This window comes from Acidovorax sp. (assembly GCF_021287135.1).
GTDB lineage: Bacteria > Pseudomonadota > Gammaproteobacteria > Burkholderiales > Burkholderiaceae_C > Acidovorax.
This window is the reverse complement of the sequence record NZ_JAJTBB010000053.1, coordinates 1-44,124: the sequence shown is the minus strand read 5'-3', so window position 1 is coordinate 44,124 and position 44,124 is coordinate 1. Positions and strand designations below refer to the sequence as shown.

The 44,124-nt window shown below is 67.7% G+C and carries 41 protein-coding genes and 2 tRNA genes; 26 read left to right on the top strand and 17 right to left on the bottom strand.

All coding sequences use genetic code 11. The annotated features are described in order from the left end of the window. Positions 1-706: type IIL restriction-modification enzyme MmeI (locus tag LWW96_RS13165; protein WP_366118057.1), on the bottom strand; the 706-nt coding region annotated here is incomplete at its 3' end. A gap of 160 nt (positions 707-866) precedes the next feature. Further along, on the bottom strand, positions 867-1,835 hold the full coding sequence (locus LWW96_RS13160) for a LysR substrate-binding domain-containing protein (RefSeq protein ID WP_291487683.1): 969 nt from the start codon (positions 1,833-1,835) through the stop codon (positions 867-869). Positions 1,836-1,929: 94 nt separating this feature from the next. On the opposite strand from LWW96_RS13160, the gene LWW96_RS13155 reads away from it, so the two are divergent. From LWW96_RS13155 to LWW96_RS13140, 4 genes are all read left to right on the top strand, one after another. Continuing rightward, a complete protein-coding gene (locus tag LWW96_RS13155) occupies positions 1,930-3,300 on the top strand; it encodes a D-serine ammonia-lyase (protein WP_291487681.1) in 1,371 nt (456 codons plus the stop codon). Between the two features lie 89 nt (positions 3,301-3,389). Next, complete coding sequence (locus LWW96_RS13150) at positions 3,390-4,373, top strand: tripartite tricarboxylate transporter substrate binding protein (protein ID WP_291487679.1); 984 nt, start codon at positions 3,390-3,392, stop codon at positions 4,371-4,373. Between the two features lie 31 nt (positions 4,374-4,404). Beyond that, on the top strand, positions 4,405-5,961 hold the full coding sequence (locus LWW96_RS13145) for an amidase family protein (RefSeq protein WP_291487677.1): 1,557 nt from the start codon (positions 4,405-4,407) through the stop codon (positions 5,959-5,961). 16 nt (positions 5,962-5,977) lie between these two features. Then, complete coding sequence (locus LWW96_RS13140; RefSeq protein WP_291487675.1) at positions 5,978-7,123, top strand: FAD-dependent oxidoreductase; 1,146 nt, start codon at positions 5,978-5,980, stop codon at positions 7,121-7,123. Between the two features lie 33 nt (positions 7,124-7,156). Here LWW96_RS13140 and LWW96_RS13135 read toward each other — a convergent pair whose 3' ends face one another. The 3 genes from LWW96_RS13135 to LWW96_RS13125 form a co-directional block, all read right to left on the bottom strand. Then, on the bottom strand, positions 7,157-7,375 hold the full coding sequence (locus LWW96_RS13135) for a YjfB family protein (protein WP_291487673.1): 219 nt from the start codon (positions 7,373-7,375) through the stop codon (positions 7,157-7,159). 106 nt (positions 7,376-7,481) lie between these two features. Continuing rightward, entirely contained in the window at positions 7,482-8,903 is a 1,422-nt protein-coding gene (locus LWW96_RS13130) for a dihydrolipoyl dehydrogenase (RefSeq protein ID WP_291487671.1), read from the bottom strand. A 201-nt stretch (positions 8,904-9,104) separates the two neighbouring features. After that, the gene (locus LWW96_RS13125) at positions 9,105-9,701 is read right to left on the bottom strand and encodes a YigZ family protein (protein WP_291487669.1); all 597 of its coding nucleotides are present in this window, start codon (positions 9,699-9,701) and stop codon (positions 9,105-9,107) included. A 199-nt stretch (positions 9,702-9,900) separates the two neighbouring features. Between LWW96_RS13125 and LWW96_RS13120 the strand changes: the two genes are divergently transcribed. Beyond that, complete coding sequence (locus LWW96_RS13120; protein ID WP_291487667.1) at positions 9,901-10,104, top strand: hypothetical protein; 204 nt, start codon at positions 9,901-9,903, stop codon at positions 10,102-10,104. 57 nt (positions 10,105-10,161) lie between these two features. Here LWW96_RS13120 and LWW96_RS13115 read toward each other — a convergent pair whose 3' ends face one another. Then, the gene (locus LWW96_RS13115) at positions 10,162-11,139 is read right to left on the bottom strand and encodes a bifunctional helix-turn-helix transcriptional regulator/GNAT family N-acetyltransferase (protein WP_291487665.1); all 978 of its coding nucleotides are present in this window, start codon (positions 11,137-11,139) and stop codon (positions 10,162-10,164) included. A 193-nt stretch (positions 11,140-11,332) separates the two neighbouring features. On the opposite strand from LWW96_RS13115, the gene LWW96_RS13110 reads away from it, so the two are divergent. After that, positions 11,333-13,810: a YgiQ family radical SAM protein gene (locus LWW96_RS13110; protein WP_291487663.1), complete on the top strand. Its 2,478-nt coding sequence runs from the start codon at positions 11,333-11,335 to the stop codon at positions 13,808-13,810. A gap of 72 nt (positions 13,811-13,882) precedes the next feature. Here the strand turns inward: LWW96_RS13110 and LWW96_RS13105 are convergent, their stop codons facing one another. The 3 genes from LWW96_RS13105 to LWW96_RS13095 all read right to left on the bottom strand — a co-directional run bounded on the left by LWW96_RS13105 (position 13,883) and on the right by LWW96_RS13095 (position 16,160). Beyond that, on the bottom strand, positions 13,883-14,383 hold the full coding sequence (locus LWW96_RS13105) for a hypothetical protein (RefSeq protein ID WP_291487661.1): 501 nt from the start codon (positions 14,381-14,383) through the stop codon (positions 13,883-13,885). Positions 14,384-14,549: 166 nt separating this feature from the next. After that, positions 14,550-15,254, bottom strand: coding sequence for a cold shock and DUF1294 domain-containing protein (locus LWW96_RS13100; RefSeq protein ID WP_291487659.1), 705 nt, complete (start codon positions 15,252-15,254; stop codon positions 14,550-14,552). A gap of 15 nt (positions 15,255-15,269) precedes the next feature. Beyond that, entirely contained in the window at positions 15,270-16,160 is an 891-nt protein-coding gene (locus LWW96_RS13095) for a CoA transferase (RefSeq protein ID WP_291487657.1), read from the bottom strand. A gap of 171 nt (positions 16,161-16,331) precedes the next feature. Here LWW96_RS13095 and ygiD point away from each other — a divergent pair, with 171 nt between their 5' ends. Continuing rightward, positions 16,332-17,195, top strand: coding sequence for a 4,5-DOPA dioxygenase extradiol (ygiD, locus tag LWW96_RS13090; protein ID WP_291487655.1), 864 nt, complete (start codon positions 16,332-16,334; stop codon positions 17,193-17,195). Positions 17,196-17,249: 54 nt separating this feature from the next. Here ygiD and LWW96_RS13085 read toward each other — a convergent pair whose 3' ends face one another. Together LWW96_RS13085 and LWW96_RS13080 are read right to left on the bottom strand one after the other, a co-directional pair. Continuing rightward, the gene (locus tag LWW96_RS13085; protein ID WP_291487654.1) at positions 17,250-17,801 is read right to left on the bottom strand and encodes a nucleotidyltransferase family protein; all 552 of its coding nucleotides are present in this window, start codon (positions 17,799-17,801) and stop codon (positions 17,250-17,252) included. Between the two features lie 37 nt (positions 17,802-17,838). Next, on the bottom strand, positions 17,839-19,047 hold the full coding sequence (locus tag LWW96_RS13080) for an amino acid aminotransferase (RefSeq protein ID WP_291487652.1): 1,209 nt from the start codon (positions 19,045-19,047) through the stop codon (positions 17,839-17,841). 105 nt (positions 19,048-19,152) lie between these two features. Here LWW96_RS13080 and uvrB point away from each other — a divergent pair, with 105 nt between their 5' ends. The 16 genes from uvrB to LWW96_RS13000 all read left to right on the top strand — a co-directional run bounded on the left by uvrB (position 19,153) and on the right by LWW96_RS13000 (position 31,846). Next, positions 19,153-21,243 carry an excinuclease ABC subunit UvrB gene (uvrB, locus tag LWW96_RS13075; RefSeq protein WP_291487650.1) on the top strand — a complete coding sequence of 697 codons (2,091 nt, stop codon included), beginning with the start codon at positions 19,153-19,155 and terminating at the stop codon, positions 21,241-21,243. Between the two features lie 263 nt (positions 21,244-21,506). Next, on the top strand, positions 21,507-22,043 hold the full coding sequence (iscR, locus tag LWW96_RS13070) for a Fe-S cluster assembly transcriptional regulator IscR (RefSeq protein ID WP_291487648.1): 537 nt from the start codon (positions 21,507-21,509) through the stop codon (positions 22,041-22,043). 113 nt (positions 22,044-22,156) lie between these two features. Beyond that, complete coding sequence (locus LWW96_RS13065; protein ID WP_291487646.1) at positions 22,157-23,377, top strand: IscS subfamily cysteine desulfurase; 1,221 nt, start codon at positions 22,157-22,159, stop codon at positions 23,375-23,377. Between the two features lie 50 nt (positions 23,378-23,427). Then, entirely contained in the window at positions 23,428-23,823 is a 396-nt protein-coding gene (gene iscU / locus LWW96_RS13060; protein ID WP_291487644.1) for a Fe-S cluster assembly scaffold IscU, read from the top strand. Positions 23,824-23,838: 15 nt separating this feature from the next. After that, on the top strand, positions 23,839-24,162 hold the full coding sequence (gene iscA, locus LWW96_RS13055) for an iron-sulfur cluster assembly protein IscA (RefSeq protein ID WP_291487642.1): 324 nt from the start codon (positions 23,839-23,841) through the stop codon (positions 24,160-24,162). 120 nt (positions 24,163-24,282) lie between these two features. Then, a complete protein-coding gene (hscB, locus tag LWW96_RS13050) occupies positions 24,283-24,801 on the top strand; it encodes a Fe-S protein assembly co-chaperone HscB (RefSeq protein ID WP_291487640.1) in 519 nt (172 codons plus the stop codon). Positions 24,802-24,868: 67 nt separating this feature from the next. After that, positions 24,869-26,743 carry a Fe-S protein assembly chaperone HscA gene (gene hscA / locus LWW96_RS13045; protein WP_291487638.1) on the top strand — a complete coding sequence of 625 codons (1,875 nt, stop codon included), beginning with the start codon at positions 24,869-24,871 and terminating at the stop codon, positions 26,741-26,743. A gap of 41 nt (positions 26,744-26,784) precedes the next feature. Further along, positions 26,785-27,123 carry an ISC system 2Fe-2S type ferredoxin gene (fdx, locus tag LWW96_RS13040; protein ID WP_291487636.1) on the top strand — a complete coding sequence of 113 codons (339 nt, stop codon included), beginning with the start codon at positions 26,785-26,787 and terminating at the stop codon, positions 27,121-27,123. A gap of 86 nt (positions 27,124-27,209) precedes the next feature. After that, positions 27,210-27,923, top strand: coding sequence for a DNA polymerase III subunit epsilon (gene dnaQ, locus LWW96_RS13035; RefSeq protein WP_291487633.1), 714 nt, complete (start codon positions 27,210-27,212; stop codon positions 27,921-27,923). Positions 27,924-27,960: 37 nt separating this feature from the next. Beyond that, positions 27,961-28,035, top strand: a tRNA-Val gene (locus tag LWW96_RS13030). 50 nt (positions 28,036-28,085) lie between these two features. Then, positions 28,086-28,160 (top strand) — tRNA-Val (locus LWW96_RS13025). A gap of 244 nt (positions 28,161-28,404) precedes the next feature. Then, positions 28,405-29,442, top strand: a complete 1,038-nt coding sequence (locus LWW96_RS13020) for a histone deacetylase family protein (protein ID WP_291487632.1) — start codon at positions 28,405-28,407, stop codon at positions 29,440-29,442. A gap of 38 nt (positions 29,443-29,480) precedes the next feature. Next, positions 29,481-30,587, top strand: a complete 1,107-nt coding sequence (locus tag LWW96_RS13015) for an NAD(P)/FAD-dependent oxidoreductase (RefSeq protein ID WP_291487630.1) — start codon at positions 29,481-29,483, stop codon at positions 30,585-30,587. A gap of 192 nt (positions 30,588-30,779) precedes the next feature. Beyond that, entirely contained in the window at positions 30,780-31,073 is a 294-nt protein-coding gene (locus LWW96_RS13010) for a DUF883 family protein (RefSeq protein WP_291487628.1), read from the top strand. 45 nt (positions 31,074-31,118) lie between these two features. Beyond that, positions 31,119-31,514 (top strand): phage holin family protein, encoded by a 396-nt coding sequence (locus LWW96_RS13005; protein WP_291487626.1) that lies wholly within the window; start codon positions 31,119-31,121, stop codon positions 31,512-31,514. Further along, positions 31,514-31,846, top strand: coding sequence for a hypothetical protein (locus tag LWW96_RS13000; protein ID WP_291487624.1), 333 nt, complete (start codon positions 31,514-31,516; stop codon positions 31,844-31,846). Before LWW96_RS13005 ends, LWW96_RS13000 begins: the two co-directional genes overlap by 1 nt. Before the next feature lie 98 nt (positions 31,847-31,944). Here the strand turns inward: LWW96_RS13000 and LWW96_RS12995 are convergent, their stop codons facing one another. Next, entirely contained in the window at positions 31,945-33,000 is a 1,056-nt protein-coding gene (locus LWW96_RS12995; RefSeq protein ID WP_291487622.1) for a quinone-dependent dihydroorotate dehydrogenase, read from the bottom strand. Between the two features lie 37 nt (positions 33,001-33,037). Here LWW96_RS12995 and rpiA point away from each other — a divergent pair, with 37 nt between their 5' ends. Continuing rightward, positions 33,038-33,727: a ribose-5-phosphate isomerase RpiA gene (rpiA, locus tag LWW96_RS12990; RefSeq protein ID WP_291487620.1), complete on the top strand. Its 690-nt coding sequence runs from the start codon at positions 33,038-33,040 to the stop codon at positions 33,725-33,727. Between the two features lie 98 nt (positions 33,728-33,825). On the opposite strand, the gene LWW96_RS12985 is transcribed toward rpiA, so the two are convergent. The 5 genes from LWW96_RS12985 to LWW96_RS12965 all read right to left on the bottom strand — a co-directional run bounded on the left by LWW96_RS12985 (position 33,826) and on the right by LWW96_RS12965 (position 40,818). Further along, the gene (locus LWW96_RS12985; RefSeq protein WP_291487618.1) at positions 33,826-34,485 is read right to left on the bottom strand and encodes a glutaredoxin family protein; all 660 of its coding nucleotides are present in this window, start codon (positions 34,483-34,485) and stop codon (positions 33,826-33,828) included. Between the two features lie 34 nt (positions 34,486-34,519). Beyond that, entirely contained in the window at positions 34,520-36,589 is a 2,070-nt protein-coding gene (locus LWW96_RS12980; RefSeq protein ID WP_291487617.1) for a M3 family metallopeptidase, read from the bottom strand. Positions 36,590-36,703: 114 nt separating this feature from the next. Continuing rightward, complete coding sequence (gene folD / locus LWW96_RS12975) at positions 36,704-37,558, bottom strand: bifunctional methylenetetrahydrofolate dehydrogenase/methenyltetrahydrofolate cyclohydrolase FolD (protein WP_291487615.1); 855 nt, start codon at positions 37,556-37,558, stop codon at positions 36,704-36,706. 75 nt (positions 37,559-37,633) lie between these two features. Next, positions 37,634-38,260 (bottom strand): response regulator transcription factor, encoded by a 627-nt coding sequence (locus LWW96_RS12970; protein WP_056168907.1) that lies wholly within the window; start codon positions 38,258-38,260, stop codon positions 37,634-37,636. Next, positions 38,257-40,818, bottom strand: a complete 2,562-nt coding sequence (locus LWW96_RS12965) for a PAS domain S-box protein (RefSeq protein ID WP_291487614.1) — start codon at positions 40,816-40,818, stop codon at positions 38,257-38,259. Before LWW96_RS12965 ends, LWW96_RS12970 begins: the two co-directional genes overlap by 4 nt. Before the next feature lie 168 nt (positions 40,819-40,986). On the opposite strand from LWW96_RS12965, the gene aceE reads away from it, so the two are divergent. Both aceE and LWW96_RS12955 read left to right on the top strand, forming a co-directional pair. After that, positions 40,987-43,695 carry a pyruvate dehydrogenase (acetyl-transferring), homodimeric type gene (gene aceE / locus LWW96_RS12960; RefSeq protein ID WP_291487613.1) on the top strand — a complete coding sequence of 903 codons (2,709 nt, stop codon included), beginning with the start codon at positions 40,987-40,989 and terminating at the stop codon, positions 43,693-43,695. Positions 43,696-43,716: 21 nt separating this feature from the next. Then, positions 43,717-44,124, top strand: a 408-nt coding sequence (locus LWW96_RS12955; protein WP_291487612.1) for a biotin/lipoyl-containing protein, incomplete at its 3' end; no start/stop codon positions are given.

Genomic DNA, 44,124 nt, shown 5'->3' with positions numbered 1-44,124 from the left:
TCTGGACTGCTGGACTGCTGGACTGCTGGACTGCTGGACTGCTGGACTGCTGGACTGCTGGACTGCTGGACTGCTCAAGCGATTTTGCGAGGCGCGCCAGCAGCGCGGCCACGTCGCGCGTGACCTGGGCGCTGATTCGAGCCGGGTTGAGACTGTCCGGGTCTGTCCAGATGCGGCGCAGGCGGTCTTGCACTTCGGGCCGGGCGAGGTCAGCCAGCTGCAGGCGGTGGCTGCGCGGGTCGGGATAAGGCGTGTAGGTACCGCCGGTTTTGCTGAATTCGGCATACACCTCGATCACGGTGCCCACATCCACCACAAGCACAAAAGGCGGGCGCCCCTCCGCACCTGGCAGGGCGCGTGCATAGGCTTCGCCCTGGCTGCGAGCACGCAGCAGGCCGTCGTCGAAGCCTTTCGTATGGCTGCCCACCTTGAGCTTTTTAGCCTCCAGCACGAAGTGGCCGCGCCGATAGCAGTCCATCCGTCCGGCGCTCGTGCTGCCATCGCCATGGGCAAAGGTGACGGGGCGCTCAAACATGTAGTCCTGCTCGGGCGTGGGGTGCGGTTTGGCCACGCCAAGCAAATCGCACAAGTCCATCACGAAGCTCTGCGCAGTGGCTAACTCGCTGGCGGTGATGTGTTGCCAGCGCTGGATGAAGGCCTGGGCGGCGGTTGTTGCGGTGGCGATGTCGGAGGTGGCGGAGCTCATGCGTATTGTGCGTGTTGGCTGGGTCTGGGGGGCTGTGAAGTCTAACGAGGCATTGCCTGTGCCAACGCCCACTGGCATAGGCCAAGAGGCCGTTTCGGCCCGCGAGGCGTACCAGACAGCCACGGCGGCGGACGGCATGCGTCGGCTGCGCCAACCCGATCTAACCCTCCCCAACGTCCAGCGGCGCTGCCAACACCTGCGCCCGCTCGCCGCAAAACCGCTGCGCTTCGTCCGCTAGCCAGTCCCGCACCAGCTGCATCACCGGGCTGGGGTGCGTGGTGGTCACAAAGGAATAGGCCGCGCGCGAGGGCACGCAAGGCCCCAGCAGCGGCACCAGGCGGCCGGCTTTCACGTCCTGCAGCACCAGCGCGGCGCGGCCCATGGCGATGCCCTGGCCGGCCAGCGCTGCGCCCAGGGCCAGCTGCGACAGATTGAACTGCTGGCCGCCCGCCCAAGGCGGCGGCGGGGCGTTGCGCTGGGCGAACCAGTGCTGCCATTCCTCGTAGGTGTCGGCGCCCTCCCAGGCGCTGCCGTCGTGCAGCAGCCATTCGCCGCGCAGGTCCTGCGGCCGGGTGATGGGCGGGTGGCGGTCCAGAAAGCCGGGGCTTGCCACGGGGACCAGCCACTCGTCCAGGAACACGGTGGCGCTCAGGTCGCGGTAGCCGCCCAGGTCAAAGCGCACGGCGGCCTCCACGCCGTCGCGCACCATGCGGGTGCGGTCCAGGGTGTGGAATTCGCCAAACACGCGCAGCCCGGCGGCCGGGTGCTGGCGGAAGAAGTCGCCCAGCCGGGGCGTGAGCCAGCTCATGGCGAACGAGGGCGAGCAGCTCAGCGTGGCGGTGGCGGCCTCGGGCGGCTGGCGCATCTGGGCCAGGGTGCTTTCGATGGCGTCAAAGCTCTCGCGCAGCACCACGGCCAGCCATTTGCCCTCGGGCGTTGGCACCAGGGCGCGCGGCGTGCGCAGGAACAGCGGGCGGCGCAGCCAGTCTTCCAGTTGCTTGACCTGCTGGCTCACAGCGCCCTGGGTGATGCACAGCTCGGCCGCTGCCTTGGTGAAGCTGCCGTGGCGGGCCGCTGCATCAAAGCTGCGCAGCCAGGCCAACAGGGAGGGAGACAGGCGAATATCCATTACTCATACTAATGACTCGTTCAATATAAATGGTTTGTGGCACGCGCGGGGCCGGCCAAGAATGCGGCCCAGCAACTTTTTGTGTGAACTTGCCATGACGCCCGCCGAGACCCCTGAAGCCGCCGACGCCCTGCTGGCCAGCCGTCTGCGCAACGCCCAGCCCGCGCTGTGGACCAACCCCGCGCGGCAAGCCCAGCACGGGCTGGCACTGCAGGCCCGCGGCACCACCATTAGTCTGGATGATACGAAGGCGGCGGCGGCCCGGCTGGCCCGCTTTGCCGGCCTGCTGGCGGAAGTGTTTCCGGAGTTGGCCGCCAGCGAAGGCGTGGTGGAGTCGCCCCTGCTCCCTGCCGCCGCGCTGCAGCCTGCGCTGGGCCTGGACCCCACCAGCCAGGGGCGGCTGTTCATCAAGGCCGACCACCGCCTGCCCGTGGCGGGCTCCATCAAGGCGCGGGGCGGCATGCACGAGGTGCTGGAGTTTGCCGAGCAGTGCGCGCTGCGGCACAGGCTGGTGCAGCCCGGGGGCGACTACCGCGCGCTGAACACGCCAGAGGCCCGTGCGGTGCTGGGCCGCTACCAAGTGGCGGTGGGCTCCACCGGCAACCTGGGGCTGAGCATTGGCGTGGTGGCTTCGGCCCTGGGCTTCCAGGCCACGGTGCACATGTCGGCCGACGCCAAGGAATGGAAGAAAGACCGCCTGCGCCAGCGCGGCGTGCAGGTGGTGGAACACGCGGGCGACTACGAACGCGCCGTGGCCGCCGGCCGCGCCGAGGCGGCAGCCGATCCGCAATGCCACTTCGTGGACGACGAGCAATCGTTCTCGCTGCTGCTGGGCTACAGCGCTGCCGCCCTGCACCTGCAGCGGCAGTTGCAAGAGCAGGGCATTGCGGTAGATGCCGAGCACCCGCTCCTCGTGTACCTGCCCTGCGGCGTGGGTGGCGCGCCGGCGGGCATCACCTTCGGCCTGCGGCAGCTGCTGGGGCCGCATGTGCATTGTTTTTTTGCCGAGCCCGTGCAGTCGCCGTGCTTCCTGGTGCAGATGCTGGCGGATTCGACGCAAGGGCCGGGCGCGCACCCGTCGGTGTACGACTGGGGCCTGACCAACCGCACCGAGGCGGACGGCCTGGCCGTGCCGCGCGCCTCGCTGCTGGCGGCCGAGCTGATGCGGCCGCTGCTGTCGGGCGTGTTCACCGTGGCCGACGACACCTTGTTTGCACAGCTGGTGCAGGTGCTGGACACGCTGGGCGAACGCATCGAGCCCTCGGCCGCCGCGGGGTTTTCCGGCCCGGCATTGCTCACCGGCACCACCGCCGGCCAGGCCTGGCTGCACCGCAGCGGCGTGGATGCCGTGCTGCACCAGGCCACGCACCTGGTGTGGACCACGGGCGGCTTGCTGGTGCCCGATGCGCAGTACCAGGGCTTTGTGCAGCGCGGGCGGGCGGTGATCGCCGCCGGCCCGGCCTGACAAGGGCTGGCTGCCGGCCGCCAGCGGCGGCCCGGCCTTGTTTTCTTGATTTCCTCGTCCTCTTTTTTACCTCTGTTGGGAGCCCCGCCATGAACCGCAAGAAGCTGCTTTTGTCCGCCGTCCTCTGTGCCCTGGGGGCCGCTGCGTGGGGCCCCGCCATGGCGCAGGAGGCGGCGTTTCCCTCCAAGCCCATCACGCTGGTGATCCCGTTCCCGCCCGGCGGCGCCACCGACGTGCTGGGACGCCTGATCGGCAAGAAGATGGGCGACCTGCTGGGGCAGCCCGTGGTCATCGACAACCGCGCCGGCGCCGGCACCACCGTGGGCGCCAGCTATGCAGCCAAGGCGGCGCCCGACGGCTACACCCTGTTCATGAGCTCGGGCACCACCTTCACCGTGAACCCTGCCGTGCGCCCCAAGCTGCCCTATGACCCGGTCAAGAGCTTCGAGCCCATCGGCATCACCGGGCGCACCGGCCTGATCTTGCTGGCCAACAAGGATGTGCCCGCCAGCGATGTGAAGCAGTTCGTGGCGCTGGTGAAGGCCGCGCCCGACAAGTATTCGTATGGCTCGTTCGGCGCGGGCACCACCTCGCAGTTCGCGGGTGAGATGTTCTTCCATGCCGCGGGCCTCAAGATCCAGCACGTGCCCTACAAGGGCAGCGCGCCCGCCATGACCGACCTGCTGGGCGGGCAGATTCCGTTCACAGTGGACACGGTGTCGGCCGCCATCCCGCAGCTCAAGGACGGCAAGATCAAGGCCATCGCCGTCACGTCGGCCAAGCGCTCCACCTTGCTGCCCAAGGTGCCCACGCTGGTGGAAAGCGGCTACCCCGGCCTGGAGATGGACACCTGGCTGGCCATGGTGGCGCCGCGCGGCCTGCCGCCGGCCGTCAAGTCGCGCCTGGAGCTGACGCTGGCCCAGGTGGTGTCCGACCCCGCCACCCGCGACAAAATGATCGCCGTCGGCTTCGAGCCCGCCTATGCTTCGTCCAAGGCGCTGGCCGAGCTGATCGACAAGGAACTGCCGCTGATGCGCGCCATTGCGCAGCGCGCCAGCATCACCGCAGATTGATGGCAGCGCCGTACCAGGAGACAACCCCGACATGACCCACCCAAGCACCCTGGTCGAGCTGACCGCCAACGAGCTGCGCCACCGCATTGGCACCCGCGAGGTGTCACCCGTCGAGCTGCTGGAGGCCTGCATCGCGCGCATCGAGGCGGTGAACCCGCACGTGAACGCCATCACCGCCACCTGCTACGACCGCGCCCGCGCCGAGGCCAAGGCGGCCGAGCAGGCGGTGCTGCGCGGCGAGCCGCTGGGCCTGCTGCACGGCCTGCCCATGGGGGTGAAGGACCTGGAGGCCACGGCCGGGCTGCTGACCACGTATGGCTCGCAGATCTACCGCGAGCACATTCCGGCCGAAGACAACGTGCTGGTGGCGCGCCTGCGGGCCGCCGGCGCCATCGTCACGGGCAAGACCAACATCCCCGAGATGGGCGCGGGCGCCAATTCACGCAACACCGTGTGGGGCGCCACGGGCAATCCGTTCAACCCCCACCTGAATGCCGGGGGCTCGTCGGGCGGCTCGGCCGCTGCGTTGGCGTGCGACATGCTGCCGGTGTGTACGGGCTCGGACACGGGTGGCTCGCTGCGCATCCCGGCGGCCAAGTGCGGCGTGGTGGGCTTCCGGCCGTCGCCCGGCGTGGTGCCCAGCTCGCGCAAGCTGCTGGGGTGGACGCCGATTTCGGTGGTCGGCCCCATGGGCCGCACGGTGGAGGAGGCCTGCCTGCAGCTGGCTGCATCGGCCGGCATGTCGCCCGGCGACCCGCTCAGCTACCCGCTGGACCCGATGGGCTTTCTGCTGCCCGAGCCGGTGGATTTGAGCCGCTTGCGCGTCGCCATCACCGAAGACTTCGGCGCCTGCGCGGTGGACGACGGCATCCGCGCCGTGTTCCGCCAGAAGGTGCAGGCCATGAAGCACCTGTTTGCGCGCTGCGACGCCATCGACATCGACCTGGGCGACGTGCACCGCTGCTTTGACGTGTTGCGCGCCGAGGCCTTCGTGGCCAGCACGCGCGACGCCTACGAGCGCGACCCCGCCAGCCTGGGCCCCAACACCCGCGCCAACTACGAGATGGGCGCCGCCATGACGCTGCTGGACAGCGCCTGGGCGCAGGCCGAGCAGACGCGCATCCTGGCGCGCTTCCAGAAGCTGTTTCAGGACTACGACGTGATCCTCGCGCCCACCACGCCGGTCTCACCGTTCCCGTGGACGCAGCTGTTCGCCAGCCACGTCAACGGCGAGCCGCAGGCCAACTACTACCGCTGGCTGGCGCTGACCTATGTGACCACACTCACCACCCACCCGGCGCTGAGCCTGCCCTGCGGGGTGGACGCTGCGGGCATGCCGTTTGGCCTGCAGATCGTGGGGCGCTTCCGGGCCGACCGGCACACGCTGGGCGTGGGGCATGCGCTGGAGCAGGCTTTCAAGGGCATTGCGGGCCTGGCGCGACCCCGGCCGGACATCGCCAAACTGATGCAGACCCGTGCCGAGCCTGCGCTGACCTCCATCGTGACTGTGGCACCCGACCCCCGCGACGCACGCAGCTTGCCGCGCGACGACCGTGCGGCCTCGGCCGCGCAGGTCTCGGCGGTCTGAACGGAAGGGGCAGACGATGCAAACCGTGGACTATCTCGTGATCGGCGCCGGCATTGCCGGAGCCTCCGTCGCCTGGCAGTTGGTGCAGTCCGGCGCCGCAGGGCAGGGCGCCAGCGTGCTGCTGCTGGAGCGCGAATCGCAGCCCGGCTACCACACCACCGGCCGCTCGGCCGCGCTGTACATGGCGACCTATGGCACGCCCAACATCCAGGCGCTCACCCGCGCCAGCCGCGCGTTTTACGATGCGCCGCCGCCCGAGTTTGGCGCCGACCCCATCCTCTCGCCGCGGGGCGTGGTCTATGTGGCCCGGCCGGACCAGCTGGAGCTGCTCAAGCAGACGTATGACGAAGCGCGTGCCGCCTCACCCAACGTGCGCTGGGTGGAGCAAGCCGAGCTGCTGGCCATGCTGCCCTGCCTGAAGCCCGAGGCCGTGGCCGCCGGCATGGGCGAGCCCGAGGCCGCCGACATCGATGTGAACGCCCTGCACCAGGGCTACCTGCGCGGCCTGCGCCAGCGCGGGGGCCAGGTGCTGACGAACGCCGAGGTCACGGCCGTGCAGCGCGAGGGCGGCACGTGGCAGGTGGCGCTGGCCGACGGCCGGGTGCTGGCCGCTGCCACCCTTGTCAACGCCGCCGGTGCCTGGGCCGATGTCGTGGCAGGCCTGGCCGGTGTGCCCCCCATCGGGCTGGAGCCGCGCCGGCGCACGGCGTTTACCTTCCCCGTGCCCGAGGGCATGGACGCCACCCACTGGCCCGCCGTGATCGGCATTGACGAGAGCTTCTACTTCAAGCCCGACGCAGGCCAGCTGCTGGGCTCGCCGGCCAACGCCGACCCCACGCACCCGCACGACGTGGTGCCCGAGGAGCTGGATGTGGCCACGGGCATCTACCACATTGAGGAAATGACGACGTTCCAGATTCGCCGCCCCTCGCACACCTGGGCGGGGCTGCGCTCGTTCGTGCGCGACGGGGACATGGTGATCGGCTGGGACAACCACGTACCCGGGTTCTTCTGGCTGGCGGGGCAGGGCGGGTATGGCATTCAGAGTGCCGCCGGGGCATCGTTGCTAGCCCGCCAGTTGCTGCGCGGCGAACCGCTGGCGCCGGAACTGGCGCGCGAGGGCGTGGAGGTGGAGGGATTGTCGCCCGCGCGGCTGCGCTGAACGCCCCCGAAAGGCTCAAGCGAAGCGAAAGGCTCAAGCGAAGGTGTTGACCTGGGTGCCCAGCGGGCCGGACGTGGCCAGCGCGGGCTGCTGCGGCGCGGATTGCGGCAGGGCATCCAGCAGGGTGGCAGCAGAAGCCGCCTGGGTGTCCAGGGCTTTTTTCAGCACGGTCATTTGCACGGCATCCGAAGTCTTGGCGCTGGCCAGTGCCGTGGCGGTATTCACAATGCTGTTGGTGAGGGCGATGTCCATGGCGGTTCCTGGGGGCAATGCCCTGTTATCGGCAGATTCCCGGGCGGCTTGAGCGCGGTGTGCGGCCTGCGGAAGTGCGCGGGGGGGCAGCGGCGGCCGCACGGGGCTACTCCAGTGCCGCCACGCCAATGCTGGCGCAGCTGGCCAGGTCCGATTCGGGCGCCGACGGCAGCTGCCGGGCGGCATCGCGCAGCGCCGTGCGCAGGCCTTCCTCGTAGGTGGGGTGGTAGAACGGCATGCCCAGCAGGTCGTGCACCGTCAGCCCCTGCTGGATGGCCAGCGCCAGCAGGTGGGCCAGGTGTTCGCCGTGCGGGGCGCACATTTCCGCGCCCAGCAGCCGGGCGGTCGATGCATCGGCCGCCAGGTGCAGGCGGCCATGGTGGTGCAGCGCAGCACGGGCGCGGCCCTGGTCCTTGAAATCCACCGTGCCCGTGACGGTGCGGCCAGGCTCCAGTTCGGCAAGGCGTTTGCCCACCTGGGCGACCTGGGGGTCGGAGAACACGATGGACAGCGGCGTGCGCCGCCGGAACGCGCCCGGCGAGCCGGCCAGGGCATTCATGCCGGCAATGTGGCCTTCATCAGCGGCCTCGTGCAGCAGCGGTGTCTGCGCGTTGGCGTCCCCCGCCAGGAACACGGGCAGATCGCCGATCTGAAGGGTTTGCGGGTTGACCTCGGGCAACCCGTGCGCGTCCAGCGGCAGGCCCAGCGTTTCCAGCCCCAGGCCCTCGGTGTTGGGAACCCGCCCCAGGGCGGCCACCACTTGGTCCACCACCACGCGGTTGGGGCCGCTGCGCACCTCGATGCCGCCCGCCACTTCGCGCAGTTCGGCCGCGGCGCCTGTGTGCAGCACCATCTCTTTCTTGAGCGCCGCGACCAGCGCGCCATTCACCTGCGTGTCGCTCAGACCCGCCAGTTCCGGGGCCGTGGTGAATGCCGCCACCTCCAGCCCCAGCCGTGCCAGCGCCTGCGAGATTTCCACGCCGAGCGGCCCCATGCCGATGACGGCGACGCGCGGCCCCAGCGTAGGCTGCTCGAACAGGGTGTCGGTGGTCAGAATGCGGTCCCCAAAGGCCAGCCATTCCTCCGGCACCTTGGGGCGCGAACCGGTGGCCACGATGATGCTGCGGGTGGCGTGCACGGTGCCGTCAATGTCGACCGCGTTCGGGCCGAGCAGGGTGGCACGGCCTGCAACCCGCTGGTGGCTTGGCAGCGCGTCCGTGGCGCGCAGGGCGCCGGCCACGAAGTCGTCGCGCAGGTCGCGGATGCGTTGCAGCACGGCAGGGATGTCGGCCTCCAGGGCATCTCCTCCCCGCAGCCCCAGGTCCTGCAGTTGGTGGCGGCGGTGCAGCGCGTTGGCCGCCTCGATCAAGGCCTTGGAGGGCATGCAGCCCACGCGGGCGCAGGTCGTGCCCCAGGGCCCCTCGTTCACGAGGAGGAAGCGGGCCGAGCGCTTGCGCACCTCGCGCAGCGCTGCCAGGCCGGCGGTGCCGGCGCCGATGATCAGAGTGTCCAATGTGGGCGCACTCATGGGCTTGTCTCCAGGGGGCTTGTCTCCAGGGCCATGGGGTTCCAGTCCGCCGGTTTGTCCGGTTCAGGGGACTAGTGTCGTGTGGGACGCCCCCCCGGGCTGTAGGCGCACAGCCCTTTTTGGGCACTGGTCGGCAGCCAAGGCCGTGGCAGGTGGCTGCGGTGGAGCGGCCCGGGTGGCGGGGCGGCCCTGGCGGGCGCGTCAGTCGGCCTGCGCCGTGCGCCACCCCACGCGGCCCTGGCCGGCATCGTTGACGCGCTGCACGAAGGCCGCCGCCTGTGCTTCCACCAGCCGCAGTTCCATGCTCACTTGCGAGCCGTGTTCCACCTGCAGCAGTTCGGCCCCCGCTGCCGCGAGCTCGCGCCGCAGCAGGCCTTCCAGGGCGTAGGGCACTTCGCAGGCCAGCGTCTTCATCCGCTGCAAGGGCACTTTCTGCACCGGCAGGAGTGCCTGGGCCACGGTATCGGTATAGGCGCGCACCAGGCCGCCGGCACCCAGCTTCACCCCGCCAAAGTAGCGCACCACCGTGGCCAGCACGCCTTCCAGGTCCTGGTGGCGCAACACGTCCAGCATGGGGCGGCCCGCAGTCCCGCCGGGCTCGCCGTCGTCCACCGCGGCGGACTGCCCGCCCGCCAGCAGGGCCCAGCAGATGTGCGCGGCGCCGGGGTGCTGTTGCCACAGGGCGTCGACCACCGCCTGCGCGCTGGCCCGGTCGGCCATGGGCTGCACGCAGCCAATGAAGCGGCTTTTCTTGATGATGAGTTCGCTGTGGGCCGGGGCGGCCAGGGTGTAGGGCATGGGGCGAACAGTTTAGGGCACCGCTGGCCCGGCCTTCGCGCGCGAGGCCACGGGATGCGGGCCGGCCCTGCCGCCGTGCACGCTGCGGTGTGCCTCGCGTCACACGCGGCAATGGCGTGCCTTCCTACACGCCTGCACGCCGGGTGGCGCTTAAAGTTTGCTACGGTTTTCAAAGCAACACCCTCATCCAGGAGCCGCCATGCTTGCCTTGCCCTTTGCCGCCCTGCCCTTGGGGCAAACGCTTACCCGCCGTGTGTGGGGCCGGTTCCTGTCCCGCCCCGCGGCTGCCGGGGTCGGCGAAAGCGCCGCGGTCGCGGTGCTGGCCGAGGTGGAGGCGGCTGCCGAGGTCGACGAATCCGTGCCCGACCTGGCCCAGCGGGTGCGTGAGACCGGGGAGTGGTAGTGCGGCCGGGTCCGAGCCTGCAGAGGCACACGGCGCGACCCCTCGTGCGGAGGATCCTTAAAGCTTGAGCTCCCAGTGCTCGCCCACGAGCTGCTGGCCAAAACCCTCGTACGGCTCCGACTTGACCAGGCGGAAGCCGCGCTTGGCATAGATGCCGCGGGCCGCCGTCAGGCAGCTGTTGGTCCACAACACCATTTTCTTGTAGCCCTTGCCGCGCGCAAAGGCGATGCACTCGTCCGCCAGCCGGGCGCCCAGGCCCAGTCCGCGCGCCTTGGGCGCGAGGATGAGCATGCGCAGCTGCGCCACCGTGGCCGACTTGCGCACCACGAACACGGCGCCCACGCGTTCGCCCTCCAGCTCTGCGATCCAGCAGCGCTCCCAGCCCGGCTGGAACCGGCGGACAAACTGCGCGGCAATGTCGGCAACCAGCGCCTCGAAGCGGCTGTCCCAGCCGTACTCGCGCCAGTAGATCTCGCCGTGCTGCTGCACCACCCATCCGATATCGCCGGGCACGGGCTCGCGCAGCACGGCCACCGGGGAGCGCGGGGCGGCATGCGCCTGCGGCTCCAGCAGCGCCTGGATACGCTGCATGGCGCCGACCACCTCCTGGCGCCGGTGGGGGGCCAGCGGGGCCAGCAGCGCTGCGGCCTCGTCGCGCGAACGCTGCTGCAGCGGCTCGAACGTCGTACGCCCGGCCTCGGTGAGCGCCAGCACGCTTTGCCGCGCGTCGCGCGGGCTGGCACGGCGGGTGAGCCAGCCCGCCGTCTCAAACCGGCGCAGGATGCGGCTGAGATACCCGCCGTCCAGCCCCAGTTCGCGCGCCAGTTCGCTGGCGACGGGGGCCTCGCGGTGCGCCAGCTCGTACAGCACCCGCACCTCGGTCAGCGACAGCTGGCTGCCCAGGTACGGGTCCAGCACGCCGATGCGCCGGGTGAAGAAACGGTTGAACTGCCGGACCGCCTTGACGGCGTCCGCGGGAATGGCGGTGTTCTGCGCCAGCGCGGCGGAGAGGGCGGATGGGTGTGTGGGCTGCATAGATGTCTGCGTCATGTAATTAGTTGACTATGGCAAGTATATGGCCGTTGGCATCAAACCTGTCCTGGGCAGGGGCAAGCCGCCCCGGGGCGACAAAAAAGCTGTGCCCGCCTAAAATTGCGGGTTACCCACCACTGCCGCGCCCCAGAAAGCCCCCGCCCGCCCCGGGGCCGGCCGCGCCCTCCGCACCAGCATGAACGCCCCCGTCGACGTCTCCTTTTTTGCGCGCGCCGCAAAGCCCTTGACCAGCTACCGTCCGTACTGGGCCAAGCGCTTTGGCACGGCCCCGTTCCTGCCGATGAGCCGCGCCGAGATGGACAAGCTGGGCTGGGACAGCTGCGACATCATCCTGGTGACGGGCGACGCCTACGTGGACCACCCGAGCTTCGGCATGGCTGTGATCGGCCGCACGCTGGAGGCCCAGGGCTTTCGCGTGGGCATCATCGCCCAGCCGGACTGGCAGAGCGCCGAGCCCTTCAAGGTGCTGGGCAAGCCCAACCTGTTCTGGGGCGTGACGGCGGGCAACATGGATTCGATGATCAACCGGTACACCGCCGACCGGAAGATCCGCAGCGACGATGCCTACACCCCGGGCGACGTGGGCGGCAAGCGCCCCGACCGCGCCGCCATCGTCTACAGCCAGCGCTGCCGCGAGGCGTACAAGGACGTGCCCATCATCCTGGGCGGCATCGAAGGCAGCCTGCGCCGCATCGCCCACTACGACTACTGGAGCGACAAGGTGCGCCGCTCCATCGTGGTGGACAGCAAGTGCGACCTGCTGCTGTATGGCAACGCCGAGCGCGCCTTGGTGGAGGTGGCCCACCGCATCGCCGCGCGCGTGCCGGTAGAGCAGATCACCGATGTGCGCGGCACGGCCTTCGTGCGCCGGCCCGATGACGAAAGCGGCAAGGGCTGGTTCGAGATCGACTCCACCACGGTGGATGAGCCCGGCCGCGTGGAGCCGCACATCAACCCCTACATGACCACCAGCGAGCAGGCGGCCGCGCAGGGCGCCAGCTGCAGCAAGGAAGAGGGTGGCGGTGCTATTGATTCAGGAGCTGTCAGCGCTTGTGGGACGGGCGCTGGAGGCCAAAATGACCCCAATCCTGCGATCCAGCCCATCCAGTTCGTTGCGAACCCGGCGCTCAAGGCCAAGCTGAAGGCGCCCCCGCGCGACAAGACCGTGATCCGCCTGCCCAGCTACGAGCAGGTCAAAAGCGACCCCGTGCTGTACGCCCACGCCAACCGCGTGCTGCACCTGGAGACCAACCCCGGCAACGCCCGCGCGCTGGTGCAGGCCCACGGCGAGGGCGCCACGGCGCGCGACGTGTGGATCAACCCGCCGCCCATCCCGCTCACCACGGCCGAGATGGACCATGTGTTCGATCTGCCCTACGCGCGCGGCCCCCACCCCAGCTACGCCGACGAGAACGGCAGCCACGACGGCGCGACCAAGATCCCGGCGTGGGAGATGATCCGCTTCTCCATCAACATCATGCGGGGCTGTTTTGGCGGCTGCACCTTCTGCTCCATCACCGAGCACGAGGGCCGCATCATCCAGAGCCGGTCGGAGGATTCGATCATCCAGGAGATCGAGGACATCCGCGACAAGGTCAAGGGCTTCACCGGCACCATCAGCGACCTGGGCGGCCCCACGGCCAACATGTACCGCCTGGGCTGCCGCAGCCCCGAGATCGAGGCCGCCTGCCGCAAGCCCAGCTGCGTGTACCCCGGCATCTGCCAGAACCTGCACACCGACCACGGCCCGCTCATCAAGATCTACCGCCGCGGCCGCGCGCTCAAGGGCATAAAAAAGATCCTCATCGGATCGGGCCTGCGCTACGACCTGGCGGTGAAAAGCCCTGAATACGTGAAGGAGCTGGTGCAGCACCACGTGGGCGGCTACCTCAAGATCGCGCCCGAGCACACCGAGCAGGGCCCGCTCACCAAGATGATGAAGCCGGGCATCGGCAGCTATGACCGCTTCAAGCAGATGTTCGAGAAGTTCAGCGAAGAGGCGGGCAAGAAGCAGTTCCTCATCCCGTACTTCATTGCCGCGCACCCGGGCACGAGCGACGAGGACATGATGAACCTCGCCCTCTGGCTCAAGAAAAACGGCTTCCGTGCCGACCAGGTGCAGACCTTCTACCCCAGCCCCATGGCCACGGCCACGGCCATGTACCACTCGGGCCGCAACACGCTCACCAAGGTGCGCCGCCAGATGCGCGACGAGGCCGAAGAGTCCGTGGACATCGTGCGCGGCGAAAAGCGCCGCCGCCTGCACAAGGCCTTCCTGCGCTACCACGACCCCAACAACTGGCCCCTGCTGCGCGAGGCGCTCAAAGCCATGGGCCGCGCGGATTTGATAGGCAACGGCAAGCAACACCTGATCCCGACCTTCCAGCCGATGACGGACGGCGGCTACCAGAGTGCGCGCAAGAAGAACAGCACCTCTGGCAAGGGCGGCGCCGGCCTGGGCTACGCCATCAACAAGGATGGCAAGGCCGTGGCGCTGCGCCCACGCACCCAGGAAACGCAGGAGCCGAAGGAGGATGTGCGCTTCCGTGCCAGCCCGCCCAAGCCGGGGCGCATGCTGACCCAGCACACGGGGCTTCCCCCCCGAGCCACCGGCGCGGCCAAGCCTTCCTTCAAGCGCAAGCCGCAGCAGTAACTGCGGGAAGCGTCACGGGGCAATTCCGGCCGGGCAGGGGCGCGATCGGCCCTTGCCGGCCGAAGCCCTGCATCAGCGCGGTTGATCGCTGTTCACCGTGGGGTGCATATCTCCCTCGGCAGCATGCGTACCCACGACGACCGACTGGGGCGAGCTGTCCTGCGGCTGTTGGGGGATCAGGTCTTCGATGATGAAGGTGCGGTAGTAAAACGCCGTCACGGCGCCCTGGGGCTGGATGGCGGCCACCAGGCGTTCGGGCGCGTCCTTACCGTCCATGGAAATCAGCAGGCCGTGGTAGCCCTTGCCCGCCAGGTCGGCAATGCGGCGCACCATATCGCCTTCGGCGCCCACGGACGGCATGGGCGCGTCGGCGGTGCCCAGGGTGCGCACGATCTCCTGCAGGATCACTTCAGGGCTGGCATAAGCGGTGTCGCCCTGGTAGCCTGCCGTTTGCAGTGCGTTGGCTGCCTGGCGCACGCAGTCCTCGTCGGGGAACAGCGCGAACACATGGCCAGTGGGATAGAAGACGCCGCCCATGTTGGTCATGGTCGAATCGAGAACGAGGGGTTTCATGACGGGCATCTCCCGAGGTGTTTCAGACCTCTGGATTGAAACCGGCGCGCTCGTCGGCCGGTGTAGGCCGGCAGACAATTTGGGGGTCAGGCGCCCCGCGCGCCCCCGCAAAGGTCGAATGCGCCGGCGCCCCTTCGGGAAACTGCGCGGGCCGCGGGCGGATGCCCTACACCCGCCACCCGCCCGCCCCTGCGGCCACGGCGGCGCAGTGCAGGCCGACGGTGGCCCAGTACACCGCGCGGAACGGTTGCTTGCGGGACTTGTGCCGCAGCCACTGCTGGGCAAACCACGCACCCGGCCAGCCGCCGGCCAGGCTCAGCAGGTGCAGATGGCTTTCGCGGGTGCGCCGCTGGCCGGCTTGTGCGGCGTTCTTGTCGATGGCGTAGACCAGGACGGTGAGCAGGTTGACGCCGGCCGCTGCACCGAGCACCCACAGGGGCAGCCGCCCGCCGTACACGCCCCACGCCAGCAGGGCCGCCCAGCCCAGCATGAGCAGGTGGATCAGCGCCGCCCCGGCTGCGGCGGGCGGTTCGCTGCTGGAAGAAGAAGACGGCCGGCGCGGGCGGCGGAGTCCCTGCGCCCGGTCCGCAGGCGGCTTTGCCGCCGCTGACGCACGCCGGGTAGGCGGCGCGGTGGCGGGGCGGGACTGCTCCGGCGCCGCCGCGCGCGCCACGGGCTGCACCGCCATGGCGCGTGGGCCCTTGCCGCCCACGTGGATCTCTTCGTACACCACGGCCAGGCCCTCGCGGGGCGCGCCAGCACCCCGGTAGTCCCGCACATGAAAGAACACGTCGGCAGTGGTGTCCGGGCTGCGGATGAAGCCAAAAGCGCGGGTGGCGTCCCAGCGGGTGATGGTGCCTTGTTTCTGCATGGGCGCGGGCGGACCTCAGGCCAGTGTGTGCAGGGGGATGTCTTGCGCCACCGCCAGTGCGTCCAGCTGGGCGCGGGTCTGCGTGCGCAGGAAGGCGGCCACAGCCGCGTGGGTGGCCGCGGCGCGCAGCACCTCGGGGTCGCCCGTTGGTGGCAGGCCGGCGGCGTTGCACAGGCGGGCGGCAAAGTGGGGTTCCAGCGCGGCCACGGCCACGCGGCCGTCGGCGCAGGGGTAGATGCGGTAGCCCGCGTGGTGGCCGCCCACATCGCCATCGGGGGTGGTCAGCCCCCAGGTGCGCGGCTGGGCCAGCCAGGCGGCGGCATCGGCCAGGGCCACTTCCATGCACACGCCGCGGCCGGTATGGGCGCGCTCCAGCAGGGCTTGCAGCACCGCCTCGCTGGCCATCAGCGCGCCGCCCATGTCGGCGTACAGCGTAGGCGGCATCTCGGTGCCGGTCACCAGGCCGGCGTCGGCCAGGTAGGTGAGGTCGTGGCCGGGCTCCTCGGCCCGCTCGGCCGCTGCGCCCACGATGCGCACCAGGGACAGGCGCGGGTACTTCGCCTGCAGCGCCTCCCACGACAGGCCCAGCTTGGCCAGCGCCGAGGGGCGAAAGGAGGTAATGAGCACATCGGTGCCCGCCAGCTCGCCGTGGAGCGTGGCCTGGCCTTCGGGCGTCTTGAGGTGGGCGTGCACCACGCGCACGCCCTGGTGCAGCGTGGCGTAGGCGGCCGGGCTGTAGATGCCCATGGGGTCGGCGCTCGCATGACCGGGCGCGGGCGGCGGTTCCAGCTTGGTGCACAGGGCGCCCATGCGGGCGCAGCGCATCAGGGCGGCCGGGCCGGGCAGGTTGAGCGCGAGGCTCAGGACGCGCACATTGCGCAAGGGCTGGGGCAGGGCGGTGGTCATGGGTGGGGCGTTGTCTCGGGGGATGGTTGTGTGGTGCGGGCGCGGCAGGAACTTCAAGCGGTGGCCGGGCTCACTCTCGCGTTATACATAACTTGTTACGCTCCCTGATCCATGCAACGCAGAACTTCTTTGGCCGCCCTCGCGGGCCTGGCCGTCTTTCCGGGAGCTTTCATGAACCCATCCCTTTGCAGCGCCGCCACGGCGGCTGCGCTGCAGGCGCTCAAGCCGTCGCCCCGCATGCCCGTGCTGTTCGTGGGGCACGGCAGCCCCATGAACGCCATCGAGGACAACGCCTGGCGGCGCAGCTGGCAATCCGTGGGCGCGGAGTTGCTGGCGCGCGCCGCGCAGCCGCAACTGATCCTGTGCGTGTCCGCCCACTGGCTCACGCGTGGCGGCTGGCAGCTCACCGGCATGGCCCACCCCAAGACCATCCACGACTTTGGCGGGTTCCCGCAGGCGCTGTTCGACCAGCAGTACCCCGCGCCCGGCGCGCCGCAGGTGGCGCGCAGCCTGGCGGCTGAGCTGAAGTCGCCCGCCACGGGGGGCGCCCTGGGCGTGGACGACGGCGAATGGGGGCTGGACCACGGCACCTGGTCGGTGCTCAAGCCCATGTTTCCGCAAGCGCAAATTCCGGTGGTGCAGCTGAGCATGGACTACGGCCGCGCCCCGGCAGAGCACTACGCCCTGGGCCGGCAGCTCGGGGCCTTGCGCGAGCGCGGGGTGCTGATCGTGGGCAGTGGCAATGTGGTGCACAACCTGCGCGCGTCGCGCCGGGGCTCGGCGGCCAATGAGGCCTATGACTGGGCCGCCGAGTTCGACACCACCGTGCAGGATCAGATCAAGAAGGGCCAGCTCGACGCCCTGCAGGACTTTCTGCAGCTGGGCGCGGTGGCGCGGCAGGCGCACCCCACGCACGAGCACTACCTGCCGCTGCTGTACGCGGCGGGCGCGGTGCAACCGTCGGAAATGCCGCGCTTTTTCAACACCGGGTTCCAGTCGGCGTCGATCTCGATGCGTTCGGTGTTGTGGGGGTGATGCTATAAAAATAATAGCTGCTTGCGCTTTGTACATAAGCGCTGCAGGCCAAAATCATGCTGATTGCAGCGTGAGCCAGCCCCAACGCTCGCGGTAGCTGCGGGCCTTGGCCTCGAACAGCGGCAGGTGCGGGCACGCCGGGTTGGGACGCAGGATGCCGGCGTACAACTCCTGCAGCCCGTAGGGGGCGTACAGCCGGGGCGCATGTCCCGCTGAGCCGGGCTGCAAGCCCACGCAGGTGCCCGGCACCAGAAACCGCCCGATGCCATCGCGCGCCGATTGCAGGGCGGTGTAGGGGTAGCCGAACCATTCTTCGTACCACAGGTGCACGCGCGCCTGGTTCTTGGCTTCCACCGTGATGGGCAGGTCGGCAAAAAGCGCAGCGGCGCGGGCCTGCACCTGCTGCTCGGCCTCGGCGGACAGGTCCGCCGCGTCGAAGTAGAACAGGTCATAGTCCTTGATGTGCGCCGTGGGCGCCTGGCCCGAGCGCAGGTTCCACACCGTCTGGAACAGGCAGCCCGCCACCAGCCAGGCGTCCGGCAGGCCCAGAAGCGGCAAACGCTCCAGAAGGGCCGCGTTGTGCGGGTTCTGGAGCGTTTCGCTCACAAAGCGGCGCTCAAGCGCCGCTTCGCTTTCATCGTGCTCAGATGACCTTTGCAATGGCCTGGCAGACGTAGTCGATGTTCTTGCTGTTCAGCGCCGCCACGCACATGCGGCCGGTGTCGGTGCCGTACACGCCAAACTCGCTGCGCAGACGCACCATCTGGTCCTTGGACAGGCCCGAGTAGCTGAACATGCCGATCTGCGTGGTGATAAAGGACATGTCCTTGGCCACGCCCGCGGCCTTGAGGCCGTCGACCAGCTTCTGGCGCATGGCCTTGATGCGCACGCGCATCTCGCCCAGTTCCTTTTCCCACAGGGCGCGCAGCTCGGGGTTGCCCAGCACGGCGGCCACGATGGCGCCGCCGTGGGTGGGCGGGTTGGAGTAGTTGGTGCGGATGGCGATCTTCAGCTGGCTCAGCACGCGGTCGGTTTCTTCCTTGGTGCTGCCCACCACGCTCAGGGCGCCCACGCGCTCGCCGTACAGGCTGAAGCTCTTGGAGAAGCTGGTGGACACGAAGATGTTCAGGCCGGCAGCCACAAACTTGCCAATCACGGCGCCGTCCTCTGCAATGCCGTAGCCAAAGCCCTGGTAGGCCATGTCCAGGAAGGCGGTGAGGTTGCGTTCCTTCACCACGGCAATCACCTGGTCCCACTGGGCGGGGGTGATGTCGTAGCCGGTGGGGTTGTGGCAGCAGGCATGCAGCAGCACGATGGTGCCGGCGGCGGCGGCCTTCAGCTTGGCCAGCATGCCGTCAAAGTTGATGCCGCCCAGGCCGCCGTTGGCGCTCTGGTCGAAGTAGGGATACGTGTCCACCGGGAAACCGGCGTTGGTGAACAGCGCGCGGTGGTTTTCCCAGCTGGGGTCGGAGATCAGCACGGTGGCGTTGGGGCTGATCTTCTTGAGGAAGTCGGCACCGATCTTCAGGCCGCCGGTGCCACCAATGGCTTGCACGGTGGCCACGCGGCCGCTCTTGACCACGTCGGAGTCCGCGCCGAACACCAGGCCCTTCACGGCGGCGTCGTAGGCGGCGATACCGTCGATGGGCAGATAGCCACGGGCGGTGGGCTTGTCCATCATGGCCTTCTCGGCCGCTTGCACGCACTGCAGCAGGGGCAGCTTGCCGTTGTCATCGAAATACACGCCCACGCCCAGGTTGACCTTGTTGGGGTTGGTATCGGCAGCGAATTGCTCGTTCAGACCCAGGATGGGGTCGCGGGGGGCCATTTCGACGGCGGTGAACAGAGACATGGAGATCCTTGAAAGGTTGTCAGTAGCGGAGAATCCGGGCGTGGTGTAGTGTGCCGGGTTCGGCCAATTTTAACGGCCGCTCCCTACCACTCGTTGACTGCGCCCATGCCGGATCTCTCTGAAGTCATCACGGAAAAGCAAGAAGGCACCTTCGTGCGCTTTCCCGATTCCCCGTTCGAGCTGTTCCAGCCGTACCCGCCCGCGGGCGACCAGCCCGAGGCCATCGACAAGCTGGTGGAGGGGCTGAACGACGGCGAGGCCTTCCAGACCCTGCTGGGCGTGACGGGCTCGGGCAAGACCTTCACCATGGCCAACGTGATCGCCCGCATGGGGCGGCCGGCCATCGTTTTCGCGCCCAACAAGACGTTGGCCGCGCAGCTGTACAGCGAGTTCCGCGAGTTCTTCCCCAAGAATGCGGTGGAGTACTTCGTCAGCTACTACGACTACTACCAGCCCGAGGCGTACGTGCCCCAGCGCGACCTGTTCATTGAAAAGGACAGCGCCATCAACGAGCACATCGAGCAGATGCGGCTGTCGTGCACCAAGAGCCTGATGGAGCGGCGCGACGTGGTGATCGTGGCCACGGTGTCCGCCATCTACGGCATCGGCGAGCCCGAAAGCTACCACCGCATGGTGATGACGCTGCGCGTGGGCGACAAGCTGGGCCAGCGCGATGTGATCGCCCAGCTCATCCGCATGCAGTACCAGCGCAATGAGCAGGACTTCGCGCGGGGCAAATTCCGCGTGCGGGGCGACACCATCGACGTGTTCCCGGCCGAGCATTCCGAGCTAGCCATCCGCATCGAGCTGTTTGACGACGAGGTCGAGAGCCTTCAGCTGTTCGACCCGCTCACCGGCCGCGTCAAGCAGAAGATCCCGCGCTTTACCGTGTACCCCAGCAGCCACTACGTCACGCCGCGCGACAAGGTGCTGACGGCCGTGGAAACCATCAAGATCGAACTGGCCGAACGGCTGCAGCAGCTGCTGGCCGACGGCAAGCTGGTGGAAGCGCAGCGGCTGGAGCAGCGCACGCGCTTCGACCTGGAAATGCTCAGCGAGGTGGGCCATTGCAAGGGCATCGAAAACTACACGCGCCACCTGTCGGGCGCCGCGCCGGGCGATCCGCCCAGCACGCTGACGGACTACATGCCCAAGGATTCGATCATGTTCCTGGACGAAAGCCACCAGATGATCGGTCAGCTCAGCGCCATGTACAACGGCGACCGCGCGCGCAAGACCACGCTGGTGGAATATGGCTTTCGCCTGCCGTCCGCGCTGGACAACCGGCCGCTGAAGTTCGAGGAGTTCGAGCAGCGCATGCGCCAGGTGATCTTTGTCTCGGCCACGCCGGCGGACTATGAAAAGACCCATTCCGGCCAAGTGGTGGACCAGGTGGTGCGGCCCACGGGGCTGGTGGACCCGCTGGTAGAGGTGCGCCCGGCCACCCACCAGGTCGACGACGTGCTGCAGGAAATCCGCATCCGCATCGACAAGCGCGAACGTGTGCTGATCACCACCCTGACCAAGCGCATGGCCGAGCAGCTCACCGACTACCTGACCGACAACGGCGTGAAGGTGCGCTACCTGCACAGCGACGTGGATACGGTGGAGCGGGTGGAAATCATCCGCGACCTGCGGCTGGGCGCGTTCGACGTGCTGGTGGGCATCAACCTGCTGCGCGAGGGCCTGGACATCCCCGAGGTGTCGCTGGTGGCCATTCTGGACGCCGACAAGGAGGGCTTCCTGCGCGCCGAGCGCAGCCTTATCCAGACCATCGGCCGCGCGGCCCGCAACCTCAACGGCCACGCCATCCTGTACGCGGACCGGATGACCGATTCGATGAAGAAGGCCATCGGCGAAACGGAACGCCGCCGCGCCAAGCAGATGGCCTACAACGAGGAGCACGGCATCACGCCGCGCGGTGTTGTCAAGCGGGTGAGAGACCTGATTGACGGCGTGTACAGCGAAAAAGCTGGCAAGGATGCCGAGCGGCTGGAGCAGGAGGCCCTGCAGCGCGCCAAGGTGGAGGACATGTCCGAGAAAGACATCGCCCGCGAGATCAAGCGCCTGGAAAAGCAGATGCTGGACCACGCCCGCAACCTGGAGTTCGAGCAGGCGGCCCGCGTGCGCGACCAGCTGTCGCGGCTCAAGGACCGGGCCTTTGGAGCGCATGGCAGCGATGCCGTGGGACTGTAGCCGGATGCCGGCCACCCGGCCGGCGAGCACGCTTGCCCGAAAAGTTACCTATCCGGCCAATTGGTAACCGGGCCGTCTTTTATCCTGACAAATTCGATAGGGATTTGTGGTATACTCCCACAAAATACTCAAGAAAACAGCCTTGCGATGAAGGGCTCTGCACCGCAACACGGGCGCAGGGTAGGGGCGGAGACGGTGCCTTGCTGGCTGCGGCCGGCACGGCGGTTTCTACAACGGACAAGCCTTAGCACAAGGAGCTTGCGATGCGTCTCACAACCAAAGGCCGTTTTGCGGTCACCGCCATGATTGACCTGGCCCTGCGCCAGAACAACGGTCCTGTCACGTTGGCCGCTATCAGCCAGCGCCAGCAGATTTCGCTGTCCTACCTGGAGCAGCTGTTTGGCAAGCTGCGCCGCCATGAACTCGTGGAATCTACCCGCGGGCCCGGCGGTGGGTACACGCTGGCGCGCAAAGCCGGGGACATCACGGTGGCCGACATCATCGTCTCGGTGGATGAGCCCATTGATGCCACCCAATGTGGGGGCAAGGAAAATTGCCTGGGCGATGCGGGCCGCTGCATGACGCACGAGCTGTGGGCTTCGCTCAACCAGCGCATGGTGGAATTTCTGGATTCCGTCACCCTGCAGAAGCTGGTGGACGAGCAGATCGCCAAGGGCGTGCAGATCGAGGACAAGCCGGTCGTGCGCCGCGCCATCTCCACGACGCCGGTGGTCAAGCCCATCCGCGTGAACGCGCCCAACTCGGTCTTCGCCCTGGGCAACGCGTTCGCTAAATCCTGAACTTGTCAGCGCAGCGGCCGGCCCTGGGGTCGGCGCCGCCCTGAGCGATTTCTGAGATTGTTAATTTTTGTTTTCTTCTTGTTTGCCAGCCAGAAGCAACCCCTGAGCCAGCCATGGACATGACTCCGCACTTCCCCATCTATCTCGACTATGGCGCCACCACACCCGTGGATCCCCGGGTGGTTGACGCCATGATTCCCTGGTTGCGCGAGCATTTCGGCAACCCGGCGTCGCGCAGCCACGCCTGGGGCTGGGAGGCCGAGGAAGCCGTGGAGAAGGCGCGCGCCCAGGTGGCCGACCTCATCCATGCCGATCCGCGCGAGATCGTCTGGACCAGCGGCGCCACCGAATCCATCAACCTGGCACTCAAGGGCGCTGCCCACTTCTACCAGGGCAAGGGCAAACACCTCATCACCCTCAAGACCGAGCACAAGGCGGTGCTGGACACCATGCGCGAGCTGGAACGCCAGGGCTTTGAGGTGACCTACCTGGACGTGCAGGAAGACGGCCTGGTGGACCTGGACAAGCTCAAGGCGGCCATCCGCCCCGACACGGTGCTGATCAGCATCCTGTTCGTGAACAACGAAATCGGCGTCATCCAGGACATTCCCGCCATCGGCGCGCTGTGCCGCGAGAAGGGCATCCTGCTGCACGTGGACGCCGCCCAGGCCACGGGCCGGGTGGATATCGACATGGACGTGCTGCCCATCGACCTGATGAGCATGACCGCCCACAAGACCTACGGCCCCAAGGGTATCGGCGCGCTGTACGTGCGCCGCAAGCCCCGCGTGCGGCTGGAGGCCCAGATGCACGGTGGCGGCCACGAGCGGGGCATGCGCTCCGGCACCTTGCCCACGCACCAGATCGTCGGCATGGGCGAGGCCTTCCGCATCGCCAAGGCCGAGATGGCCGAGGGCAATGCCAAGGCCCGGGCGCTGCAGCAGCGCCTGCTCGACGGGCTGAAGGACATCGAGCAGGTGTTCATCAATGGCAGCCTGGAGCGCCGCGTGCCGCAGAACCTGAACATGAGCTTCAACTTCGTCGAAGGCGAGTCGCTCATCATGGGAATCAAGGGCCTGGCCGTGTCGTCCGGGTCGGCTTGCACGTCCGCCAGCCTGGAGCCCAGCTATGTACTGCGCGCCCTGGGCCGCAGCGACGAGCTGGCCCACAGCAGCCTGCGCATGACGATCGGCCGCTTCACGACGGAGGAGGAGATTGACTATGCCATCACCACCATCCGCGAAAACGTGGCGCGCCTGCGCGAACTGAGCCCGCTGTGGGAGATGTACAAGGACGGCGTCGATCTCAGCACCATCCAGTGGGCTGCGCACTGAGCGGGCGCACGGCGCCTGCGGCATTTTGAAGAATTGAAGAGGTACACATCATGGCTTACTCGGACAAGGTAGTTGACCATTACGAAAACCCCCGCAACGTGGGCTCGTTCGACAAGGGCGACGACTCGGTGGGCACCGGCATGGTGGGCGCACCGGCCTGCGGCGACGTGATGAAGCTGCAGATCAAGGTGAACCCCCAGACGGGCGTGATCGAAGACGCGCGCTTCAAGACGTATGGCTGCGGCTCCGCCATCGCGTCGTCGTCCCTGGTGACCGAATGGGTCAAGGGCAAGACGCTGGACGAAGCCGCCGCGCTCAAGAACAGCGAGATCGCCGAGGAACTGGCGCTCCCGCCGGTGAAGATCCACTGCTCCATCCTGGCAGAAGACGCCATCAAGGCCGCCGTGCTCGACTACAAGACCAAGCACGCTGCCACCGTGGCCTGAGCAATGAAGAGCGCCATGGCCATTACGCTGACAGAAGCCGCTGCCCGGCACGTCACCCGCTACCTTGCCCGGCGTGGCAAGGGCGTGGGCGTGCGCCTGGGGGTCAAGACGACGGGCTGCTCTGGGCTTGCCTACAAGCTGGAGTATGTGGACGCGAGCGAACCCGAGGACCTGGTGTTCGAGAACCACGGGGTCAAGGTTCTCATCGACCCCAAGAGCCTGGCCTACATCGACGGCACCGAGCTGGACTACGTGCGCGAAGGCCTGAACGAAGGCTTCAAGTTCAACAACCCCAACGAGCGGGACCGCTGCGGCTGTGGAGAGAGCTTCCGCGTCTGAGCGCACGGGCTTGCCCGGTCCGTGGAGTGACACACTGCCCAACCGCCACCGCGTTCGTGCTGGCGGTTTTTTCATGTTTTTTTCTTCGAAAGAGCGGGCCTGTTACTGGGCCTGGACCGCATGAACCTGCAATCCGACGATTTCGAACTGTTTGGCCTGCCCCGGCGCATGGAGCAAGACCGCGGTGCCATTGATGCGCGCTGGAAGGAACTGCAGCGCGAAGCCCATCCGGACAAGTTTGCGGCGCAAGGCCCGGCAGCGCAGCGGGTGGCCATGCAATGGTCCGTGCGCATCAACGAGGCCTACCAGCGCCTCAAGGACCCCATGCGCCGCGCTGCCTACCTGTGCGAGCTGCATGGCGCGCCCATCCGCGCGGAGGACAACACGGCCATGCCCGCGGCGTTTCTGATGCAGCAAATGGAATGGCGCGAAGCCCTGGAAGAAGCCCAGGCCGAGAGTGCCCTGGATGCGCTGGACGACGCCGTGCAAGACGCGCGCCGCGCCGCCCTGGCCGAATGCGCGCAGTGCATCGATGGCCGGCAGGACTATGCAGGCGCCGCCCGCCAGGTCAGAGCCCTCATGTTCATTGCGCGATTTGGCGACGACATCGAGCGCCGCCGGGAGCAACTGGGACAATAGCTAGGTTTTGCTTTTTTCGGGCCCCCGCATTGCCGTGGCGGCCCGTCACGTTGAGATCCGAACTTTCATGGCGCTTTTGCAGATTTCCGAACCCGGTCAGTCCCCCGACCCCCACCAGCGGCGCATTGCCGTGGGCATCGACCTGGGCACCACCCATTCCCTGGTGGCCGCTGTGCGCAACGGCGTGGCCGAATGCCTGCCAGACGCGCAGGGCAGGGTGCTGCTGCCCTCGGTGGTGCGCTACCTGGAAAGCGGCGGGCGGCAGATTGGCTACGACGCCGCCGCAGCGCAGAGCGCCGACGCGCGCAACACCATTGCCTCCGTCAAGCGCTTCATGGGCCGGGGCCTGGGCGATGTGGCGCAGGCCGGCAAGCTGCCCTACGACTTTGTCTCCGGCGCGGACGGTGACGGCGCGCAGGGCATGGTCAGCCTTGCCACGGTGGCGGGCAACAAGTCGCCGGTCGAAGTCAGTGCGGAGATTCTGGCCACGCTGCGCTTTCGCGCCGAAGACACCTTCGATGCCGACCTGTATGGCGCCGTCATTACCGTGCCCGCCTACTTCGACGATGCCCAGCGCCAGGCCACCAAGGACGCGGCCCGGCTCGCAGGTATCCACCTGCTGCGCCTGATCAACGAGCCCACCGCCGCGGCGATTGCCTACGGCCTGGACAACGCGAGCGAAGGTGTCTATGCCGTGTACGACCTGGGCGGCGGCACCTTCGATATCTCCATCCTGCGCCTGACCCGCGGCGTGTTCGAGGTGATCGCGACGGGCGGGGACTCTGCATTGGGCGGCGACGACTACGATGCCGCCCTGGCGGACTGGGTGCTCGGGCAACTGGGCCTGGAAGCCGTCACGCCTGCGGACAAGTCGGCCGTGCGCCTGGCGGCGCGGGCCTGCAAGGAAGCCTTGACTGCTACAGAAAGTGTAGCTTTCTGCGCCCGCCTGGCGGGCGCTGACGTGCATTTTGACGTGAATCGCTCGGATTTCGAGGCCGCCACGGCCGACCTGACGGCACGCTCCATGGCTGCCGTGCGCCGTGCCCTGCGCGATGCCCGTCTGGCGCGTGATGAAGTGCAAGGGGTGGTGATGGTCGGCGGCTCCACGCGCATGCCGCAGGTCCAGCGTGCCGTGGAGGAATTCTTTGGCAAGCCCCCGTTGACCAACCTGAACCCGGACGAGGTCGTTGCCCTCGGGGCGGCCGTCCAGGCCAACCAGCTGGCGGGCAACAACACGGCGGGCGACCTGCTGCTGCTGGACGTGATTCCGCTGTCGCTGGGCATCGAGACCATGGGCGGACTGGTGGAGCGCATCGTCTCGCGCAACGAGACCATTCCCACCGCCAAGGCGCAGGATTTCACCACCTACAAGGACGGCCAGACCGCGCTGGCCATCCATGTGGTGCAGGGCGAGCGCGACCTGGTGCAGGACTGCCGCAGCCTGGCACGCTTTGAGCTGCGCGGCATTCCGCCGATGGCCGCGGGAGCGGCGCGCATTCGCGTCACCTTCACCGTGGATGCAGACGGCTTGTTGAGCGTGAGCGCGCGCGAGCAGGGCAGCGGCGTGGAGGCGCGCATCGACGTGAAGCCGTCGTACGGCCTCTCGGACGACCAGATCGCGCGCATGCTGCAGGACGGCTTTGCCACGGCCGCACAGGACATGAAGGCCCGTGCCGTGGTCGAGGCGCGTGTGGATGCCGACCGCATGCTGATCGCCACCCAGGGCGCGCTGGATGCCGACGGCGACCTGCTGAGCCCCCGCGAGCGGGAGGACATCGACGCGTTGATGGTTGCGCTGCGCCACCTGCGCGACAGCGACGATGCGGCCCGCATCGAAGCCGCCACCGAAGCCCTGGCCAAGGGCACGGAGGCCTTTGCGGCGCAGCGCATGAACCGGGGCATCCAGCAGGCCCTGGCAGGCAAGAACGTGCAGACTCTCTGAGGGCCTACGAGCGCCTTCGCCGAACCAGAAAACCCCACCCCATGCCCGTCATCAAGATCCTTCCCCATCCCGAGTACTGCCCCGCGGGCGCCGAGATCACCGCCCCGGCGGGCACCTCGGTCTGCGAGGCGCTGCTGGACAATCACATCAACATCGAGCATGCCTGCGACATGAGCTGCGCCTGCACCACCTGCCATGTGATCGTGCGCCAGGGCCTGGCGTCGCTGAACCCCGCCGAGGAGGAAGAAGAGGATCTGCTGGACCGCGCCTGGGGGCTGGAACCGCAGTCGCGCCTGTCGTGCCAGGCCATCCTCGCGCAGCAGGACCTGGTGGTGGAGATTCCCAAGTACAGCATCAACCACGCCAAGGAGAACCACTAGATGAGCGCAGCGCCGGGCCGCACCAAGCAAGCTCGCGCCCCCTGGGGGAGCCGCGAGGACACGAAGCACCGAGCGGGAGGGCACGTATGAGCCGCCAGATCGTTCTCGATACCGAAACCACCGGCCTGTCGGCCGAAGGCGGAGACCGCATCATCGAACTGGGCTGCGTGGAGCTGCTTAACCGCAAGCTTACCGGCAACAACCTGCACCTGTACTTCAACCCCGGGCGCGACAGCCACGAGGACGCGCTCAAGGTGCACGGCATCAGCAACGAGTTCCTGCGGGACAAGCCGAAGTTCGCGGAGCTGGTCGACGACATCCTGCAGTACCTGCAGGGCGCGGAGATCATCATCCACAACGCGGCGTTCGACGTCGGCTTCCTGAACAAGGAGCTTGAGCTCACCGGGCGGCCTGCCTTCCCCACCTACGTGGAGAGCATCACCGACACCCTGGCGATGGCCAAGGAGATGTACCCCGGCAAACGGAACTCGCTGGACGCCCTGTGCGACCGCCTGGGCGTCGACAATTCCGGCCGCACCTTGCACGGCGCCTTGCTGGATGCGGAGCTGCTGGCCGATGTCTACATCAACCTCACGCGCGGCCAGGACGCGCTGCTCATCGCCGATGACGCGCAGGACAGTGGTGTGGGCCTGAAGGTCGCCGCCATCGATCTGCGGGCGCTCGCCTTGCCGGTGCTGCGGGCCAGCGAACAGGAGCTGGCGGCCCATGACGAGGTGCTCGCGCAAATCGACAAGGCCAGCGGAGGCAAAACAATTTGGCGAACTGCTCAGCCGGCCTGAAAAGCTGTGCCATAATAGAGGGCTGTCGCAGCGACAAGGGTGATTAGCTCAGCGGTAGAGCACTGCCTTCACACGGCAGGGGTCACATGTTCGATCCATGTATCACCCACCACGTTGTCGACACCGTTGCAAAAGTGTTCTGCCCTGCAGAATGCCGGCGCCGGGTGATTAGCTCAGCGGTAGAGCACTGCCTTCACACGGCAGGGGTCACATGTTCGATCCATGTATCACCCACCAATACCAACCCCTGCAGATTTTGGTCTGCAGGGGTTTTTTCTTGGGGTCATGCGGTCTCGCACTCTGGCGGCGCTCGGCGGTGCGGATACAGTCGTGGGGCCTGTTCAAAGACGGTGGGAACGCCACGTGGCCGTGCCTTTAACGTGCCCCCACAAAGTTGCCGAGGTGCTCTGCATGGCTTGTGCCAGCAAGCCACCGAGCGCGTCATTCCCGCCCGCTTTGCAACGTCCGTTTCGAGGCCTTCATGATCACCTTTCACAATCCAGCCCACCCGGGGCATGCCCCGGTGTACGAGTTCTTTCGCGGCGAGCGCGTGCCCTGTTTTGAAAAGCCCGCACGCGCCGACTTTGTCGAAGACGCCTTGCGCCAGCGCGGCCATGTGCTGGTGGCGCCCGATGTCGACAGCACGGCGGTTTTGAACGCGGTGCACACCCCGCGCTACCTGGCCTTCTTGCAAACGGCCTGGGCGCAGTGGCTGGCCCTGGATGCGGCCAATGCCCAGGTGCAGCCGTTTCCGTCCGTGTGGCCGGTGCGCACCTTGCGCAGCGACGTGGAGCCGGAGAACTTCGTCGCCCGTCTGGGCCTGTACTCCATGGACAACGGAACCCCCCTGGCTGCGGGCACCTGGACTGCCGCCAAGACCGGCGCGGACGCGGCCGCCAGCGCGGCCCAGCGCGTGGCCCGGGGCGCCCGCGCCGCGTTCTGCTGCACGCGCCCGCCCGGCCACCATGCCGGGCCGGACTTCATGGGCGGCTATTGCTTCCTGAACAACGCGGCGGTGGCGGCGCAAGCGTTGCGCCAGCAGGGTGCCCACCGGGTGGCCGTGCTGGACGTCGATTACCACCACGGCAACGGCACGCAGAGCATCTTTTACGACCGTGCGGATGTGCTCTTCGTCAGCATCCACGGCGACCCGCGCACGGAGTACCCGTTCTATCTCGGCCACGCGGACGAGACCGGCGCAGGGGAGGGCCTGGGCTTCAACTGCAACCTGCCGCTGCCTGCCGGCACCGGCGCACAAGCCTGGTTTGCGGCGCTGGAAGCGGCTTGCGCGCGGATGGCCGGCCACGCCGCGGACGCCCTGGTGGTCTCGCTGGGGCTGGACACGTTTGAGGGCGATCCCATCTCCCGGTTCACGCTGGCGTCGTCGGACTTCAGCCGTCTGGGCGAGCGCCTTGCCCGGCTGGGGCTGCCCACGGTTTTTGTGCTGGAGGGCGGCTACGCTGCCGCAGAGCTGGGCACCAATGCCGTCAACGTGCTGGACGGCTTCGAGCAGGCCTGAAGCACCAGCCGAATGCAACGCGAACAAGGAAGAAACCCATGGCGGACACGGTGGATAGCGTCGATTGCGTAGTGGTGGGGGCGGGGGTGGTCGGCCTGGCAGTGGCGCGGGCGTTGGCCTTGCAGGGGCGCGAGGTGATGGTGCTGGAGGCCGCAGACGCCATCGGGACCGGGACCAGCTCGCGCAATAGCGAAGTCATCCATGCCGGGCTGTACTACCCCACCGGTTCCCTCAAGGCGCGCCTGTGCGTGCAGGGCCGCGAAAGGCTCTATGCCTACTGCGAAACCCGGGGCGTGCCGTACCGGCGCTGCGGCAAGCTGGTGGTGGCCACGACGCAGGACCAGCTGGCGCGCCTGCACGCGATCGAGGCGCATGCGCAGGCCAACGGCGTGCGCGACCTGCGGTGGGTGGACCGCGACGAAGCCCGGGCCATGGAACCCGCGCTGGAATGCGTGGCCGCCTTGCATTCGCCCAGCACCGGCATCGTGGACAGCCACGCCTTCATGCTGGCGCTGCAGGGCGACCTGGAGCACGCCGGCGGCCTGGTGGTGCTCAATTCGCCCCTGGAGCGCGCAGAATGTGCGCAAGATGCTATCTATTTAATAGCGTCTGGCGGGGTGCGGCTGCGGGCCCGCACGGTGGTGAATGCGGCCGGCCTGCAGGCTCCTGCCCTGGCGCGGCGCTTTGCCGGGCTGGCCACACAGTTCGTCCCCACCGCCTACTTCGCCAAAGGCAGCTACTTCACGCTGTCCGGCAAGGCGCCCTTCAGCCGACTCATCTACCCCGTGCCCGAGGCGGCCGGGCTGGGCGTGCACCTGACCCTGGACCTGGGCGGGCAGGCCAAGTTCGGGCCCGACGTACAGTGGGTGGACGCTGCGGAGGACCTGCTGGTCGACCCCTCCCGTGGCGAGGCCTTCTACGCCGAGGTGCGCAAGTACTGGCCCGGGCTGCGCGACGGTGCCCTGGCGCCTGGCTATGCCGGCATGCGGCCGAAGATCAGCGGTCCGGGCGAGGCTTCGGCGGATTTCGTGATCCAGGGACCGGGCGTTCACGGCGTGGCAGGGCTGGTGAACCTGTTCGGCATCGAGTCGCCGGGGCTTACCAGCGCATTGGCCATTGCCGAGCATGTGGCTGCGCAGGTGTAACGCTCCCGATTCAAGGGGGCGCATCCCGCGCTCCGCGTGATGTATGTCAGCTGTTGCCTTCGGTAACCTCTTGCGTCCCCGTCCTACGGGGGCGGCGGCGACCCCGGGGCTAAGATGAGGCTGTATTCTGTCTGGCGGTGCCGGCAGAAAAGAAAGATGCCGGGTTTTTTGTTTCGCTAAGAAAGGTTTTGTATGACTGCTTCCGATACCACCACCGAACTGGAAAAACTGGTTTCCGACCTGCGCGGACTGCTGGCCAACAAGGATCTGGATGCAGTTCCCGAGATCAAGCTGCTGCGCCAGCGCCTGGACGACGGTATGAGCAACGTCCGCGATTCCGCCGTGCGCGCCGCGCAGGACGCAGCCCGGCAAGCCAAGGAAGCAGCGCAGGCCGCAGACCGCTATGCCCATGACGAGCCCTGGCGCGTGGCCGGCGCGGCGCTGGCCGTGGGTGCCCTGGTGGGGTTCCTGCTTGCCCGCCGCTAAGTCGGCCCCGCTGGCGTTGCCACACCCGCTGCCTGGAGGTCTGGGATGAACTGGCTGTCTCTTCTGGGCCTGGACGCGTGGGTGGCACGCTGGCGCGCCCATGTGATCGAAGGTGCCATCGCGGCCGAGGACCGCATGGAACTGGCCCGGCTGGAATGGCAGGACCAAAAGGCGCGCCTGCAGCACCTGCTCGTGCTGACCATCGCCGTGGGCGGGCTCACGGTGGTGGCGCTTCTCATGCTGTCGGCGGCCGTTCTGGTGCAGTTCTGGGATACGCCCCAGCGCACCGCGGTGGCCTGGGGGGTGGCGGTGGTCTGGCTGTTGGGCTGGGCTGTGGCGCTGGCCTCCTTGGTGTCGGTGGCCCAAAAGGCCCGCCACGGCTTTGCGCTGACCCGCCGGGAGCTGGCCCAGGATTGGCGCGAGATCAAGGAGCGGCTCTGATGACTTCTCCTACTCTTTCTGACGCATCCTCTTCACCAGACCCCGTGCCGGTGCCCACGGCGGCCCAGCAAAAGGTGCTGGACCGCATCGCATTGCAGCGGGAACGCCTGCGTGCGCGCCGGGCGGCGCGTGCTCAGGCCATGGCGCTGGCGCAGCGCGACGCCGGCCCGATGGGCGCAGACGAGTCGCTGGCGCTGCGGGCCGCGGGCTTTGCGCGCCAGCATCCACTGGCCGTGGCTGCCATGGCGGGCGTGGCGCTGGTGGCCGGTCCGCGCCGGCTGGTCCGCTGGGCGGGTGTGGTGTTGCCGTTATTGATGCGCCTGCGGCGCTGAGCACGCCGCGTTGCCTTGTCGGCCACGAAAGCCGCTGCCGGGGTGCAGCGGCTTTTTTCTTGGGGAGCTGCCGGCCCCTCGGCCTGCGCCGGCGCCAGTTACCGGCCGGCTGCCTTGATCGCGCGGGCCGCCTGGGCCACCAGCGCGGGGCCTTCGTAGATGAGGCCGGTGTAGATCTGCACCACGTCGGCCCCCGCCCGGATCTTGCTGACGGCGTCCTCGGCGCTCAGGATGCCGCCCACGCCGATGATGGGGTAACGGCTTCCCAGCGCGGCCCGCAGCTGGCGGATGACCTGGTTGCTGGCTTCCAGCACGGGGGCGCCGCTCAGGCCGCCCGTTTCCTGCGCATGGCGCAACCCTTGGACGGCTGCCCGGCTGATGGTGGTGTTGGTGGCGATCACGCCGTCCATGCCATGGCGCTGCAGCGTGGCAGCGATCACCGCCACCTGGGCTTCGTCCAGGTCGGGCGCGATCTTCACGAACACGGGCACGCGCCGGCCGTGCTGGCTGGCCAGCGCCTCCCGCCGGCTGGCGATGGCTTCAAGGAGCCCGTCCAGCGCGGCATCGCTTTGCAGGGCGCGCAGGTTCTGCGTGTTGGGCGAGCTGATGTTGACGGTCACGTAGTCTGCATGGGGGTACACACCCTCCAGGCAGGTGAGGTAGTCGCGCGTGGCGTCCTCGATGGGCGTGGTGGCGTTTTTGCCAATGTTCAGGCCCAGCAGCAGCGGGTGCTTGCGGGGCTGGCTGCGAAAGCGCGCTTTCTGGACATTGGCCAGAAAGGCGTCCAGACCCTCGTTGTTGAAGCCCAGGCGGTTGATGAGCGCACGCGCCTCGGGCAGGCGGAACATGCGCGGCTTGGGGTTGCCCGGCTGCGCCTTGGGTGTCACCGTGCCCACTTCGACAAAGCCGAAGCCCATGGCGCCCAGGGCATCGATGCAGCGTGCGTTCTTGTCCAGGCCCGCGGCCAGGCCAACCCGGTTGGGAAAGGTCAGGCCCGCCAGTTCCACGGGGTCGTCCACCGTGGCATTGCACCAGGCCCATTGCAGCGGCGTGCGCTGGCCGCGGGCGAGCATGTCCATGGTGAGTTCGTGGGCGGCTTCGGCGTCCATGCCAAAGAGAAAGGGGCGGGTCAATGCGTAGGGAATGAGAGACATGGGGAGATAATTCGCGGATTACCCCTGATTTTCCCTCATGACCACTTCCGCTCCCCTGACCCAAGACGAACTCAAGACCCTGGTAGGCCAGGCCGCGCTGCAATACGTGGTGCCCGGCGAGATCGTGGGCGTTGGCACCGGCTCCACCGTGAACAAGTTCATCGACGCGCTGGCCACCATCAAGGACCAGATCAAGGGCGCCGTTTCCAGCTCCGTCGCCAGCACCGAGCGCCTCAGGGCGCTGGGCATCACCGTGTACGACGCCAACGCGGTGGAATCGCTGGCCGTCTACATCGACGGTGCGGACGAGATCGACGGCAAGGGTTACATGGTCAAGGGCGGGGGCGCGGCACTGACCCGCGAGAAGATCGTTGCGGCCCTGGCAGGCCGTTTCGTGTGCATCGCCGACGAATCCAAGCTGGTGCCGGTGCTCGGGCAGTTTCCTCTGCCGGTCGAAGTCATCCCCATGGCGGCCGCGCACATTGCGCGGCGGTTTGCCGCCGAGGGCGGGCAGGCCCAGCTGCGTCTGCGCGACGGGCAGCCCCTGGTGACGGACAACGGCCAGCACATCCTGGATGTCAAAGGGCTGGCCATCGCCGACCCGCTGGCGTTCGAGTCGCGCGTCAACCAATGGCCGGGCGTGGTCACCGTGGGGGTGTTTGCCCACCAGAAGGCGTCGGTGTGCCTGCTGGGCACCGCGCAGGGCGTGAAAACCATCACCTACTGAGCGAGCACGAGCGATCAGGCGCAGCCGGTTGGCGGGCCAAAGGAAAAGGGGCCGTTGAGGCCCCTTTGTGCTGCAGCGCTTCTTGCGTGCGCGACTTTTTAGAACCGGATGCCCGCAGGATTGCTGGGGGTGGGGCCGTCGGTCACCGGGGCAGGTGTCCGGACACTGGGGGCTGCGGGTGCTGCAGGCGCCGGGGCCGTGGCCGGCTCGGCTGCCTTGACGGCGACCAGCGGCGTGGCGGCGGGTTGCCGGTAGTTGCGGGGCAACTGCGACTGCTTGGGATACCCCGCAGCGTCCAGGTACTGGGTCCATTCCTGCTCGGAGAAGCCCGACAGTTGCTGGCCCCCGATGGTGCCGAAGGGCAGGCCCGTGCTGCCGCTCAGCCGCTGCAGCGCTGCGATGTCCTCGTTGCTGGACACGGTGCGCTCGGTGAAGGGGATGCCCCGTGCAGTAAGCAGGTTGCGAGCGGCCGTGCAGGGCTGGCAATTGTCACCGGTGTAGAGCGTGACGGGGAAGCGGCCCGCAACCTGGCGCAGTTCGTAAGGCAGGGCCCCATTGGCACCTGCACCGGCGGCTGCTGGTGCCACCGGTTCCACGGCCCGCGGCTGTGCGCCTGCATCTGCCGGCGGACGGTCGGAAAAAGTCACCTTGCCGTCCGGGCCGACGATCCGGTAGATCCCTTGGGCTTGCAGGCCGGCGCAGGCGCAGGTCAGCAGCAGGGCCGCCAGAAGGGGCAGGGGCGTTGTCTTCGTGTGCATGGCGGTCTTTCTCCTTGTTCCTTCAGCGGCCTGTTCAGGCCGCAGCGGTGGCCGGTGCGCCGGCCATGCCCTGGTGGCGCAGCAAGGCATCCAGGCTGGGCTCGCGCCCGCGGAAGGCCTTGAACGACTCCATGGCAGGGCGGCTGCCGCCCACTTCCAGGATGGCCTGCCGATAGCGGCGGCCGGTCTCGATGCTGGGCTGTCCGTCGCTGGCGGCGGTTTCTTCAAACGCGGCGTAGGCGTCGGCGCTGAGCACCTCGGCCCACTTGTAGCTGTAGTAGCCGGCAGCATAGCCGCCGGCAAAGATGTGGCTGAAGGTATGCGGCGTACGGCTGAACGCTGGGGGCTGCAGCACGGCCACCTCGCGGCGCACTGCGTCCAGCAACGGCATGATGTCTTGCGCCGGGTCGTGCTCGGTGTGCAGCAGCATGTCAAACAGCGAAAACTCGATCTGGCGCAGCGTTTGCATGCCGCTCTGGAAGTTCTTGGCCGCGATCATCTTGTCGTACAGCGCGCGGGGCAGGGGCTCGCCGGTGTCCACGTGCGCGGTCATGTGCTTGAGCACATCCCATTCCCAGCAGAAATTCTCCATGAACTGGCTGGGCAGTTCCACGGCGTCCCATTCGACACCGCCAATGCCCGACACGTCGCGCTCGTTCACCTGGGTGAGCATGTGGTGCAGCCCGTGGCCAAACTCGTGGAAAAGGGTGATGACATCGTCATGGGTGAGCAGTGGCGGCTTGCCGTCCACGCCGCTGGCAAAGTTGCACACGAGGTGCGCCACGGGCGTTTGCAGCACGCCGGTGTCGGGGCGCAGCCAGCGTGTGCGCACGTCGTCCATCCAGGCGCCGCCGCGCTTGCCGGTGCGTGCGGGCTGGTCCAGGTAGAACTGGCCCACCAGCTGCGTGCCGCCGTCGGGCCGCGTGCGTTCGATGCGGTAGAACTCCACCGCCGGGTTCCAGACTGCGGCGGTGTCGCGCCGGATGGCCACCTCGAACAGCGTCTCGATGATCTTGAACAGGCCTGCCAGCACCTTGGGCGCCGTGAAGTAGGCCTTGACCTCCTGCTCGCTGAAGGCGTAGCGCGCTTCCTTGAGCTTTTCCGAGATGTAGGGCCAGTCCCAGGCCTGCGGGTCCGCCAGACCCAGGTGCTGCGCGGCGAAGGCGCGCAGGTCGGCAATGTCGTTCTCGGCGTAGGGCCGCGCGCGGCGCGCCAGGTCGCGCAGAAAGCCGATCACCTGTGCCGGAGACTGGGCCATCTTGGGCACGACGGAGACTTCGCCAAAGTTGGCATAGCCCAGCAGCTGGGCCTCCTCGCGCCGCAGCGCGAGGATCTCGCGGATCAGGGCTGTGTTGTCAAACTTGCGGGCGTCGCTCTCGGCCTGGTCGGAGGCGCGGGTGACGTAGGCGCGGTAGAGCTTCTCGCGCAGGTCGCTGCGGGCCGCGAACTGCATCACGGGCAGGTAGCACGGCATCTTCAGCGTGAGCTTGTGGCCTTCCCGACCGTCGGCCTGCGCAGCCTCCCGCGCCGCCTGCTGCACGTCCTGCGGAACGCCTTCCAGCTCCTCGGCCGTGGCGTAGTAGGCGTACGCGTCCGTGGCGTCCAGCGCGTTCTCGCTGAACTTCTGGCTGAGTTCGGCCTGGCGCTCCTGGATTTGCGCAAAGCGTTCCTTGGCGGCACCGGTGAGCTCGGCACCGCTGAGCACGAAGTTGCGCACGGCGTTCTGGCGGGCCTGCCGCTGCTCGGCCGTCAGCGTGGCGGGATCAATGGCCTTGTATTTGGCATACAGGCGCTCGTCGGCCCCGAGCCGGGTCCAGAACTCCGTCACCTTGGGCAGCACGGCGTTGTAGGCTGCGCGCAATTCGGGCGTGTCCGCCACGCTGTTGAGATGGCTGACGCTGCCCCAGGCAACGCCCAGCTGTTCCGTGGCGACATCCAGCACCTTGGCAATGGCGTTCCATTCGGCCGGGAAGTCTGGTGCCGTCACGGTTTCCAGCGCTGTGTTGGCGCGCTCCAGCAGCACGTCGATGGCCGGGGCCACATGCTCCGGCGCGATGCGGTCGAAATGGGGAAGGTCCGAGAAGTCGAGGAGGGGATTGCTCATGCGAGGTCAGATGGCGCCGGGCGGCAGAGGTTCAAGTTGCGAGGCAGCCGCCCCGGCAGGGGGCGGCCGAGCGGTCGGCGCCAGGACTCCGCCGGTGCGGACCCCCGGGGCCTGTCAGCGTCCGGCGCAACGCTCGGCTGCTTCGATGGTGTTGACCAGCAGCATGGTAATGGTCATGGGGCCGACCCCGCCAGGCACGGGGGTGATCCAGCCGGCCACTTCCTTGACGCCGTCGAAGTCCACGTCGCCGCAAAGCTTGCCGTCGGCCTTGCGGTTGATACCCACGTCGATCACGATGGCGCCGGGCTTGACCATGTCTGCCGTCAGGGTGTTGGGGCGGCCGACTGCAGCCACCACGACGTCCGCCTGGCGCGTGTGGTAGCCCAGGTCGGGCGTGCCGCTGTGTGTGATGGTGACAGTGGCATTGGCCTGCAGCAGGAGCAGGGCCATGGGCTTGCCCACGGTGTTGCTGCGGCCGATGACGACGGCATGCTTGCCCTTGAGGGACTGGCCGGTGGACTCGATCAGCTTCATGCTGCCATAGGGGGTGCAGGGCCGAAAGCCTTCCAGGCCCGCCATCAGTTCGCCAGCGGACAGCACCGAATAGCCATCCACGTCCTTGGAGGTGGCGATGGCTTCGATCACCTTGTGCGGATCAATGTGCTTGGGCAGCGGCATCTGCACCAGGATGCCGTGCACGGCCGGATCGGCATTGAGCGCGGCAATGCGCTCGAGCAGCGCAGCTTCGGTCAGGTCCGCGTCGTACTTCTCAAAGATCGAGCGCACGCCGCTGTCTTCGCAGGCCTTGATCTTGTTGCGCACATACACCGCCGAGGCGGGGTCTTCGCCGACCAGTATCACGGCCAGGCCGGGCTGGTGTCCGCGCGCCGTGAGGGCGGCGGCGCGTTGCGCCACGTCGGCACGCAGTTGGCGGGAGAGGGCGTTGCCGTCGATGAGTTGGGCTGTCATGTCAGAAATATGAATCAAATTGTGCTCTAGCGCTTGATGGATAAGCGCTAGCAGCTATCAAAATATGAGCAAACCTCAGCCCTTGGGGGCGTTCTGGCCGAGGGCAATCTTGAGCAGGTCGGCCACGGTGTTGGCGTTGAGCTTTTCCATGATGTTGGCGCGGTGCGCCTCCACCGTCTTGATGCTGATGCCCAGGTCGTCGGCGATCTGCTTGTTCAGGCGGCCGGCCACGATGCGTTCGAGCACCTGGGCTTCGCGGCTGGTGAGCTTGGAGAGCAGGGCGTCCCGGCTGGCGGCCTGCTGGTAGCCCGCGAAGGCCTCGCGCGCGTGGTCCAGCATGCGCTCGACCAGGCCGACCAGCTCTTCTTCGTTGAAGGGCTTCTGGATGAAGTCCAGCGCGCCCTTCTTCATGGTGTTCACGGCCATGGGCACGTCGCCGTGGCCGGTGATGAACACGATGGGCAGGGGCGATTTGCGCTCGATCAGGCGGTCCTGCAACTCCAGGCCGGTCATGCCGCCCATGCGGATGTCCACGATCAGGCAGGCGACTTCGCGGGGGTCGTAGCGCGAGAGAAAGGTCTCGGCCGAATCAAAGCAGCGCACGCGGTAGTCCTTGCCCTCCAGCAGCCACTGCAGGGAGTCGCGAACTGCCTCGTCGTCGTCCACGACGTAGACGGTGCCTTTTTTCGGAATCAAGCTCATGCAACTGTCCTCGGGTTGTGTTCGTTTGCTATCAAATTCGTAGTGGCTTCGGCAGGCTTGGCAAGCGGCAGCCAGAAGGAGAACCTGCAACCAACGACCTCCGGTCCATTGTAGAGGTTCTCCGCCTGCATCCGGCCCTGGTGCGACTCCACGATGCTGCGGCACAGGTTGAGCCCCATGCCCATGCCTTCGCTCTTGGTGGAGAAGAAGGCCTCGAACAGCCGTTCCAGCACCTCGGGGGCCAGGCCCTGGCCGGTGTCCTGCACCGAAAACTCCACCACCTGGTGTTCCTCGATCTGCTTGGGCACCACGCGCAGCTCCACGCTGCGCCGCGATGCGGGGCGCCCTGCATGCTGGATGGACTCGGCGCCGTTCTTCATCAGGTTGACCAGCACCTGCTCGATGAGAATGGTGTCGGCCATCACTGGGGGCAGCCGGGCGGCCACGTAGTGGGTGAGGCGCACGTTGTGGCGGCGCAGCTCGATGTCGGCCAGCTCCACGGCTTCGTTGACCATGGAGTGCACGTCCGCCAGGGTGCGGTTGGGCTCGCTCTTCTTCACGAACGCGCGGATGCGCTGGATGATCTGCCCGGCCCGCTGGGCCTGGTGGGCGGTCTTTTGCAGGGCGGCCAGCAGCGCCTCTTCGGTCAGCTGCCCGCTCTGGATGCGCGAGACCATGCCGCTGCAATAGTTGTTGATGGCGGTGAGGGGCTGGTTCAGCTCGTGGGCGACGCTCGACGCCATCTCCCCCATGGTGATGAGGCGGCTGACCGATTGGGCGCGTTCGGCCTGCCGCTCGGCCTGCTCTTCGGCCAGGCGCCGGGGCGTGATGTCCGTGGCAATCACCATCTGGGCCAGCCGGCCGTCCACCCAGTTGAGGTAGCGCGAGCGCACCTCCAGCCATTTGCCCAGGTCGGGCAGGTAGATCTCTGCGTTTTCGGTGCGGGCGCTGGTCAGCGGGTCGGTGGGCAGGCCCATCAGGCCGTCCTCGTCGTCCATGCCCGAGTGGTCCGTGCCCGCCACCGGCACCACGCCGGCCTGCGCCACCAGCTGCAGGTGCCCGCCGGTCTGGGAGCCGAACCACTGGCGGTAGAGCTTGTTGGCAAACAGCAGCTCCTCGCTGCCCAGGGGCGCCACCGACACCGACGCGTCCAGCGACTCCAGAACGATGGTGAACCGCTCGTGCGAGGCCGAAAGCTGCTCGCGGATGCGGTTGGGCTCGGTGATGTCGGTCATCGAGGTCATCCAGCCCGTCTGCTGCCCGTAGGCATCGATGAGCGGCGACACGTACAGGCGGGCGTCGAACAGGGTGCCGCTCTTGCGCCGCACCCGCACCTGGAAGCCGCCATGGATGGTCTTGCCCGACAGTTCGTCGCGCAGCTTCGCGTGCAGGGCTTCGTGGTCGGACTCGGGCCAGTAGGGGAAGGGGGCCTTCAGGCCCACCAGTTCGGCTTCGCTCCAGCCGGTCATCTGGCAGAACGCGGCGTTCACGTAGGTGATGCGGCCTTCCATGTCCAGGGCGCGCATGCCGGTGAGGATGGAGTTTTCCATGGCCCGGCGGAAGTTGGTCTCCGCCACCAGGGCCTGCTGCGCCTGCATGCGGCGGCGCGTGTGGCGCCAGGTGGCGATCAGCATCCACGCCGTCATCGCGCTCAGGGCCCCCACCAGCCAGAACAGCCCGCTGCCCACCACGCCCAGCGACGTGCGGTAGGCCTGGGCGCGCAGCACCAGGCCGTTGCCCACGGGGGAGACGGGCACTTCGTACGCGTTGGCCTTGGGGGTCCAGGGCAGCAGCTGCGTGGCCTTGTGGCGCGGCGCGAGCGGGGTGCCGGCCAGCACCTGGTTCTTGCCATCGAGCAGCGTCACGGCGTAGCGCGCCAGCACTTCGGTGGGCGTGCCATAGCGCAGCAGGCTGTCCGGTGAATACTCTCCCAGCACCACGCCGCTGAACTTGCCCTGGTTGTTCAGGGGCACCTGCAGCTGCAGCAGGGGCGCGGTGTTGCCGGAGGTGGCCGCCGGCTGCGCATACACGGGCTGCTGCAGGTCGCGGGCCAGGCCGAAGGTGTCTGCTGTGTCGCCAGGTTTGAGCACCTCGCCCGCGATGCGCAGTTCGCTGCTGGCCAGCGTCGGCGCGCCATGGCTGGCGCGGATGCGCCGGCGCTCGTCAATCCAGGAAATCGCCTGCAACTCGGGGTACTGGCTGATCAGTGCCTCGGCGCGGCTCACAAACTCGGAGCGCTCCAGCTCCTGGTTGGACAGGTCGCGGGCTATGCGCATGAGCTGTTCCTGGCGCTCCAGCAGCCGCAGCCGCACGCGCTGCTGCGCATATTCCACGTCGCGCCGCAGGGCTTCTTGCTCGCGGTCGGCCTCTTCGGCCCGCAAATACCAGAACGCGGCCACGATGGCCGTGAGGAACATCAGCACCGCCGCCAGGGGGGCCAAGGCGGCGAACCGGTCCTGCCGGGTAGGTGACAGCCCGCGCCACCACTTGCGCCACCAGCGGGCCGGAGCGGCCACGACCGAGGCTGCGGGGGAGGGGGCGGGGAGCTGCGAATCCATGGGCGCAAGTGTAGGGGAGTGCCGTGGCGCTGCGGCCCCGGTTAGGCGCCCGGTTGGAATGACCAATTTCGCTATATGAAATGACAGGGCATAATTTGAAATTTTGAAAAGTTGTGCGAAACTAGGGGCAACGTACTAAATTGCTGCCACATCTATAGGAGACAAAGCATGTCAGCTCAGCGCGACCCCCAGGCCGGACTTGGCATCGGCACCGATGCAGACCAGCAGGAAACCCGCGAATGGATGGACGCCCTGTCCGCCGTCATTGAAAAAGAAGGCCCGGAGCGCGCCCACTCGTTGCTGGAGCAGTTGCTTGAACATGCGCGCCAGAGCAGCATCGACATGCCGTTCTCGGCCAACACCGGCTATGTGAACACCATCGAGCCCGAGCAGGAAGCCCACTGCCCCGGCAACATCGCCATCGAAAAGCGCCTGCGCGCCTACATGCGCTGGAACGCCATGGCCATGGTGGTGCGCGCCAACCGCCTGAACCCGGCGGACGGCGGCGACCTGGGCGGCCACATCGGCTCCTTTGCCTCGGTGGCCAGCATGTTTGGCGCCGGCTTCAACCACTTCTGGCATGCCGAGAGCGAAGGCCATGGCGGCGACCTGCTGTACATCCAGGGCCACAGCGCCCCCGGCATCTACGCGCGGGCTTTCCTGGAAGGGCGCCTGACGGAAGAGCAGCTCGACAGCTTCCGCCAGGAAGTGGACGGCAAGGGCCTGTCCAGCTACCCGCACCCCAAGCTGATGCCCGACTTCTGGCAGTTCCCCACGGTGTCCATGGGCCTGGGCCCGCTGATGGCCATCTACCAGGCGCGCTTCCTCAAGTACCTGCACGCCCGTGGCATCGCCAACACGGAAAACCGCAAGGTCTGGGTGTTCTGCGGCGACGGCGAGATGGACGAGCCCGAATCGCTGGGCGCCATCGGCCTGGCTGCGCGTGAAAACCTCGACAACCTGGTGTTCGTCATCAACTGCAACCTGCAGCGCCTGGACGGCCCTGTGCGCGGCAACGGCAAGATCGTGCAGGAGCTGGAGGGCGAGTTCCGTGGCTCCGGCTGGAACGTGATCAAGCTGCTGTGGGGCAACGGCTGGGACGAGCTGCTGCGCCGCGACAAGAGCGGCAAGCTCAAGCAGCTGATGATGGAGACGCTGGACGGCGACTACCAGGCCATGAAGGCCAACGACGGTGCCTTCGTGCGCAAGAACTTCTTCGGCAAGTACCCCGAAACACTCAAGCTCGTCGAGCACATGACTGACGAAGAGGTGTTCGAACTGCGCCGCGGCGGCCACGAGCCCGCCAAGGTGTATGCCGCCTTCCACGCCGCCAACGCGCACAAGGGCCAGCCCACGGTGCTGCTGGTCAAGACCGTCAAGGGCTATGGGATGGGCAAGGCCGGTGAAGGCAAGAACACCGTGCACCAGACCAAGAAGCTGTCGGACGAGGACATCAAGTACATCCGCGACCGCTTCAACATTCCCATCCCCGACAGCCAGCTGGCCGAGATCCCCTACTACAAGCCGGCCGATGACACGCCGGAAATGAAGTACCTGCACGAGCGCCGCAAGGCCCTGGGCGGCTACCTGCCGCACCGCCGCGTGAAGGCTGACGAACACTTCACCGTGCCGTCGCTCGAGACTTTCAAGTCCGTGCTGGAGCCCACCGCAGAAGGCCGTGAGATCTCCACCACCCAGGCGTATGTGCGCTTCCTCACCCAGCTGCTGCGCGACCAGGCCCTGGGCCCGCGCGTGGTGCCCATCCTGGTGGACGAGGCCCGCACGTTCGGCATGGAAGGCCTGTTCCGCCAGATCGGCATCTACAACCCCAAGGGCCAGCTGTACACCCCGGTCGACCGCGACCAGGTGATGTACTACAAGGAAGACAAGGCCGGCCAGATCCTGCAGGAAGGCATCAACGAAGCCGGCGGCATGGCGAGCTGGATCGCTGCCGCCACCTCGTACAGCACGAACAACCGGATCATGATCCCGTTCTACGTGTACTACTCGATGTTCGGTTTCCAGCGCATTGGCGACCTGGCCTGGGCGGCGGGCGACATGCAGGCACGCGGGTTCCTGCTGGGCGGCACTTCGGGCCGCACCACGCTCAACGGCGAAGGCCTGCAGCACGAAGATGGCCACAGCCACATCCTGGCCAACACCATTCCGAACTGCGTGAGCTACGACCCCACCTTCGCGCACGAAGTGGCGGTGATCATGCACGATGGCTTGAAGCGCATGGTCGAGCGCCAGGAAAACGTCTACTACTACCTGACGCTGCTGAACGAGAACTACGCCATGCCCGGCCTCATCGCCGGCACGGAAGAGCAGATCATCAAGGGCATGTACCTGTGCAAGCCCGGCGCCGAAGGCGACAAGCGCGTGCAGCTGCTGGGCTCGGGCACCATCCTGCGCGAATCGCTGGAAGCCCAGACGCTGCTGGCCGCCGACTGGGGCGTGCAGGCGGACGTGTGGAGCTGCCCCAGCTTCAACGAGCTCACCCGCGAAGGCCAGGACGCCGACCGCTGGAACCTGCTGCACCCGCTGGAGACGCCGCGCGTGCCGTTCGTCACGCAGCAGCTGTCCACGCGCAGCGGCCCCGTGGTGGCATCCACCGACTACATGAAGGCCTATGCCGAGCAGATCCGTCCCTTCATCCCCAAGGGCCGCACCTACCGCGTGCTGGGCACGGACGGCTTTGGCCGCTCGGACTTCCGCAGCAAGCTGCGCGAGCACTTCGAGGTGAACCGCCACTACATCGTCGTGGCCGCCCTCAAGTCGCTGGCCGAAGACGGCGTGCTGTCCATGGCCAAGGTGGCCGAGGCCATTGCCAAGTACGGCATCAACGCCGACAAGACCAACCCGCTGTACGCATAAAACCCACCGGAGACAACCGAAATGGCATTGGTAGACATCAAGGTCCCGGACATCGGGGATTTCGACGAAGTCGGCGTGATCGAGCTGCTCGTCAAGGTGGGCGACACCGTGAAGGCCGAGCAGAGCCTGATCACCGTGGAGTCCGACAAGGCCTCCATGGAGATCCCGTCCAGCCACGCTGGCGTGATCAAGGAGCTGAAGGTTGCCCTGGGCGACAAGGTGAAACAGGGCTCGGTGATCGCCGTGATCGAAGCGGCCGACGCCGGTGCGGCGGCTGCCCCGGCTGCCGCGCCTGCGCCCGCAGCCGCCCCGGTGGCAGCGCCCGTCGCGGCGCCTGCCGCTCCCGCCGCAGCGGCCCCTGCCGCCTCCGGCCCCATCGAAGTGCGCGTGCCCGACATCGGCGACTTCAAGGACGTGGCTGTGATCGAG

Coding starts and splice junctions, on each gene's coding strand:
- LWW96_RS13095 (WP_291487657.1), bottom strand. CDS start 16,160: ATGACCACCGCCCTGCCCCAGCCCTTGCGCAATGTGCGCGTCCTGAGC.
- LWW96_RS13110 (WP_291487663.1), top strand. CDS start 11,333: ATGAACGCCCCCGTCGACGTCTCCTTTTTTGCGCGCGCCGCAAAGCCC.
- LWW96_RS12970 (WP_056168907.1), bottom strand. CDS start 38,260: ATGAGCTTGATTCCGAAAAAAGGCACCGTCTACGTCGTGGACGACGAC.
- LWW96_RS12995 (WP_291487622.1), bottom strand. CDS start 33,000: ATGTCTCTCATTCCCTACGCATTGACCCGCCCCTTTCTCTTTGGCATG.
- LWW96_RS13015 (WP_291487630.1), top strand. CDS start 29,481: ATGGCGGACACGGTGGATAGCGTCGATTGCGTAGTGGTGGGGGCGGGG.
- fdx (WP_291487636.1), top strand. CDS start 26,785: ATGCCCGTCATCAAGATCCTTCCCCATCCCGAGTACTGCCCCGCGGGC.
- LWW96_RS13140 (WP_291487675.1), top strand. CDS start 5,978: ATGCAAACCGTGGACTATCTCGTGATCGGCGCCGGCATTGCCGGAGCC.
- dnaQ (WP_291487633.1), top strand. CDS start 27,210: ATGAGCCGCCAGATCGTTCTCGATACCGAAACCACCGGCCTGTCGGCC.
- LWW96_RS13135 (WP_291487673.1), bottom strand. CDS start 7,375: ATGGACATCGCCCTCACCAACAGCATTGTGAATACCGCCACGGCACTG.
- ygiD (WP_291487655.1), top strand. CDS start 16,332: ATGAACCCATCCCTTTGCAGCGCCGCCACGGCGGCTGCGCTGCAGGCG.
- LWW96_RS13155 (WP_291487681.1), top strand. CDS start 1,930: ATGACGCCCGCCGAGACCCCTGAAGCCGCCGACGCCCTGCTGGCCAGC.
- LWW96_RS13000 (WP_291487624.1), top strand. CDS start 31,514: ATGACTTCTCCTACTCTTTCTGACGCATCCTCTTCACCAGACCCCGTG.
- LWW96_RS13010 (WP_291487628.1), top strand. CDS start 30,780: ATGACTGCTTCCGATACCACCACCGAACTGGAAAAACTGGTTTCCGAC.
- LWW96_RS13145 (WP_291487677.1), top strand. CDS start 4,405: ATGACCCACCCAAGCACCCTGGTCGAGCTGACCGCCAACGAGCTGCGC.
- LWW96_RS13115 (WP_291487665.1), bottom strand. CDS start 11,139: ATGCAGCCCACACACCCATCCGCCCTCTCCGCCGCGCTGGCGCAGAAC.
- LWW96_RS13065 (WP_291487646.1), top strand. CDS start 22,157: ATGGACATGACTCCGCACTTCCCCATCTATCTCGACTATGGCGCCACC.
- iscR (WP_291487648.1), top strand. CDS start 21,507: ATGCGTCTCACAACCAAAGGCCGTTTTGCGGTCACCGCCATGATTGAC.
- uvrB (WP_291487650.1), top strand. CDS start 19,153: ATGCCGGATCTCTCTGAAGTCATCACGGAAAAGCAAGAAGGCACCTTC.
- LWW96_RS13105 (WP_291487661.1), bottom strand. CDS start 14,383: ATGAAACCCCTCGTTCTCGATTCGACCATGACCAACATGGGCGGCGTC.
- LWW96_RS13160 (WP_291487683.1), bottom strand. CDS start 1,835: ATGGATATTCGCCTGTCTCCCTCCCTGTTGGCCTGGCTGCGCAGCTTT.
- LWW96_RS13125 (WP_291487669.1), bottom strand. CDS start 9,701: ATGCCCTACACCCTGGCCGCCCCGGCCCACAGCGAACTCATCATCAAG.
- LWW96_RS13005 (WP_291487626.1), top strand. CDS start 31,119: ATGAACTGGCTGTCTCTTCTGGGCCTGGACGCGTGGGTGGCACGCTGG.
- hscA (WP_291487638.1), top strand. CDS start 24,869: ATGGCGCTTTTGCAGATTTCCGAACCCGGTCAGTCCCCCGACCCCCAC.
- folD (WP_291487615.1), bottom strand. CDS start 37,558: ATGACAGCCCAACTCATCGACGGCAACGCCCTCTCCCGCCAACTGCGT.
- LWW96_RS12980 (WP_291487617.1), bottom strand. CDS start 36,589: ATGAGCAATCCCCTCCTCGACTTCTCGGACCTTCCCCATTTCGACCGC.
- aceE (WP_291487613.1), top strand. CDS start 40,987: ATGTCAGCTCAGCGCGACCCCCAGGCCGGACTTGGCATCGGCACCGAT.
- LWW96_RS13080 (WP_291487652.1), bottom strand. CDS start 19,047: ATGTCTCTGTTCACCGCCGTCGAAATGGCCCCCCGCGACCCCATCCTG.
- iscU (WP_291487644.1), top strand. CDS start 23,428: ATGGCTTACTCGGACAAGGTAGTTGACCATTACGAAAACCCCCGCAAC.
- LWW96_RS13020 (WP_291487632.1), top strand. CDS start 28,405: ATGATCACCTTTCACAATCCAGCCCACCCGGGGCATGCCCCGGTGTAC.
- rpiA (WP_291487620.1), top strand. CDS start 33,038: ATGACCACTTCCGCTCCCCTGACCCAAGACGAACTCAAGACCCTGGTA.
- LWW96_RS12985 (WP_291487618.1), bottom strand. CDS start 34,485: ATGCACACGAAGACAACGCCCCTGCCCCTTCTGGCGGCCCTGCTGCTG.
- iscA (WP_291487642.1), top strand. CDS start 23,839: ATGGCCATTACGCTGACAGAAGCCGCTGCCCGGCACGTCACCCGCTAC.
- LWW96_RS13120 (WP_291487667.1), top strand. CDS start 9,901: ATGCTTGCCTTGCCCTTTGCCGCCCTGCCCTTGGGGCAAACGCTTACC.
- LWW96_RS13130 (WP_291487671.1), bottom strand. CDS start 8,903: ATGAGTGCGCCCACATTGGACACTCTGATCATCGGCGCCGGCACCGCC.
- LWW96_RS13100 (WP_291487659.1), bottom strand. CDS start 15,254: ATGCAGAAACAAGGCACCATCACCCGCTGGGACGCCACCCGCGCTTTT.
- hscB (WP_291487640.1), top strand. CDS start 24,283: ATGAACCTGCAATCCGACGATTTCGAACTGTTTGGCCTGCCCCGGCGC.
- LWW96_RS12965 (WP_291487614.1), bottom strand. CDS start 40,818: ATGGATTCGCAGCTCCCCGCCCCCTCCCCCGCAGCCTCGGTCGTGGCC.
- LWW96_RS13150 (WP_291487679.1), top strand. CDS start 3,390: ATGAACCGCAAGAAGCTGCTTTTGTCCGCCGTCCTCTGTGCCCTGGGG.